The sequence below is a fragment of the Arcicella sp. GW458-12-2-14-TSB2 genome (genome assembly GCF_059423785.1).
On record NZ_JBWKYN010000001.1, the window covers coordinates 1 to 57,671 of the forward strand.

Annotated in this window: 38 protein-coding genes (1 of these 38 running past the window's edge); 15 read left to right on the plus strand and 23 right to left on the minus strand. The window is 35.9% G+C overall.

What is annotated here, in order from left to right:
* Positions 1-129 precede the first annotated feature (129 nt).
* Both AC07XN_RS00005 and AC07XN_RS00010 read right to left on the minus strand, forming a co-directional pair.
* Entirely contained in the window at positions 130-417 is a 288-nt protein-coding gene (locus AC07XN_RS00005; RefSeq protein WP_494741568.1) for a hypothetical protein, read from the minus strand.
* Between the two features lie 137 nt (positions 418-554).
* Positions 555-1,139, minus strand: a complete 585-nt coding sequence (locus AC07XN_RS00010) for a riboflavin synthase (RefSeq protein ID WP_494741569.1) — start codon at positions 1,137-1,139, stop codon at positions 555-557.
* A 262-nt stretch (positions 1,140-1,401) separates the two neighbouring features.
* Here AC07XN_RS00010 and AC07XN_RS00015 point away from each other — a divergent pair, with 262 nt between their 5' ends.
* A complete protein-coding gene (locus tag AC07XN_RS00015; protein ID WP_309914645.1) occupies positions 1,402-2,022 on the plus strand; it encodes a DUF1684 domain-containing protein in 621 nt (206 codons plus the stop codon).
* 313 nt (positions 2,023-2,335) lie between these two features.
* On the opposite strand, the gene AC07XN_RS00020 is transcribed toward AC07XN_RS00015, so the two are convergent.
* The 5 genes from AC07XN_RS00020 to AC07XN_RS00040 form a co-directional block, all read right to left on the minus strand.
* Positions 2,336-3,205, minus strand: a complete 870-nt coding sequence (locus AC07XN_RS00020; RefSeq protein WP_309914642.1) for a nuclear transport factor 2 family protein — start codon at positions 3,203-3,205, stop codon at positions 2,336-2,338.
* An 84-nt stretch (positions 3,206-3,289) separates the two neighbouring features.
* Positions 3,290-4,162 (minus strand): helix-turn-helix domain-containing protein, encoded by an 873-nt coding sequence (locus AC07XN_RS00025; RefSeq protein WP_494741570.1) that lies wholly within the window; start codon positions 4,160-4,162, stop codon positions 3,290-3,292.
* Positions 4,163-4,229: 67 nt separating this feature from the next.
* A complete protein-coding gene (gene tnpA, locus AC07XN_RS00030) occupies positions 4,230-4,691 on the minus strand; it encodes an IS200/IS605 family transposase (RefSeq protein ID WP_494741571.1) in 462 nt (153 codons plus the stop codon).
* Between the two features lie 386 nt (positions 4,692-5,077).
* Positions 5,078-6,889 (minus strand): acyl-CoA dehydrogenase, encoded by a 1,812-nt coding sequence (locus AC07XN_RS00035; protein WP_494741572.1) that lies wholly within the window; start codon positions 6,887-6,889, stop codon positions 5,078-5,080.
* 396 nt (positions 6,890-7,285) lie between these two features.
* Positions 7,286-7,642 carry a DoxX family protein gene (locus AC07XN_RS00040; RefSeq protein ID WP_409014210.1) on the minus strand — a complete coding sequence of 119 codons (357 nt, stop codon included), beginning with the start codon at positions 7,640-7,642 and terminating at the stop codon, positions 7,286-7,288.
* A 163-nt stretch (positions 7,643-7,805) separates the two neighbouring features.
* Between AC07XN_RS00040 and ubiE the strand changes: the two genes are divergently transcribed.
* On the plus strand, positions 7,806-8,528 hold the full coding sequence (ubiE, locus tag AC07XN_RS00045; protein ID WP_309914631.1) for a bifunctional demethylmenaquinone methyltransferase/2-methoxy-6-polyprenyl-1,4-benzoquinol methylase UbiE: 723 nt from the start codon (positions 7,806-7,808) through the stop codon (positions 8,526-8,528).
* Positions 8,477-9,229, plus strand: a complete 753-nt coding sequence (gene porT, locus AC07XN_RS00050) for a type IX secretion/gliding motility protein PorT/SprT (protein WP_494741573.1) — start codon at positions 8,477-8,479, stop codon at positions 9,227-9,229. The genes ubiE and porT overlap by 52 nt, the downstream gene beginning before the upstream one ends.
* A 151-nt stretch (positions 9,230-9,380) precedes the next feature.
* On the opposite strand, the gene AC07XN_RS00055 is transcribed toward porT, so the two are convergent.
* From AC07XN_RS00055 to AC07XN_RS00100, 10 genes are all read right to left on the minus strand, one after another.
* Complete coding sequence (locus AC07XN_RS00055; protein ID WP_494741574.1) at positions 9,381-12,752, minus strand: VCBS repeat-containing protein; 3,372 nt, start codon at positions 12,750-12,752, stop codon at positions 9,381-9,383.
* Between the two features lie 194 nt (positions 12,753-12,946).
* Positions 12,947-16,264: an FG-GAP-like repeat-containing protein gene (locus tag AC07XN_RS00060; protein WP_494741575.1), complete on the minus strand. Its 3,318-nt coding sequence runs from the start codon at positions 16,262-16,264 to the stop codon at positions 12,947-12,949.
* 44 nt (positions 16,265-16,308) lie between these two features.
* Positions 16,309-18,378 (minus strand): glycoside hydrolase family 97 protein, encoded by a 2,070-nt coding sequence (locus tag AC07XN_RS00065; protein WP_494741576.1) that lies wholly within the window; start codon positions 18,376-18,378, stop codon positions 16,309-16,311.
* Between the two features lie 143 nt (positions 18,379-18,521).
* Entirely contained in the window at positions 18,522-21,770 is a 3,249-nt protein-coding gene (locus AC07XN_RS00070) for a VCBS repeat-containing protein (RefSeq protein ID WP_494741577.1), read from the minus strand.
* 82 nt (positions 21,771-21,852) lie between these two features.
* Positions 21,853-22,992, minus strand: a complete 1,140-nt coding sequence (locus AC07XN_RS00075; protein WP_494741578.1) for a DUF4249 domain-containing protein — start codon at positions 22,990-22,992, stop codon at positions 21,853-21,855.
* Between the two features lie 186 nt (positions 22,993-23,178).
* Entirely contained in the window at positions 23,179-24,297 is a 1,119-nt protein-coding gene (locus AC07XN_RS00080) for a DUF4249 domain-containing protein (protein ID WP_494741579.1), read from the minus strand.
* Between the two features lie 17 nt (positions 24,298-24,314).
* Positions 24,315-26,714 (minus strand): TonB-dependent receptor, encoded by a 2,400-nt coding sequence (locus AC07XN_RS00085; protein ID WP_494741580.1) that lies wholly within the window; start codon positions 26,712-26,714, stop codon positions 24,315-24,317.
* A gap of 48 nt (positions 26,715-26,762) precedes the next feature.
* A complete protein-coding gene (locus tag AC07XN_RS00090) occupies positions 26,763-27,344 on the minus strand; it encodes a hypothetical protein (protein ID WP_494741581.1) in 582 nt (193 codons plus the stop codon).
* A gap of 90 nt (positions 27,345-27,434) precedes the next feature.
* Positions 27,435-28,970 carry a RagB/SusD family nutrient uptake outer membrane protein gene (locus AC07XN_RS00095; RefSeq protein WP_494741582.1) on the minus strand — a complete coding sequence of 512 codons (1,536 nt, stop codon included), beginning with the start codon at positions 28,968-28,970 and terminating at the stop codon, positions 27,435-27,437.
* A gap of 84 nt (positions 28,971-29,054) precedes the next feature.
* Positions 29,055-32,090 carry a SusC/RagA family TonB-linked outer membrane protein gene (locus AC07XN_RS00100; protein ID WP_309914604.1) on the minus strand — a complete coding sequence of 1,012 codons (3,036 nt, stop codon included), beginning with the start codon at positions 32,088-32,090 and terminating at the stop codon, positions 29,055-29,057.
* 511 nt (positions 32,091-32,601) lie between these two features.
* On the opposite strand from AC07XN_RS00100, the gene AC07XN_RS00105 reads away from it, so the two are divergent.
* From AC07XN_RS00105 to AC07XN_RS00115, 3 genes are all read left to right on the plus strand, one after another.
* Complete coding sequence (locus tag AC07XN_RS00105; RefSeq protein ID WP_494741583.1) at positions 32,602-35,592, plus strand: FAD-binding and (Fe-S)-binding domain-containing protein; 2,991 nt, start codon at positions 32,602-32,604, stop codon at positions 35,590-35,592.
* 246 nt (positions 35,593-35,838) lie between these two features.
* Complete coding sequence (locus AC07XN_RS00110; protein WP_494741584.1) at positions 35,839-38,376, plus strand: phosphocholine-specific phospholipase C; 2,538 nt, start codon at positions 35,839-35,841, stop codon at positions 38,374-38,376.
* A 175-nt stretch (positions 38,377-38,551) separates the two neighbouring features.
* Entirely contained in the window at positions 38,552-40,003 is a 1,452-nt protein-coding gene (locus AC07XN_RS00115; RefSeq protein WP_494741585.1) for a hypothetical protein, read from the plus strand.
* A 1,117-nt stretch (positions 40,004-41,120) separates the two neighbouring features.
* Here the strand turns inward: AC07XN_RS00115 and AC07XN_RS00120 are convergent.
* The 5 genes from AC07XN_RS00120 to AC07XN_RS00140 form a co-directional block, all read right to left on the minus strand.
* A complete protein-coding gene (locus AC07XN_RS00120; protein WP_494741586.1) occupies positions 41,121-42,251 on the minus strand; it encodes a helix-turn-helix domain-containing protein in 1,131 nt (376 codons plus the stop codon).
* Between the two features lie 94 nt (positions 42,252-42,345).
* A complete protein-coding gene (locus AC07XN_RS00125) occupies positions 42,346-43,059 on the minus strand; it encodes a metallophosphoesterase family protein (protein ID WP_494741587.1) in 714 nt (237 codons plus the stop codon).
* A gap of 4 nt (positions 43,060-43,063) precedes the next feature.
* On the minus strand, positions 43,064-44,146 hold the full coding sequence (gene arsB / locus AC07XN_RS00130) for an ACR3 family arsenite efflux transporter (RefSeq protein WP_494741588.1): 1,083 nt from the start codon (positions 44,144-44,146) through the stop codon (positions 43,064-43,066).
* A 2-nt stretch (positions 44,147-44,148) separates the two neighbouring features.
* The gene (locus AC07XN_RS00135) at positions 44,149-44,760 is read right to left on the minus strand and encodes a low molecular weight phosphatase family protein (protein ID WP_494741589.1); all 612 of its coding nucleotides are present in this window, start codon (positions 44,758-44,760) and stop codon (positions 44,149-44,151) included.
* Positions 44,761-44,781: 21 nt separating this feature from the next.
* Positions 44,782-45,114 (minus strand): ArsR/SmtB family transcription factor, encoded by a 333-nt coding sequence (locus AC07XN_RS00140; RefSeq protein ID WP_494741590.1) that lies wholly within the window; start codon positions 45,112-45,114, stop codon positions 44,782-44,784.
* 284 nt (positions 45,115-45,398) lie between these two features.
* Here AC07XN_RS00140 and AC07XN_RS00145 point away from each other — a divergent pair, with 284 nt between their 5' ends.
* Positions 45,399-47,357, plus strand: coding sequence for a M1 family metallopeptidase (locus AC07XN_RS00145; protein ID WP_494741591.1), 1,959 nt, complete (start codon positions 45,399-45,401; stop codon positions 47,355-47,357).
* Positions 47,358-47,502: 145 nt separating this feature from the next.
* Positions 47,503-48,132 (plus strand): NUDIX hydrolase, encoded by a 630-nt coding sequence (locus AC07XN_RS00150; protein ID WP_494741592.1) that lies wholly within the window; start codon positions 47,503-47,505, stop codon positions 48,130-48,132.
* 83 nt (positions 48,133-48,215) lie between these two features.
* Here the strand turns inward: AC07XN_RS00150 and AC07XN_RS00155 are convergent, their stop codons facing one another.
* Positions 48,216-48,692: a hypothetical protein gene (locus AC07XN_RS00155; protein ID WP_494741593.1), complete on the minus strand. Its 477-nt coding sequence runs from the start codon at positions 48,690-48,692 to the stop codon at positions 48,216-48,218.
* A gap of 351 nt (positions 48,693-49,043) precedes the next feature.
* Between AC07XN_RS00155 and secA the strand changes: the two genes are divergently transcribed.
* The 7 genes from secA to AC07XN_RS00190 all read left to right on the plus strand — a co-directional run.
* Positions 49,044-52,412 (plus strand): preprotein translocase subunit SecA, encoded by a 3,369-nt coding sequence (gene secA, locus AC07XN_RS00160; protein WP_494741594.1) that lies wholly within the window; start codon positions 49,044-49,046, stop codon positions 52,410-52,412.
* A 283-nt stretch (positions 52,413-52,695) separates the two neighbouring features.
* Positions 52,696-53,661: a hypothetical protein gene (locus tag AC07XN_RS00165; RefSeq protein ID WP_494741595.1), complete on the plus strand. Its 966-nt coding sequence runs from the start codon at positions 52,696-52,698 to the stop codon at positions 53,659-53,661.
* A gap of 41 nt (positions 53,662-53,702) precedes the next feature.
* On the plus strand, positions 53,703-54,770 hold the full coding sequence (locus tag AC07XN_RS00170; protein ID WP_494741596.1) for a winged helix DNA-binding domain-containing protein: 1,068 nt from the start codon (positions 53,703-53,705) through the stop codon (positions 54,768-54,770).
* A 3-nt stretch (positions 54,771-54,773) separates the two neighbouring features.
* Positions 54,774-55,277, plus strand: a complete 504-nt coding sequence (locus AC07XN_RS00175) for a GyrI-like domain-containing protein (RefSeq protein WP_494741597.1) — start codon at positions 54,774-54,776, stop codon at positions 55,275-55,277.
* A 252-nt stretch (positions 55,278-55,529) separates the two neighbouring features.
* Positions 55,530-56,849: a hypothetical protein gene (locus AC07XN_RS00180; protein WP_494741598.1), complete on the plus strand. Its 1,320-nt coding sequence runs from the start codon at positions 55,530-55,532 to the stop codon at positions 56,847-56,849.
* 215 nt (positions 56,850-57,064) lie between these two features.
* Positions 57,065-57,490, plus strand: a complete 426-nt coding sequence (locus AC07XN_RS00185; RefSeq protein ID WP_494741599.1) for a nuclear transport factor 2 family protein — start codon at positions 57,065-57,067, stop codon at positions 57,488-57,490.
* A gap of 180 nt (positions 57,491-57,670) precedes the next feature.
* Position 57,671, plus strand: a 1-nt sliver of a protein-coding gene (locus AC07XN_RS00190; protein ID WP_494741600.1) for a family 20 glycosylhydrolase. Its footprint extends 1,109 nt past the window's final position; a 1-nt sliver of its 1,110-nt coding sequence is all that appears in the window; the start codon is cut by the window's right edge — 1 of its three bases falls inside, at position 57,671; its stop codon lies off the right edge, out of view.

The window sequence follows — 57,671 nt, forward strand, 5'->3', positions numbered from 1 at the left end:
CTATTATATATAAGAAAAGAATTTTTAATTCTTTCGTGAGGTATTTCTTCCTAAGAAGGATAATTATCAAAGGAAGAAATACAACCGAAGAAGACACATAAGTACTTAACCCTATCTTCATTTTAATGATTATTCAAAAGTAACTTTACAATCAGGAGGACAAGGAGGGCCATCTATGATACATGAGTTAGATACTATTTCACTCTCCTTGTTTACTCCACTAATTACTAAACTATGAACATTATTTTCATCATACGCATGTTCAATCTTTAGCCCTACAATGTCTGGATTCTCTTCAATTAACTTTTGTAGCACGGACACACTTAGGTGGTGTGCATGAACATCGTTTTTCTCTTGATAATTGGCAATTTGTTGTTTAATGTTTTCAGATTCTGGGTTGGTTAGTTTTCCCGCCATTTTTATAAATTATTTAAATAGTTAATCGTGGTGTAGCATAAGTTTCAAATGTACAAACTTACTCCTTCCACTACTATAAATATACGAAAAAAGGGGTAAAAATACAACAAAATAGGGTATAAATACGCTACGTTTCCTCAAATATTTATCATCTTTTTGATGTATTTTCCAACGATGTCAAACTCTAAATTTACCACATCCCCGACCTGTAAAGTATGGAAAATAGTATGCTCGTAAGTGTAAGGAATAATGGCTACTCTGAAGGTATTTATGCCTGAATTAAACACCGTTAGGCTAGTTCCATTGATACAAATAGAGCCTTTTTCTACCGTTACATTTTGACCATCATTACTATACTCAAAATCGTATAACCAAGAACCATTTTGTTCGATGATGTTGGTCACTATTCCTGTTTGATCTACGTGTCCTTGAACAATATGCCCATCAAAACGACCGTTCGCTGGCATGCATCTTTCAAGGTTCACTTTAGAGCCTACCTGTAAAGTTCCTAAATTGGTTTTCTTCAAGGTTTCGTCGATAGCTGTGACGGAATATTGCTCTTCTTCAATCGCTATTACTGTTAAGCACACGCCATTGTGTGAAAGACTTTGATCTATTTTTAATTCGTTTGTAAATGGACAAGTAAGGGTAAATGTAATGTTTGTTCCTTGGCTACTGAGTTCTTTTACTTCGCCAATGGCTTCGATAATTCCTGTGAACATTTTTGTATTGATAAATTGTGGAAAAGTTTTATTTTGGCTTTCGGATATCGGCTTTCTGTCTTCAGATGATGATTCTTTTTTGACACCTAGCTCAGCCACTAATATTTTATATTTACAACAAGTAATAATAATATGTATTAAATAACTAAAAATCGATGACCGAAAGCTGATAGCCGATAACTTCTATCGATTTCGCAAGTTAATTTACTAAATTTGCTTCTCTATCAAGAACAGGTATGTTCCTATTAAAATTCCTCAGAAAATGTTCAAAAATAAATTCTTCCTTGTTTTTACCAGTGTAATTCTAGTAGCTATCATTATTTATTCGTTTGTAGATTCACAAGAAAAACCTGCTGAACTTCCGAAAAGTGACGATAATTATGCAAAAACTATTCAGCAAATAAGACTTGAAAAAGACCAAGCTTTTAAAGAGGAAAAAGAGTCGCCTATTGAAAACAAAGCTCAATTTAAGGGATTACATTATTTTGAGGTAAATCCTGCTTATAAAGTGGTGGCAACAATGGATATGCTAACGAGCGGACAAAATATAAAAATCAACATGACGGGGGGCGAAACAGAAGAATATGAAGCCTTTGCCAATGTTAAATTTGAGATAGACGGGAAGAAATGTGCCTTGAAGCTATTTAAAACGCCAGAGGGAAACTTGTTTTTACCTTTTCGTGATTTGACTACCAATAAAGAAACTTATGGGGCTGGCAGATATATTGATTTGAAGATGGAAGATATTAAAGACAAAACGATTGAAATTGATTTCAACCTTTGTTATCAGCCTTATTGTGCTTATAATCCTACTTATACTTGCCCTGTGCCACCAGCAGAGAATTTTTTAAATGTGGTATTGAAGGCTGGGGAGAAGATGTAAATTCATATTAGTCGGTGAGTTAAGTCCTACTGATTACCCATATATCCATAAGTACTTGATAATCCTATTCTTATCCCTAGCGAGGGACTTAAGTCCCTCGCTAGGGATAAGAAATTCACGTAGCCAGGGTATGACAAGAGGCGACCAAAGCTCGGTTTGAAGGACGATTTAAACCTATTCAAACCAATTTTCTCAATAATCACCTCTTCATTTCAACTTTGTAAAAGATGTGGGTAATTGATAGGACTTAAGTCACCGACTAAAAAGAAGAAGGTTTTCACACAGTTAACTACCTACCTAAATTTATATCATCCTAAAACTTACCATTTCCATTCTTCCAATTTTCTTTGGTTGGAATAGCTTCGATAGTGTCCCAGTGTTCAGCGATTTTACCATTTTCTACCCTAAACAAATCATAGAATGAACTGTGTACTCCTGCCATTTGTCCCTCGCTTACTACTAATACAAAATTTCCTTCCCCTAATACTTTATGTATTTTATCATATTTAAAACCTATTTTGTTTTCAGCAAAATATTTCAGTGCATGCTGTAGCCCTTCTAGCTTATCCCCAATATGTGGATTGTGCTGAACGTAAGCTGTAGGATGAATATAATTTGGGATAATAGACACATCGCCATTTACCAAGAAATCATTTACAAACTTAGTAACCAATGCTTTGTTCTCAGCAGTTTTATTAATATCCTTGATAGCCGTTGCTCCATCAATCATGGTATGCCCATTCGCAGTTTTTGTAACTGTTTCCTGCAAATTATCCCAGTGTTCAACAATTTTCCCGTCTTCAAATCTGAAAATATCAAAACCTATTTTGGGTCCAAAGAAGTTATATTCTGTATGGGCAAATACAAAGTCACCATCCTGAAAAACTCTAACAGTATTTACTTTTGCCGAGTTTTTAGGCAATGCCGAAAGCAACGCACCAAAACCTGCTAGTCCGTCGGCAACACCGAGGTTATGCTGAATGTATTTGTTAGGATTGATGTATCCAACTGGTTCAGTAGCACCTGTTTCAATGGATTTGAGTAATGCTACTACTTTCTTTTTGTTGTCTGGAGTTTCCATCTTTTTGTTGTTATCTGTGTTAAAAACTACGTTGTTGGTTGGGGTAAAAGCAGATAAGCCTAATCCTAGTATTACTGCTGTACTTAATATCGTTTTTTTCATTTTTGCTTAATGTTTAATTACGATACAAAGTTGCGGTAATCAGGAAAAACAAGAAAGGTAGGAATGTTCCTTTGAATGATACTTTTAGTCCAAATTGATTTTCTCTCTAAATTCAACGGGCGTAGAAAAAGCATGCTTTTTGAAGTACTTGATAAAGTTGGTAGGCTCTTCAAAGCCTAAATTAAAGCCAATTTCTTTTACATTTTGGCTAGTATGTGCTAAAAGACGCTTCGCTTCTAGCATAACTCTATCATCAATGAGCTCCTTTGGGGTCTTGGCCAATACCTTAGTAGTTGCTTGATTCAAACGTTTTTCAGTGATAGAAATCTGCCTAGCATAATAGCTTACTTGCTTTTGCTTGCGATAATGTTCCTCTAAATAGTCTTTAAATAGCATTACATATTCAAGGTCTGCTCCTTTTTTAATTTCAACAAAATTTTGCTTTCGTCTTACTCGTTCACCTAGCAAAAGGAAATTATGAAGTAAGTTTTGCAGAACATCTGCCTGATAATTATCCTTGTTGTTTTGTAATTCCTCCGCCATCAAACCCAATAAATCTGCAAATAGCTTTACTTGTCCAGATACATGAACTTGTGATACCGAAAACAAATCGTTGAACAAAATACTGTTTTTTAGAAACTTAGTATCGGCATCTGTTTTACAGAAAAAACTATCAGTAAACAGAATAGCTTTTGCTTCAAATGGAGTTTTATTGTCAAATCGTTGAACAGTATCTTTATTCAGAAATAGTAAAGTATCAGGCACAATTTTTACAGGTTTGAAATCGACAATATGGGTGGGGCTACCTTCTTGAAACCAAATAATATTATAAAAGCCTATTCTATGTGTAGTAGCAAGTGTTTCTGGTATTTCCTTACAAAGTTCGGCTATATCAACAATTTCAAATTCCTGTGGAAGGCCGTCTTTAAAACTATATTTTTTGATTTCTGGAGTCATGATTGACTGTTTGATGATTTGGAAAGCAAAACTACCTTTTTCTATTGATGTAGTTTTCAGAAATTTATTAGTCAAGCCAGTCGAACAGATATTTATCCTCAAATTCAACTTCAAATTTTTTCAAAAAATTGTAATACTCTTCTTTAAATGTTTGTTTTTTATGGTGCGCATCTTGATTGAGAATGTAATCATGTACCGCAGAAACGTGTGAATGAGAATATGTAAATGCTCCATATCCTTCTTGCCATGAGAATTTGCCTCTTACTAATCTACGTTCATTAATATAGTTGGAGGAATTGTTTTTTATATCACGAACCAAGTCAGAGATTGCCATTGAAGGTTTTAAGCCAACAAAAATATGGATATGATCGGGCATGCCATTGACGATGATTGGCTTTTGATTTTTGCCTTTGATGATTCCAGCAATATATTTATACAAATCATTTTTCCAAGTTTTATCAATCAAATTCTCTCTACCCTTTACTGCAAAAACAATTTGAATATACATTTGTGAGAACGTGCCAGCCATATTTTTATTTAGGCTTGAATCATGTTTGATTAGATTGAATTTAATAAATTATTAAATATAGTAAAATCCCGAAGGGATGACAGGATTATAGAAAAAATTAAAAAAATATATATTAAACCCCGAAGGGGTGACATATATATGTCGATGCGAATCCTGTCACCCCTTCGGGGTTTGAATGTAGACATTTCTTCATTGTTTCTATAATCCTAACACCCCTTCGGGGTTTGGATGTTGATATCTCTTTCTTTTTCTATAATCTTGTCATCTCTTCGGGATTGGGACGTCTTTTTTTTAAATATCTCTTAAACCTCTTTATAATTCTACAAAAAAATCCCCACTTAAAAAGCAGGGATATGAGTTTGTTTTGATGTATGTGTAATTTGATATTATTGAAAAACTTGTTGCTTTTCTGAATCGACAGTCAATAATGTTGGATCTGTCAAACGAGTAGCTAGGGTTAATGTTTTTATTAGTTCATAATGATAGAAGAATTTCATCGTATGAATTTTAGATTCATAAAATGCCAATTCACTCCCTTCGTGATTTTGCGTAATTAATGCCTTTTTAGCTACGATACCTTGTTTGAGCCATACCCATGCTACGCTGACGATGCCAAAGAACTCCATGTAAAGGTTTGCATCAGCCAAGAATACTTCGTTATCTCCTTTGGCAGCGTTGCTTAATAGATACATCGTTACTTTTTGTAAACGCCCTAATTCTTTTTCTAGCTTTTCGGCATAGGGTTTTAGGTCATCATAAGTATTTGCTTGCTGAATAGTTTGCGTTATTTCATTAAAAAGCAACTGCGGGGCTTTGCCATTGTTCATCGTAATACCTCTACCCAAAAGATTCAAGGAATGAATCCCCGTAGTTCCTTCGTAGATAGACATAATCCTCACATCACGCGCCATTTGTTCTAAAGGAAAATCTTCGGTGTAGCCATAACCTCCAAATACTTGTAACCCTTCATTTACTGCTTTGATGCCCATTTCGGCGGGATAGGTTTTCGCTACGGTAGTCATCAAATCGAGCATTAACTGATAAGGTTTGGCCTCTTCCGAGGTTTTCCCCAAGGCATGAATCATATCTTGCCAATGGTAACATTCTAATAGCAGTCCCAAAGAGCCTTCAACAACGGCTTTTTGAAACAATAGCATACGTTTTACGTCTGGATGGTTAATGATGTACGTCTGTTCTTCTTCTAAATTTTTATTATTCAATTTTCGTCCTTGTGGTCGTTCTTTGGCATATTCTAATGAAGCATAATAGGCAGCAGAAGCGATGTAAGTCCCTCCCATACCTACGCCCAAACGGGCTTCGTTCATCAACTGAAACATATAGTTCAGCCCTTTGTTAGCATCCCCTACTAAATATCCTATGGTATTGTCTTTATCCCCAAAGGTTAAGTGCATAGCGGGCGTAGCTTTTTGCCCCATTTTATGATAGATTCCTGTAGAAATCACATCGTTATCAACTGTGAAGCTACCGTTTTCCTCTCTGAATTTTGGCACTACAAACAATGAAATGCCTTTTGTGCCAAGGGGTGCACCTTCTATTCGAGCAAGTACAAGGTGAATAATGTTATCGGCAATATCATGGTCGCCAGCAGAGATAAATACTTTTTGTCCTTTGATTTTAAAAGTACCATCGCTTTGTGGTTTGGCAGTAGTAATCACATCTGATAATGAGCTACCAGCCTGAGGTTCTGTCAAGCACATAGAGCCTGTCCATTCCCCTGTAATCATTCTTGAAGCAAACTTTTCTTTTAATTCAGCCGACCCAAAAGTAAAAATCAAATTAGCCGAACCTGCCGTCAGTCCTGTAAACATGACGAAAGCGTTGTTGGCGGCACCCCGAATCATTTCGGTTGCGGCTTCAACCATGGTAGGCAATTGTTGTCCACCATTTTCATAAGAGAAAGTCGCTCCTATCATGCCAGCATCGCCCATGGCTTTTACATAGTCTTTTACGGCAGGATGTACTTTTACTTGTCCATTTACTAATTGAGGCTGATTTCTATCGGCATCACTGTAGGCATTTCGCAGGATTTTCTCAGCAATTTCTTCAGAAGTATCCAAAACCATATCGAACATATCGGGGGTATAGTCTTGAAAGAAAGGATATTTAGTAAGTTCTGCTATTTGCAGTACTTCTTTTAACATAAAATCAAGGTTCCGACGAGAATATTGCTGAGTCATGGCTAATGGTTTGGCTTGTTATTATGCTTGCATACAATAAAATGTAAAAATAATAATATTAAAATTATTATGCAAGCATACTGTTTTAATTTAAGACATAAAAAAAGTTGCCTGTCTTACGAGGCAACTCTAAAAAGTTAAACGGATTTATCGGTTTAAATTTCTTATTGCTGAGCAATCATTGATGATTACTTGGTGGGTTTGCTATAATAAAATGGAGTTATTCTATAAATATACTTATCGAGTCGATGAAGTAATATCACTTAAATATAAGTTTTTTTATTTTTATAACCAAATGGAATTCAATGATTTAATTGTGATAGTCGTTCTTTAGAAATATTATTCTTTTAGCGTTAATACTCCTCTTCTGTATTCCTCAAAACAAGTAATATTAACTCACCCTTTGGTGTATAAATAAGCCCACCAAATCAAAAAGAACTGTAAGGGAAGACGAAGCCAAAGAAGCCATTCAGCGATTTTTGAAAATTTCCCCGAAGTCAGCATATACACATTGGCAGGGAAAATAGCGATTAACAGTAATATAATACCCCAAGCTGCCCAAGGACGAGTAACTGGAGAAAGTAATCCTAAACCCAACACAATTTCGGCAATACCACTCATCATCACCATCAATCCATGTGCAGGAATGTATGGTGGCATAATGGCTAAATACATTTTGGGTTTGATAAAATGATTGATGCCTGCAAGGGTATAAAGAACGGACATCACATAAAGGCCTATTTGCTGTATCATCTGGTTTTTGTTTTAGTAATAATACTCATTATTCCGACAAGGTTTGTGATATCTTAGAAACAATATTTTCAAACAAGATGTTATTTCGGGATAGTATGGTAATTTTGTAAAATTATTAAGATAGAATCAATCCGACGGACAAGGTTGTCCGCATAGCAACATAATGAGCGTAGTTCCTTACAAAGAGCAAAGTGCAAGCAAAAAAGAGCAGGTAGCTCAGATGTTTGATAATGTTTCACCCAAATATGATTTCTTAAATCATTTGTTGAGCGGTGGTATTGATATTTTATGGCGTAAAAAAGCCATCAAATTATTGAAAAAATCAGCCCCTAAAACTATTTTGGATATTGCCACAGGGACGGGCGATTTTGCCATTGAAGCATTGGCATTAAAACCTGAAAAAATTGTGGGTGTAGATATTTCAGAAGGGATGCTAAGTGTAGGGCGTGAAAAAATCAAGAAACTTGGCGTCGATAATATCATAGCGTTACAAAAAGGTGATTCTGAAAGATTAAACTTCGAGGACAATACTTTTGATGCCGTTATCGTTAGTTTTGGTGTGCGTAATTTCGAGAATCTTGAAAAAGGTCTTACAGATATGTGTCGTGTTATGAAAAAAGATGGCACTTGTATTGTCCTTGAATTTTCGAAGCCATCTGCTTTTCCATTTAAACAGCTATATAATTTTTACTTTAAATATATCTTGCCCGTAGTTGGTAAAATCATTTCAAAAGATACCTCTGCTTATACATATCTGCATGATTCAGTACAAGCATTTCCAGATGGAAACGATTTTATTCAAGTATTCCAACGTGCAGGTTTTAACAGAACCCAATGCTTACCACTCACTTTCGGAATAAGTACTATTTATATCGGCAGAAAGTAATACTTTTTGTAGTAATTGCCTGTGTAGCTACGTTGAACACTATCAACAAAGCACAGGCACAACGTTATGACTACAAACGTATTTATGATGAATTTTACGATGATAAAGCCGTACACTTTGGCTTTTTATTTGGTTTTGGTTCATCCCGATTCAATATATCGCATAGCGCAAATTTTAAGGCCCCAGGTGATAGTGCTATAACGATTGTTTCGCCTGGCAATTTTTCTTTTCAAGTGGGTGGATTAGTGAACCTTAAATTGAATGACCGATTTGATTTAAAATCGGGGATTAATATTGCGTTGTATGGTCGTCAGTTGAATTATCGTTTTACCAATTCTCCTGATTTTCCACCTGAATTACGAGAATCAACTTGGCTGGAAGTGCCAATTTTATTGAAATATAAATCGATGCGGAGGGGGAACTCTAGGATGTATGTAGATGCTGGGGTAAAAATTGGGATGGAGACCAACGTCAGGAAAAACGCTAATTCAACCAGAAAACTGGATACAAGAACAGCAGACCTTTCGCTAGAATATGGTATTGGCTTCGAACAGTTTTTTAAGTACTTTAAATTTACACCTGAACTCAGGTTCTCACATGGATTAACCAATCTGTTTATTCCACCAAGTGTGAATAACTATGCAAGAGACATCCAAGGATTGAATGCACATAGTGTTACTTTGTATTTGATGTTTGAGTAATGTTTAGTTGTGAGTTAGTGAATTGTGAATGAGTGATTTTTAAAAAATATCAATCACACATAAATCAAAGAACCCGAAAATTGTCATTATACAATTTTCGGGTTCTTTGATTTTATTGCAATTCACTAATTCACAACTCACTCATTCACAATTAAAATCTAATCGCCATCATCTTTTCATTATTTCTTGACACTAAAAATAGCCTTTCTTTGCCTACCTTAATACTTCTGATGCGTTTTACTTGTCCTTTTATTTGGATGCCGTTCAGTTGTTCAGCCTCAAATTTACAATTGCCTTTGTTAATCAAAACCGTTCCATAATCGGCATCACATCTACCCATCTGGATATTACAATCATAGAAATTCCCTAGCATCAATACATCTGGTAGTTTATCCCCATTGGCATCAATAATTTGCGCTGCATAAAAAGGGGCATATTGTGCTTTGGCTGGAAGCGACTGTAAACTAAAATTTCCTTTACCATCATTTACCAAAACTGCATTATCGAAATAATTAGCTTCAAAAACCTTAGCGGAGGCTAGTTCACTTTGTCCTACAATATCTGCAATGCTAGCTTTAGCAAAATCTTTGGCTAAAAGAAATTTCTTTTTGGTAAACGGAAATTGCTTCTGAGTTTCAGCCTTGTTGGCAAACATTACTTCTGTCCCTCCGAGGTAATAACTCAATACTTGGTCGGTCGTGCCATTTTTATCAAAATCACTCACATACATTCTTATAGGCTCATCAACACTTGCCTTTAATCGACTGTTACGTCCGAGATTGCCTGCCAGAATATCCAAATCTCCATCATTATCAAAATCAAAAGGCATCACAAAATTCCACCACCCTTTTTCAGTAGTCAGCATTTTCTTGACAAATTTTCCTTGTTGGTTTTCCATCTCACAGATTCCGTCCCATTCCAAGGCTAATAGTAAATCTGGGTCACCATCCTTGTCTAAATCTTGTACCACTGCATTTTTCACCAAGCCTATGGTTTTTAAACCTTTGGCATACTTGTCTGTTACATCTGTAAACTTTCCTGTGCCATCATTTTGCAAAAGATATGACTCAGGAATTTTGCCATACGAAAATGGTACCGACCTTGCCCCTATAAACAAATCTATTTTTCCATCTTTGTTAAAATCAAGCGGAGTAACTACTGAAGCCGACAGGGCAATATCTTTATTAAAAGCATCTTCTTTTACTGATAAATTACCTTTGCCATCGTTCAGATAGATTCGTGGAAACAAGAAATTAGATTTAGCATCAAACTCATTTCCACCTTCGGCCACTACCAAGTCTGGGTGAGTATCGTTGTTTACGTCTGTCCAAATGGCATCTACCTCTTCATAAACACTATCTTTTAGGAAGGCTTGCTGAATACTTTCTCTGAATTTCCCATTAGTATTTTGTAGGAATAAATGAGGTAATGAATTTCTAGCAGAACCTATAAATATATCCTCTAAACCATCATGATTAATATCTGCTACGGCTAAAGCAGGGCCTTCTGCCGACATTTTATGAGGAATCAGTGCTTCACGTTCAAATTCATTAAACTCGTTTTCTTGATGTTTTACATCCAAATTTAGGTCATGGGCTATATCGGAAAACGTAGAGGTTTGAGATGATTTACGTTTAAAATGTTCGTAATCAAATACTGGCAGATTTTTCCGATAAGTAATCGATAAAGAATCCTTTTCAGAATTAAGGTTAATTTTCTGATAGGTTCTATCTGGCCAAATCAGATACGTAGAATCTATATCAGCTTTGTTTCCTAACCCGATATTCAACGGGATTTCCATGCTCGCTTGGAAAGCCCTAACTGGAAATTTCTCGTAAGCTATGGTCTCACCTCCTTTTTTGAAAACTAATACTTTTGCTCCGATAGCATTCAGGTTTTTCTCCGAACCTTTCAAGTACACACGTACATGAGCATTATTTGGTGCATATTCATTGGCTTTGTTTTCATAAATAAAAGCCTTCTGATTGATATTATTGGTGACAATATCCAAGTCGCCATCATTATCTAAATCTGCATATAATGCTCCGTTTGAATAGGAATTTTGATTATTGCCAATCATGGCCTCGGCATCACGATATTCTAAGGATTTATTATTGATAAAAAACTTGTTCGGAATTTTGATTTCGGGTAATTTATCGGTCAACAAAATATCGTTTTCATCCAACGTTTTTGATTCCATCTTCCGTTGAATTTCTTCATTTGAAATAAAGTTGATATAATCAATATCATTCATCCGCTTAGGAATACCATTGGAAACAAATAAATCTTTTTGTCCATCGTTATCAAAATCAACGAACAAAGGCGACCATGACCAGTCGGTAGCATAGACACCTGAAAATAATCCTATTTCTGAGAATGTGCCATTACCATTGTTTACCTGCAAATTGTTTTTAGAAAACTGATAGTTATAGCCATAACTCAGTTTGTAACGAAAGGTATTATAAGAATCCTCTCCCTCCGACCGCTTCAAAATCTCACGGTCATACGGAAGCATATCTAACGAAATAATATCTGAGTAATGATCATTGTTAATATCAGCCAAATCAACCCCCATTGAAAACTGACTGGTGTGCATCATCGAGCTTTCGATGCTTTCCAGAAAAGTACCATTCTTCTGATTGATGTATAAATAATCATTTTCATGAAAATCGTTGCCGACATACATATCTGGATAACCATCAAAATTGACATCGCCCAAGCCAATACCCAAGCCATAGCCGAGGGCATCTCTTTTTACACCTACTTTTTCGGCTACTTCTACAAATTTACCATCGTCATTTCTAAAGAATTTATCACCTGCCAAAGGATGATAAGTACCTTGAAAAGACTTTCTAACACCAAAAGTGCCATTTTGATGGACAGAATGATTGAGTTGGAACATATCTAAATCGCCATCCAAATCATAATCAAAGAAGGCTGCTTGTGTGCCAAAACCTACTAAATCTAAGCCATATTCTTTCGCTTTTTCTTCATAAACAGGAATGCCTTCTTTAGTGATTTCTTTACAAACAAACAGCAAATTATGCCCCTGTAAGCTCTCGAACCCTCCTACCTGACTTACATAAATATCCAGTTTACCATCTTGATTAATATCTACGACAGATACTCCATTCGACCATCCTTTATCTCCTTTAAAATTTGCTTTTTCAGTAATGTCTTCAAACTTCATTCCTCCTCTATTCAGGTAGATTTTATTGTCTTTCAAATTGGCGGTAAAACATAAATCTACCAATCCGTCATTGTTAAAATCTCCTGCTCCTACGCCTCCGCCATTATAGAAATACATATAGGTAAATATGTTGAGGTCTTTAGTAGGCGTAAGATCATTTGAAAAATCTATTCCTGTTTTTTCAGCTTCCAATAATTCAAAAGCATAAGGCTCCTTTTTGGTGCAGGAAGAGACGATGGTTAGGAGGAATAGGAATGCGATTAATTTAATCCGTAATGGCGATGCTAAAAATGAAATGATATTTTTATAAAATAGCTTTTTTAATAATGTCATTTCGCCAGTCTTTATCACTAGCGAGGGACTTAAGTCCCTCGCTAGTGATAAGAATTTGAACTTAACACCTCTACTCTCCGAAGAAGAAAGACTACAGTTATGGTTCTTTATTAGCTTCGATAGAAATGCAAAAAAATATATGTGTGTATTATTACGGTTAATCATCATTCTTGGATTTAGAATAGGGTAGCGAATTACTTAAATTTAAAAATCTTTGGCACATCATTATTCAACAACGTCAAGAAATTTACTTTACCCTTAATCTTGATAGGACTGATTTGTTTTACTTCTCCATTCATCACGAAACCGCTTTGTTGGTTTGTTAATGCCTTGAATTGTCCCTTGCCTTTGTTCAATAATACATTACCACGACTAGCATCAATCATCCCTAATTGCGGAATAAAACCTGTGTAATTACCTCCTAGCATAATATCTTGCAAACCATCCTGATTGATATCATAATACATTATCGCATTCACACATGACGTCTGAACTACTTCTGGTAATTCAACCAATGTAAACTGTCCCTTGCCATCATTAATCGCCACTGCCGATTTACAATACTTTACTGTTTTCACCAAGGCATTTTCCAATACATCGCTTGGGAATAAATCTGTAATAGCCTTTTTGGCATATTCGGAATGTCTCAAAATCTGTTTTTTCAAGGCTGGGAATTGCTCTGCCATTTCTCTTTTTAGAAACACGGGCTTATCTTTTCCTTCAATAGTTTTCGTCATAATTTTATCGACGGTACCATTGTTATCAAAATCTTTTACCCAAATTTTCAGCGGAGCATCTTGCGAAGCTTTTAAGGTGAAATTCTCGCCCATATTCCCCAATATCAAATCATTATCACCATCATTATCAATATCTGTCACTTTTAAAGCTCCCCAGAAACCTGTATATTCTTCTAGTCCTGTTGTTAATTTCTCTAGCTTTTTTCCTTTCAAGGTAAAAATCAGTGGAGACATCCAGTCGCCTACTACGATTAGTTCTTTCTTTTTATCTCCATTGACATCCTCCCAATAAGCATCCCGAATCATTCCTAATTCAGTCAATTCAGGATTAACTGCCTGAGCAATGTCTTTGAATCCTCCTTTTCCATCATTTTCATAGAAGAAACTCGGTGGGTTTTTACCATATTCCATTGGGTAACTTCTACTTCCTACAAACAAATCTAAGTCGCCATCCCCATCAAAATCATAAGGAGCAATCACGGCAGTATTAGTAGTATTTTGAGGAATCGCTCTGGAATTGAAGGTAAAATTCCCTTTGCCATCGTTTACATAAAGTTTGTCAATCAATTCTCTTTCGCCAAAATGTACTTCGTTTCCTCCACTTCCAACATATAAATCTAAATCGCCGTCTTTATCAGCATCAAAAAACAATACGGCTGTTTCTTCAAAATAGGCAAAATCATTAAATACTTTTTGAGGAGATTTCTTGAAACCAGCAGCAGTTTGAAGGTACAACTGACCCGCTTGGTCTTTTGCCCCGCAGATATATACATCTTCTAAGCCATCGCCATTTACGTCGCCAATGGTGGCTTTAGGGCCTTCTTTAGATAATAAGGCTGGCAAGTTTTTTTCTTGGTAAAAATCTACGTATTCGTCTTCCTGATGTTTATCAAAACTAGCATTGACTGCTTCAAAATATCCGGCAGGAATAATTCCTTTAGCTTTAGATTTTTCAATTTTAGCATCCTTGATAGAACAAGTAAGCAATTGGTCTACCTTCGGATTTTTCACAGTACTTACTCGTAAATCTGGCCAAGTGATTTTGATAGAGTCTATTTTAGTAATGTTCCCCAATCCAAAGGTTAAGTTATATTCTGTACTCGACTGAAAACCTCTTGAAGGAATCACTGAGCGAGTTTGCACCATTCCTTTCGTATAAACATCTGCTTTAGTACCTATTGCAAAAGTATTTTTCCCTTCTCCTTTAAAATTAAGTTTTAGGTAATGGCTTTTTTCAACTTTTTTGTCGGCATTATTTCTATAGACAAAACAAGGCATATTTACATTGTTCACTACTAGGTCTAAGTCGCCGTCATTATCCAAATCTGCATAGGTAGCACCATTTGAAAAGGACGGTTCAGCCAAACCAAACTCATCCCCTTTTTCTTCAAACTTCAAGGTTTTGGTATTATGGAAGAAATTATTGGGAATAGGGACCGAAGGCATTTTTTCAATAATGGTATTAATATTTTTCTTCACGCCACTGGCTTCCATCCCTTGAATCAATTCGTTGGCAAAGAAATCAATAAAATCTTGGTCTATTACATCATTATAAATTCCGTTGCATACATAAATATCGTTGTAACCATCGTTATCAGCATCAAACATCAAAGCACCCCAACTCCAATCGCTCCCTGCTACGCCCGCATAATTAGCGATTTCGCTAAAAGTACCGTCCTGATTATTCAATTGTAGACTATTCTGCTGAAACTGATTATAGAATCCTCTGTCTTTTTTCAGTTTAAACACATAGTGATTATCAAAAGAAGACGTCGTTTTCAAACGGTATTCTTCTCTTGGAAGCATATCTGTAGTAACAATTTCCGAGAAACCATCATTGTTTACATCAGCCATATCTGCACCCATCGATGCCAAGCTAATGTGTTTCATCCGTTGCTCTATTTCTTCTTTAAAAGTACCGTCATGCTGATTGATATAAAGGTAGTCTTTCTCATAAAAATCATTTGACACATAAATGTCGGGGTAATTATCATTGTTAGCATCACCAATGGTTACTCCCAGACCAAAGCCAATTAAACTACTATAAATACCTGCATCTTTGGAAACATCATGAAAATGTCCGTCATCATTACGCATCAACTTGTCTCCTCCGCCTTTCAAGAAATCTTTTACTGGCCAATCTTCCGCACGCATATCGCGGTTGTTGGCATAATTAAGGGTATTTACAGGAATAAAACTGTTGTTAAGAATATAACAGTCAAGGTCGCCGTCCATATCATAATCAAAGAAGGCAGCGTGGGTAGTATAACCGCCTTCGTCTAAGCCATATTTAGCCGCCGATTCTGTAAAAGTTAGGTTTCCATTGTTGATAAAAAGTGCATTTTTTTGCTGTTTCACAAACTTTTTTACCCCAGCATTACATACATAAATATCTAACAGACCATCATGGTTAATATCCACCATTACCACACCCGTATTCCATTTGTCGGCTTCTTCAATTCCTGCTTTGGCAGAAATATCTTCAAATTTAAACCCTCCCTTGTTGAGATATAATTTATTACTCCCCATGTTCGAAGTAAAAAATACATCTTGCAGTCCATCATTATTGATGTCGCCCACGGCTACACCTCCGCCATTATAGAAATTTCGGTAATTGAAAATATTAAATTCTTCGGTATTTTCGATTTTATTATTGAAACCAATTCCAGTGTCTTTCTCATCCATCAACTCGAACAAAGTATTTTTGTCTTTGCTTGAACAAGCAAGGCATAGGTATAAAAAAGTTATAAAAAATAGTCTTTGAAATATTCTCATTGATAATAATATTTATTGATATGTTAGTAAGTTAAACGCCCAACTTATTTGAATATACTGATTGCACAGCCTCCGCCTTTTGCTAAATTAATGCTTAATATACTATTGCTATCCACCACTACTTTTTCGATGATATAAGCCTCAGGATTAGTGTTCCAGTCGGCATTGGGTGCATCACGATAAATAATGGCTTGATACTTCGTTCCTTTGTCAAGGAAATTGAAGTTGATAGTTGCTTTATGGGTATTTTCATCACTTACAGCTCCTACAAACCAATTGTCTTTCCCTTTTTGTTTACGCGCAATCGTGATATAATCCCCTGGTTCTGCTTCCAGAATTTTAGTATCGTCCCAATCCACAGGTACATCTTTAATAAATTGTAATAAATCAGGATGAACATTGAAATTCTCAGGTAAATCGCCTGCCATTTGCAAAGGACTATACATGGTTACATATAAGGCCAATTGTTTGGCGATAGTCGTTCTTACCCTAGTTTTGCGTTCGGGTACAAACTGATTCAAGTGCATTCTAAAAAACCCTGGTGTATAATCCATCGGGCCACCCATCAGTCTGGTAAATGGCAAAATGGTTTCGTGTTCGGGTACTAAGCCTAAGGTTGGGGCATTATTAAACTCGTTCCCACGGGCGGCTTCATTAGCCAGCCAGTTTGGATATGTTCGATGCAAACCCGTAGGACGCACAGACTCGTGTGCCTCTAACATGATTTTATAATCTATCGCTTTGTCCGCTACTCTATTATAATGATTCACCATCCACTGACTATCATGGTGTTCCCCTCTCGGAATAATTTTACCTACATAGCCTGTTTTTACGGTATTGATGCCCTTTTCGTTCATCAACTGAAAGGCTTTGTCTATTCTTCGTTCATAGTTAGTAGCCGAACCTGATGTTTCATGATGCATAATTAGTTTTACGCCCTTTTGTTTAGCATAGGCTAGCAATTCGTCTAGGTTATAATCAGCGTATGGCGTTACAAAATCAAATACTTCTTCTTTCCAATTCCCAAACCAGTCTTCCCAACCTTCATTCCAGCCTTCTACCAAAACGCCATCAAAGCCGTTTTCTGATGCAAAGTCAATATATTTCTTCACATTAGCCGTATTAGCACCGTGTTTTCCACTGGATTTTTCCCAAGTCGCTTTTCCTACGTGCATTTCCCACCACATTCCAATAAATTTCTGTGGCTTTATCCAAGATGTATTTTCGATTTTAGAAGGCTCGTTCAGATTCAAAATCGTTTTGGATGCCAAAATATCTGTAGCCTTATCGCTGATAATGATGGTTCGCCAAGGGGTTTTGGCAGGCGTTTGCAAATACGCTTTGTTACCTACTGCATCAGGAGTAAGATGTGTCGAGAGTTTAAAATTCTTTCTATCAGCTAATAGATGCATTACTGGATAATTCACCAAAGCGGCCTCGTGTATGTTTACATAAACCCCTTCTGGCGTTTTCATCATCAAAGGTGTTTGGATAGCATTATCTGCTATTAATGATTGTAAGGCTATATCTTTTTCCTTATTCGCTGCCGCAAGTGCGTGTATATCACTAAACTTGGTGGTATTATACAAATATTCATTGGTATCATAGTCTCCCGGAATCCAGAAGGTTTTGTTGTTTCCTGCCAAATTAAACTGTGTTAATTCTTCGTCAACCACAAAATGTTTAAAATTAGCTTGTTCAGGAAATTCATAGCGAAACCCTACGCCATCATTAAACAGTCTGAACACTATTTGCACGAGTACATTACCAGCTTTAACGGCTTTCAGATTTAGTTTTACTTCTTTGTAATGATTAGTAATAGTTTTTACTTCACCCCAAACGGGTGTCCACGTATCATGATGCGTGGAGGTATCCACAGAAACTATGTTGAAATAATTAAGTAATAAAGCGGGTTTACTCAGCCTAAAACCTAGTGAAGAAGGCTTTATAATAGCATTATTTTTAAGGAGAACACTGTATGTAACTTCTCCGTTTTGCAGAAGCGTAACATTTAGTCTAAGGCGACTATCGGGCGAATTTACTTCGATTGATTTTTGTGCTAAGCCTATAAACGAGACGCAAAGCACCATCAGAAATGTGCCTAAATACTTCATTGAATATAATTTTATTATTGATAAAAATGGTTAATCTTCTAGCTTTAAGCTATGAGCTATGAGCTATGAGCTATGAGCGTTTTACTTTTTGTTTTTTTTCACTCTTACTGCTCTCTCATTGCTCATAGCTCAATGCTGACAGCTTATTGCTTAAATACTCTCAACTTATCGTTGTTTACGCCAACAAACAGAAATTTATCTACAGCTTTGGTTTCTCTAACATCGCCTCGTAAGTACAAACCTGATTTTGTAACGGGCAGGTTTGTAAAGCTAAAATTGCCTTTGTTCAACAAAACTACGCCATAATTGGCATCTACCTTACCAATTCTCAATCTAAATTTACTGTTGTTTCCTGCCAACAATAAATCTTTCTTTCCATCATGGTCAATATCTTCTATCGAAATAGCGTATACGGGTGCATATTGTGCTTGAAGCGGTAATTCATGAGCGACAAACGTACCTTTATTATTTTCAAGGACGATGGTTTTTAAATTAGCTATTTCCTTCTTATTAGCTTTTGCTAACTGATTGGCATCAAAGAAATCCTCCATTTTAGCTTCCGAGAACACTTGATAATTAGGAAACTTTTTCTTCAATGCAGGAATCTGCTCCGCCATTTCATCTCTTGAACAAGCTGGATACGGTTGCCCTTGAATATAATAATTCAAGAAGAAATCCATCGTTCCATTCTGGTCAAAATCATCATATATTAAAAAGGCTGGTTCCGCTTTCGATGCCCTTATTTGAGTATTTGTTCCAAGATTCCCCAGCACCAAATCTTCATCACCATCGTTGTCTAAATCTGCCTTTTCAATCCTGTAATTCCAACCAGAAGGTATGCCCAAACTTACCTGAGTAAAACGAAAGTTCTTGTTATTCTTTAATAATACTGGCGACATCCACTCTCCTACTACAATAATTTCGTCAAAACCATCTTTGTCAGTGTCTATCATCGTAGCATCTGTTACCAATCCTAAAACGCCTAAAGGTACTTTTGTAAAATGCGCCTTTCCATCATTTTTCAATAAGAAACTTTCTTCCTCTGTTGGAAATCTATTGGGTTTGATATGCCCACCTACAAATAAATCGACGTCGCCATCTTTATCAAAATCAGCGGCTTTTACACATGAGCTATTGGCTTGATCTTCAAAAGAGATGCTTTTGTGAAAATTTCCTTTCCCATCATTTATCCACAGCTCGTCGTTTTGTTCTTCATACTGAGCATTCCCATAATTGCCATTAGTAATGTATAAATCTGGAAATTTATCTCCGTTAAAATCTGCGATTACAGCATCCTGATTAAACTTTGGGGCAAGATTCGGCAATTCTTTTTTAGTAAAACTACCATTAGCATTTTGTAAGAAAAACGCCCCAACTTGAATCTTTGTCCCACAGATAAATACATCCTTTTTACCATCTGCATTCACATCTCCAACTGCCATTCTTGGTCCAGAATATGAATAATGCGTAGGCAACATTACCTGTCTATCAAAATTATTAATCGGATTTATCTCTGGGAAAAATACTGGCGATTCAGTCGCAGTGAATAAAACATTTTCTGTTGTTGATACTGTACTAGATGCCGTTACAGCATTTTTCTCCTCTACTACCAATGTTTGATTTACTACAGGATTTGTAATTTTCTGTGATTTGCCATTACTCCACACAATGGTTACTTCTAAAGGCTTTGTTGTTTCGGCTATGCCAAAAAGCAAATCCGTTATCACACTCGACTGAAAACCATGTGTCGCCGTAACTTCTTGAATCTGTACATTTTCTCCTGAACGAATGCTTACTTTAGCACCAATACCACAAGGATTTAGCACATTCCCTTTTAAGTGAATTTTCAAGAATTTAGCATTAGCATTTTCTTCAATGCTTTTGTTGTTGTAGATATGGGCTGTTTCATTCAAGTTATTCGTAATGATTTCTAAATCACCATCGTTATCCAAATCTGCATAAATTGCTCCGCTTGCTACTGTAGGCGTATCAAATCCCCAGTTTTGTTGCTCATTAGAAAAAGTCAGGTCATGGTTATTTCTAAAAATATAGTTCTTTGTTTGGCTCGTGGGCATTTGTTTTAAATGCTCTAGCAGTGGCTTTTTAATCCCATTTTCTTCTTGCTCGCTAAAGTATTTAATAAAATCGGCATTAGTATAGTCTTTCCCCAAACCATTACTCACGAAAATATCTTTGTAGCCGTCTAAATCAAAATCTGCCAAGAGCGTTCCCCAACTCCAATCGGTATTCGATATACCTGCTAATTGTCCTATTTCAGCAAATGCTCCATTGCCCAAATTCATTTGCAACATATTGCGCATATTCTCATGCCAAAAGCCATTTCTCAACTGTGCATCGTAGGTATTCCAACTATCCGACCATAATAATAATTTTTGGCGAGCATTGTCTTCTGGCAACATATCCAACGTAAAAATATCTGGCAATTCATCATTGTTTACATCGGCAATATCTACCCCCATCGCAGAATAGGCCGTATGCTCAATTCTATCTCGCAATTCGTCTTTAAAAGTGCCATCTTTCTGATTGATGTATAAGTAATCATCTTCTACATAATCGTTGGTCACATAAATATCTGGATAACCATCTTGATTCACATCCGCAACAGACACCCCTAAGCCAAATCCTAAAGGGTTGCCCTTGATACCTGTTTGGATAGAAACATCTGTAAAATGGGCTGCTTCCCCTAGTTTAGTATCATTTCTGAACAGTTTATCTCCTGCGTTTTCATCTCGTGCATTCCGCATTACAGCGGCCTCTTTGCGTTGATACCCACCTAAATTATGATTGATAAGAAAACAATCTAAATCACCATCCAAGTCATAGTCCAAAAAAGTAGCCTGCGTTGAATAGCCTGAATCGGCTAACCCATATTCCTCCGCTTTTTCCGTAAAAGTAAGGTTATGGTTATTAATAAAAAGTTGATTTTTGCGTAAGCTAGTCTCTCTAAGTCCAGAGTAACACACGTAAATATCTAGCCAACCATCGGCATTAATATCAACAATACTCACGCCTGTTTTCCAACCTCCTTTTCTTCCCATTACGCCCGCTTTGCTGGTAATATCTTCAAAACTTAGCTTATTATCTTTGGTAGTGTTGAGGTATAATTTATTGTCAACCTGATTGCCCGTAAAATACAAATCCGTTAATCCATCATTATTAAAATCTCCAGCAGCCACCCCACCACCATTATAAAAATATTCGTAATTCAAGATATTTTCCTTCTCAGATTCTTGAACATTATTAGCGAATTGTATGCCAATTTCTTCAGCATTTACTTGTTCAAAAAGTGTTTTATCTTTTTTACAAGCACTAAAAAATAGTAGACACAAACACCCTATCGTAAAGGAATATATATTCTTTTTTTTGTTCATATAAAATGTCAAGTATTTGTTTATCAGCACTGTTCTTTTCAACAGAACTGATTGCTAATGACTTAAAGCAATAGCTACTTAGTTATTCTTTAAAAGCCTCTGGCTCAGTCTTGGTTCTGTATTTTCCTTCTACACAATAGGCTTTAGGACCACTGATAGCACCTGGTGGAGGAGGCAACACCCTTCCTTGATAAACAACCAATACAGGCGAGTAATTTAAAGTGCCTATTTGTCTATCCACATAAATAATCTTTTCTTGTGAGCCAAACACCTGAAAAGCACCAAGGATTTTCTCATTTGGGTCGCTCAAGGAGACCATATTCGGACTAAATTGCGTTTCGGCTGGTACGTCAAAAAGCGTTCCAGAACCTTGGGTAACATCTTTGATACTCCTAAAATACCGAAACATCTTTTCAGAAATGGCTCGCTGTTCTATTTTCAGATAATAGATACTTTTATTGTTGTATGGCACACGTGCAATTGGATAATTGGTTACCTGCTGTCCATTCATCAATTTATCCGACAATATATTATACGTTTCATTGAACGAAATATCAAAACAGGTTTCATTACACCCATAATTTATCAACTCTGGAAAAGTTTGCCCTTGTGGAAAATTCTGTTCTATACTACATTTCTTAAGAGAATAGTCATAACCACGTTCGCAACTGGCACAAAAGACGGTACGTTCATAATGCGTCCATTTCCACTGATAATAATTATCAGCTTCGGGCGAATCCTTGAAATCAAGCGTTACATCAAATCCTACACTGCGGGCATCCGTTAATGGGTAATTATCTTTTACGCTAAATTGATACTTAACGGTATCAATGGCTGGTGCAGCTTTTAATATTTCAGGACTAGATTCATATTTTTTCCCATTGGACAAATTAATGTGTAAAGTATAAGCATTGCCCACAATGCCATGATAAGTAGCCGAAGTTACATAAATACCATTATCTGTTTCCGTGAGATTTTCTCTTCCTCCTTTATCATCTGTGATAAACACTTGTGCACTTTTTACAGGTACATTATCCACATTAATCGTAATGCTTGGCGACGAAAAAGAAAGTACTACTTTATGTGGTCCTTTTTGGTTCGACAGCGTAGCCTCTACCGTTAGAAAAGCCGCACTATCTATCTGTTCAAAGTCTCGTATTTCAGTAATACAAGACCAAAAACCCACTGAAAATAGTAAAAAATATATGATAAAACGCTTCATAACCATCATTTAAATTTGAAATTATAAGCTATAAGAAACCAAAGGACTTGTAAAAACGCGAACAATTGGCACCCTATTCCAAAGAGACATATTGTCTTTTTTCAACCTGCTACTGACTCAAAACCCATTGCTAAAAACTGATAACTCAAAGCTCATAGCTCGAATCTCATGGCTCAAGTCTCAAATCTACTCTTTAAAACCTTCAGGTTCGGTCTTAGTTCTGTACTTACTTTCTATGCAATAAGCTTTCGGGCTACTGCCCCCTGTTGGTATTGGTAACTCTCGTCCTCGATAAACTATCCGTACAGGTGAATAATCTGTTCTTTGTCTATTCACATAGATAATCTTTTCCTGTGAACCAAACACCTGAAACGCACCAAGAATTTTTTCATTAGAGTCACTCAAGGAAACCATATTCGGACTAAACTGGGTTTCGGCAGGTACGTCAAAAAGCGTTCCCGAACCTTGGGTAACATCCTTGATACTCCTAAAATATCGAAACATCTTTTCAGAAATGGCTCGCTGTTCTATCTTCAAATAATAGATACTCATACTACTATAGGGTACCCGCATAATAGGATAATTAACTACTTGCTGCCCATTCATCAATTTATCCGACAATATATTATACGTTTCGTTAAACGAAATATCAAAGCAAGGCTCCAAACAACCATAATTTATTAATTCTGGAAAAGTCTGTCCGTATGGATAATTTGGCTCTATGCTACATTTTTTTAGTGAATAGTCATAACCACGTTCACAACTAGCACAAAAGACAGTACGTTCATAATGCGTCCACTTCCATTGATAATAATCTGAGGTTTCGGGCGAGTCCTTGAAATCAAGCGTTACATCAAAGCCTACACTGCGAGCATCCGTTAATGGGTAATTATTATTTACATTAAATTGAGCCTTAATGCTATCAATAGTTGGAGCAGCTTTTAATATTTCAGGACTAGATTCATATTTTTTTCCATTAGGTAAATCAATGTGTAAAGTATAAGCATTGCCCATAATACCACGATAAGTAGCCGAAGTTACATAAATGCCTTTATCCATTTCCGTGAGATTTTCTCGTCCTCCTTTATCGTCTGTGATAAACACATGTGCATTTTTAACTGGGACATTCTCAACATTGATTGTGATACTGGGCGATGAAAAAGAAAGTATTACTTTATGTGGTCCTTTTTGGTTCGAAAGCGTAGCTTCTACTGACAGGAAAGCGGCACTATCTATTTGTTCAAAGTCTCGAACTTCGGTAATACAAGACCAAAAGCCCACTGAGAACAGTAAAAAATAGAGCATAAGACGCTTTACAATTTTCATTTAAATTTGAAATTATAAGCTAATGAAACCAAAGGACTCGCAAAAACACTTAGCTGATATACCTTTGTTCCGTCTTTACCATTGGTAAAAAATACAGAATAAGGGTTCGAACGTCCGTAAATATTATATACTGTAAAAATCCAACTTCCCTCCCACCGTTTCTCTTTCATACTTGGGTTGGTAATCGTCCAAGAAAAATCTAGGCGATGATAATCAGGAATTCTATCATTATTTCTACTCAAATACAAAGGCAACTGTTGACCGTCGAGCGTATAAGTACCTGCTGGTGACGAAAACGGTCGGCCAGTATTATAGGCAAAAATAAACGAGAAACTATTGTGTTTATCAGGCGTGGCATTAAACACTATATTAACCGTATGGGGCTTATCATAATTGGCAGGATACCAATTACCTCCATTAATTCGCTGTTCTGGATATTGCCCCGTAGTTTGTATAAACGACCTCGCATAAGTATAACTAATCCACCCTGTTACCTCTCCTTTCTTTTTAGTAATCATCAATTCCGCACCATACGAACGCCCTTTACCTTTTAGTAGCTGTGTTTCCAAGGTTTGGTTCAACTGCAAATTCGCACCCGAAACATAATCTACTACATTGTTAATGTTACGAAAATAAGTTTCTAAAGATGCTTCCCAAACATTATCATTCCATGTTTTGAAGTATCCAATAGAAGCAAAATCGCTTATTTGTGGTAATACGTTTTCGTCAGAAATTTTCCAGCGAGAAGTGGGTAAAGGAGTGGTATTATTAGAAATCAAATGCAAAAACTGTTGCATTCTGTTATATCCAAACTTAAGGCTAGTAGTAGGGTTAAATACATACAGCATCGTTAATCTTGGTTCAAAACCTCCGTAGCTTTTGGCAACACCATTTTTTAGTTCTGTCGAAATCAGCGACACGGTAGATTTTGGTTCACCTTCCAGATACTTCCTTACTTCAATAGGCCCTATATTTAAAAACTGGGTATAACGCAAGCCATACTGAATGGTTAGTTTATCATTCAATTTGTATTCATCATCAGCATAAATGGCTAGTTCTAGGGCTTGCTCTTTTTCTAATTCAACTTTTGAGATTTTCGATACAATGTCTCTATTCAAGCTCCCAGGACTTAAATCATATCTAACAGTACTAAAGCCAACATTAGCTTTGTGTTTTTCATTAAAGGCATAATCGAGGTTGGCTTTGAAGTTTTGGTACTGGATACTGTTCTTTAAATCAATTCGGTTAACTGAATCAGGCGACTCGGTGGTAGTTTTATATTTACTAAAAGCAGCTATTAGTTCAAAACTTGCTTTAGGACTGATGTAATGATTCCATTTCAAAGATGCATTCTGATGTCCATATCTAAATTCTGATTCTTTGGCAATTACGTTTTCTAAGCTAAATAACGAATCAACTCGATAATAATCATGACTTAGGTAAGTCATCAACGAGATGGTATTGTTTTTATTAGGCTTATAAAATACCTTAGTAGCTATATCATAAAAATTGGCTCTGGTATTTTTGATGTTATCAGGGGCAAAGGCTTTGAACCAAAAATCATTATAAGATACCCGCCCTACTGCTAAAATAGATAGTTTGTTTTTTACGATTGGCACATCCAGCAATAATCTATTAGAGATTGGGCCTATTCCGCCTTCAATTTTAAATTTATCTAGGCTTGGGTCAAGCATTTTAATATCCAACACTGAGGCTGTTCTCCCCCCAAAACGAGCAGGTACTCCGCCTTTATATAGTTCTAATTCGCGAATACCGTCTGAAGCAAAAATTGAAAACAATCCAAAAAGATGCGTTGGGTTGAAAATGGGCGTATCGTCAATAAAAATCAAATTTTGGTCAACAGCTCCACCACGCACGTTCAAACCATTGGCTCCTTCCCCTACCGAAGACACCCCCGGCAAGGTTTGAAGGCTACGCAGAATATCTACTTCGCCCATCATAGCTGGAATCTTCTTGATACCTTTCATGCTGAGTAAAGAAACCCCCAACGAAGGTGTAAGAATATTTTTTCGGGTAGCAATACTAGATACGATAACTTCTTCTAATTGCTTAGTAACATCTTGAAGCTGTATATCAACTACTGTATTTTTATTAAGCTTAACATATAGTCTAAAAGGTTTATAGCCCAGATATGACACTTTCAACACATATTCGTCCTCAGGAATGCGAAGGAAATAATTACCCAGTGAGTCTGTTAAAATACCTGATTTCTTAAAATCTATCGAAATAATAGCCCCCACCAAAGGCTTACCTGTTAGGGCATCAGTTACATTTCCTTTTAATGAATATGCTTTTCTTTGTTGTGCTAGTAGCGTACATGAGAAAAGTATAAATATCAACAAAACAATAAACTTATTAGGCTTTGCTAAAATCATGTCTAAAACAATATTTAATATGCTTGACGATGAAAGGTTATAATCATTTTAGTAGTTACTGTAGAATGCTTTTTTCTCATCAATCTCTAAGAAATCAATTTTGGGGTTTTTACAAACTATCAATCCTTGAACATCATAAGTAGGGTGGTCAATATCAATTTTAGGATACTTCTTTGCTTTACCCTCAATTTTAATCACTATTTTTTCTTTTGTAAGTACTTTGAAAGTAATAGTTCCCTCTGACATCAAATAGCCTTCACCAAGTTTATTTATTTTATCCTTTATTCTACCAAACATCACGTTAGAGTAACTACTGGCTAATTTTATAGGTATTTTAATGGGTCTGCCTTTATACCAGTCTATCCCACTAAAATGTACCATGGTATTTCCTTCAAATTGATCAAAGAAATTGATTGTAAAAGAGCGTTCTACAATTTCTAAATGTCCGGTAAAAATACTCTCTGCATTATAGAAATTTGCTCCATTTAATTTAAAGATAAACTTAGATTGATTATTCTTTAATGATTGATAAATTTCTTCTTCTCTTTTATCAGCAGAACAAGCCATTAAAAAAAAGCAAGGAATGAATACTATAAATACTTTAGATAATAAATAAACACGTTTAATCATTCTATTTTAAAAATTTATTGACAGATGAGATTAATAAAAAAATGCTCGTATGTACGAGCATTTTTTTTATTGCATTAATATTCAAATCTTCTAGTAACCAAAGTTTTGCTTCAAGTTTGGATTGATTTCCAATTCTCTTTGAGGAATAGGGAATACAACACGGTAGTCAGGTGACGTAGCTGTACGGTTATCAACTGGTGCTAAGAATTTACCAAAACGAATCTGGTCATTTCTTCTCCAACCTTCCCAGTACATTTCACGTCCACGTTCTGCTAATAAAGAAGCTTCAGTTAAAGTAGTTAATGGGTCAACTCCACGAGTAGTTCTCAAGCTATTAACGATTGTTAAAGCTCCCGAAGTATTTCCACCTCTAAATAAAGCTTCTGCTTTCATCAATAAAACGTCAGCATAACGGAAGAACACGTAGTCATTTGCAGGAGAATCAATATCTGTGATATCTGGTGTATATTTAATTACACGGATACCTTGTCTCTCATTAGCATTTTTAAGGTCAACTTCAGGCGTGAAAATCAATGGTTTACCTTCTCTATCCAACAATGTTACTCCATTCAATCCATATTGCTGTCCAATCAAGAACCCAGCACGAACACCGCCTTTGTCAGTTAAGCCTGGAATCGCTGCTCCTACACGACTATCTTTTTTATCAAAACTGTTATAGAAATCAGCTAAAGTAGTAAAACCATTCCATCCACTAGGAATAGTACTATAGTGTGATGTCATATAATAACGGTTTCTTACAGATGAGTTATTTGTAAGACTCGCTCCTTTTTCGTTTTGGATTACAAAAATTAGCTCTTTTGACTTAGTACTATTGTCTGGATGAAAGTTATCAAAATAATTAGCCGCTAAAGTATATTTACCTGAATTAATGATAGCATCAGCATTAGTTACTACTGCATCCATATCTGCTTTAGCAAAAGTGAACGGACCAGCAGGTTTAGTTGGGTCTTGTGCAAATACTGCATTGTTCAAATATAATTTTGCCAAAAGGAAAGAAGCAGCTTCTTTAGTAGCAGTACCTGTATTAGTAGCAGTTGCGCTTGGTAAGTCACCCATAATTGATTGAACTTCTGCAATTATTTGTGCAGTAGCATCTTTACGGCTTAACCCTTTTGGTAAATCACCTGGCTTTGCTAAGTCTCTGAAAGCAACCTGACCAAATAAATCTACTGTATAAAACATGTAAAATGCACGCAAAAACTTAGCTTCAGCAACTTGAGCCTTTGTAGATTTAGTATTACCAATAACTTCATTTGCTAAGGCATGACCTCTGTTCAAGTTATTCCAAGCGTTCAATACGTCATCACTTTGGTTTGTCCAAGTATGTGTATGAAGGTTTCTCCATCTACCGTTATCATCCCAGTCCGCACCTCTGGTTGGGCCTTGCATCTCATCACTTGGATGCTCTGTTAATGCGTAGATAGCAGCTTGGTCAGTAAAAGTACCTAAACTATTATAAGCAGCTTTTAATGTCAAATCTGGTTGAACAGATGAAGCATCAGACACACGGTCAAGAACCACGTCATCTAAATTACTACATCCCATAGTTCCGCCCATTAATGCAATGACTAATGAAGGGATTAATATTTTTCTTATATTTTTCATTTTGATATTTCAGATTTTTTCAACTAAGTACTATTCAAACAATTTAATTAAACTATTTTGTTATGAATTGGCACTAAAATATTTCTAAAAATTAGCACTAAGACCAATAGTAAATGCTCTTGCTTTTGGATATGAAATATAATCAATACCTAAAGATGGAACACTGTTTCTAGCAGCGGCTGGGTTACTAATTTCTGGGTCTAATCCTGTATAGTTAGAAATCAATAATAGGTTCTGACCAGTCAATGAAATATTAAGCGATTTAGCATAGCTATTAGCTGGTAATTTCACTGTGTAACCTATTGACAAGTTAGATAAACGAATAAAATCAGATTTTTCTAAGAAGAACGTAGAAGGCACTGGAGCATCTCCATAAGCTTGACCAGTAGTACTTGAAATTGTCTGATATGTTACGTTATTTCCTTGTTTCAATGAAGCTCTGTTCAATACTGCGTTGGCAGTGTTGTTGTAAATATATCCACCCGACTGACCGTTGATGAAGATACTTGCATTCCAAGCACCATAAGTAAAGTTGTTAGTTAAACCCCAAGTCATAGTAGGGAATGGACTTCCTTTGTATGTTTTCTCAGCACCTAAAATAGTATTACCATTAGCATCATATCCTTTGAAATCCTGTAAGAAGAAACCATATAATGGATATCCTTGAGTAATTGGTTGAATATAAGCACCTGATAAACCTTGACCATACAAGTTACCTGTTTGGATAGTAGCAACGTCTAATCTAGCAACGTTGTTTTTCAAGAAAGTACTGTTAACCATTACCTCCCAATCTAATTTCTTACCTGATAAGATTTGGTAATTCAAGCTAAATTCAACCCCTGTGTTTCTGATATCGGCAGGGATATTGCTCCATCTCGTTGTTGCTACGTCTGGCTGAGGTGCAGCAAAAGGGAACAACAAGTTGTTTGTACTTTTGTTGAAATAATCAACTGTACCTGATAATTTACCTTTTAATAATGCGAAGTCAAGACCTACACCATAAGCAGTAGTTGTTTCCCATTTGATATCTGGGTTCGGAACGTTTTCTTTAGCTAAACCTCCAGAACCTGAGTTAGGTGCATAAGTAGCCAATGAAGTATTTGATGGGAACTCTTGGTTACCAGTGATACCATAACCTGTTCTTAATTTCAAATCAGAGAAAATCTCTTTCGGAACAAAAGATTCGTTAGATAAACGCCAAGCAGCACCAAAAGATGGGAAATAACCGTATTTGTTATTGATACCAAATTTAGATGAACCATCCACACGAAGCGTAGCTGTCAACAAATATTTGTCGTTGTATGAATAATTCGCACGACCGAAATAAGACTGCAAATCACTTTGTCCTTTTCCTGAACCACCAGAGAACGCTTTATTAGTACCACTGTTATCAACAAAGTTGATATTGTTTGTTAAATCAAACCCTTGTGGCGCTACAAAATAAAGTGCTTGAACATAATTGCTTTGGTTTTCGAATTTCTGATATGAGAAACCAGCAATCGCATCAATTTTTGATTTACCTACTACTGTTTTGTAATTCAAAGTATGTTCGATAGTAGTAGTAGTGATATAACGGTTAGCAATTCTAGCATAACCTTGGTTACCAGCAATACTGTTTGCAAAACCAATAGCACCTGGCTGAACAGCTGTTCTACTTACTGCATCTGAATTATCTAAACCAAAGTTAGCTTTGTAAGATAAATCTTTAGTAATATTCCATAATGCACTGAAGTTCATCAAAGTTCTTCCTGTATTAGCACCAATACTGATTTGATTTAATAAAGCAACTGGGTTACGGAAAGCAGGCGTACCATTTGTAAAGAATGAACCATCAGTGTTATAGATAGGATACGTAGGGTTTGTTTGAATCGCTCTACTGATTACGTTACCTTCAAAACCGATGTCACCACCAATCGCAGCACTTTTATCTTTGATTCTTGAAGTAGTCATTGCTACTGCTAAAACCACTTTGTTATCAAACAATTTGTGCGTAGCATTGATACGAGCCGTAAGCTTGTTCATTGCTGTACCTTTTACTGTTCCTTGTTGGTCGTTATAACCTAAAGAGAAGAAATAGTTAGTATTATCGTTTCCTCCACCATAACTCAAGTTATAGTTTTGTGTAATAGCTGTACGATATACTTCTTTCTGCCAGTCTGTAGTAGCACCACCATTAATCAATTTACTTGAAACATCTAAGCCAGCAGCTGTAGCATTTTTCAAGAAATCAGTTGGTGACATTACATCATAATTCTTGTAATTAGATGAAATTGAAGTATTTGCCGAGAAGTTTAAATTACTTTGTCCAGACTTTCCTTTTTTAGTTGTAATCAATACAACACCGTTTGCACCTCTAGAACCATAAATAGCTGCCGCAGAAGCATCTTTCAATACTGAGATATTTTCAATATCGTTAGGGTTGATAAAGTTCAATGGGTTTTTAGCGGCTGCATTACCGAAACCAGCACTACCGTCAGCACCATCTGTTGTACTTGAACCATCCAAAGGAATACCATCTACAACATATAATGGACCATTACCAGAACGGATTGAAGTGGTACCACGAATACGGATATTAATACCAGTACCTGGCTCACCACTGTTTGGTGTCATTTGAACACCCGCCGCACGACCTTGTAATAATTGTTCTGGAGAAGCGATAACACCTTTGTTGAAATCTTTAGAAGTTAAAGCTACAACACCACCAGTTGCATCCTTTTTAGTAGTTGTACCATAACCTACTACCACTACTTCGTCTAAAGCTTTAGTTTCAGAAACTAATTTTACGTTCACTTCAGTTTGGCTTCCTACTGCAATTTCTTGCTTTGCGAAACCCACAAAAGTAAATACCAATGTTGCATTGCTAGGCACAGAAATCTTATAAGCTCCGTTAACATCTGTTTGAGTACCTCTACTTGTACCTTTTACTGCAACTGATACACCTGGCAATCCTGAACCGTCTCCTGATTCTGTTACTTTACCAGTTATAGTTCTATCCTGAGCATTTACGCCCATAGATACAAACATAGCGACAGCCATCATGACTACTTTAACTAGCGAGTTTGATGCTGCACCTTGTCGCACAAAGCGACAGAACCATCTGTAAAAATGATTATTCATAAGGTTTTGTTAAGATTTTAAAATGGTTAATGAAATCCAGAGAAACTTTACAAAGTTTTATGACGAACGAAAGGAATGCTACCGAGTTAATAAAGTTTCAAAAAGAATGGATGTAAAATATGAAACTTTGGTATTTTCGCAATAAAAAATGTAAAATTGCTCTAATAAATCACTGCAAAGTAGAGGAAAAAGTTTCTATAATTTAATTTTTTTAGGAAAAAATTTAATTACCTCTTTTTTTATTTTTATAATAAAATTGTACTTATACCTATTTAAAAAACTTAACCAATATCACTGTCCTTGACAAAACTGTTCAAATAAAGTGCTTAAAGGCTATTTTGTTAAAAAATGTTAAATTTTCAATTGACATTCTATTAATGTATTTTTGTACTTTTTCAATACAAATATCTTAATAAAATATTTTTCTAAGTTTCAAATTGATTTTATTGGTAAATTTGAAGTCTGAAAAAAGAACTTAGAAAAACTATATTATTCTTTGTAAAATCCAAAAATGACCAATCCAAACATTCTTACTCAACTTGCCAGTCAATTAGAAGGTGAACTCTATTTCGATACCGTCATGCGTACGCTCTACGCTACTGATGCTTCGGCCTACAGAGAAATGCCACAAGCGGTGGCTCTTCCTAAAACGATTGAAGATATTAGAAAATTAATAAATTTCGCTCGTGACAATAAGACCTCCATTATTCCACGAACAGCTGGTACTTCGTTGGCAGGACAAGTAGTTGGAAACGGCATCGTTGTGGACGTCTCTAAGAATTTCACTAAGATACTGGAAGTCAATAAGGATGAACATTGGGTAAGAGTACAACCAGGGGTAGTGCGTGATGTACTGAATATAGAACTTAAAAAACATGGTCTGTTTTTTGGACCAGAAACATCCACTGCCAATCGTGCCATGATTGGTGGTATGGTGGGTAATAACTCTTGTGGTTCAAACTCAGTAGTGTATGGTTCTACCCGCGAGCATTTAATGGAAGTAAAAGCTATTTTAGCGGATGGAACTGATGTGGTTTTTAAAAGTGATAGCTTAAACGAGTTTAATGCCCTTGTGGAGTCAGCACGAAGTAAAAATGGGTCGGCTACTCTACTGGATAAAATTTATTTGAAAACCAATCAGGTACTTTCAGATGAAAAAAATCAGGCGGAAATCAAGAATGAATTTCCTAAACCAACCATTGAAAGAAGAAATACGGGATATGCCTTAGATATGTTATTGAATTGCGAGCCTTATACTGAAGGAGGCAAACCTTTCAATTTCTGTGAATTGATTGCTGGGTCAGAGGGAACGCTTTGCTTTTTGACAGAAATTAAATTGCATGTAAACGATTTACCTCCTAAAGAAATAGGCTTGGTTTGTGTGCATTTTAATAATGTGGAGGAGTCGTTAAGGGCTAATTTGATTGCCTTAAAATACAAACCTTCAGCTTCAGAATTGATTGACCATTATATTCTGGAATGTACTAAAGCGAGTGTAGAACATAGTCAAAACAGATTTTTTGTACAAGGCGACCCAGGGGCTTTATTGGTAGTAGAATTGCGTTCGGATAATAAAGAGGAAATTGAACAACAAGCTAAAGCCATGGAAGCAGAAATGCGTGCGGCTGGTTTGGGCTATCATTTCCCTGTAATATATGGTGAAGATACTAAAAAGGTATGGAACCTTAGAAAAGCAGGATTGGGCTTATTGTCTAACCTTCCAGGGGATGAAAAAGCCGTCGCTGTCATTGAAGATACTGCGGTGGATGTAAACGATTTACCAGATTTTATCCGTGAATTCAATGAGATTCTGACTGCTAATGATATGTATTCAGTACATTATGCTCATGCAGGTTCTGGCGAAATTCACTTACGTCCGATTATCAATTTAAAGACCGTAGAAGGAAATAAGCAATTCCGTTTGATAGCTGAACAAATTGCTACTTTGGTGAAAAAATACAAAGGTTCACTTTCGGGTGAACATGGCGACGGGCGTTTGCGTGGTGAATTTATCCGCCAAATGGTGGGTGAACACAACTACGAGTTGATGAAGGAAGTAAAGCGTACTTGGGATCCATACAATGTGTTTAACCCCAACAAGATTGTGGATACACCGCCTATGGATACATTTTTACGTTATACTCCAGGGCAACAAACACCTGAGTTTACAACTACCTTCCGTTTTCAAGACCAAAATATTTTACAACACGCAGAGCAATGTAATGGCTCAGGCGATTGTAGAAAAACGCCTGCTTCGGGCGGAACGATGTGTCCATCATATATGGCTACACGCAATGAAAAAGAAACTACCCGTGCTAGAGCCAACATTCTTCGTGAATTTTTAACGCATTCAGACAAAGCCAATCGTTTCAATCACGAAGAAATCAAGGAAGTATTTGATTTATGTTTGGCTTGTAAAGGTTGTAAAGGCGAATGTCCATCCAATGTGGATGTAGCGAAATTGAAAATGGAATTTTTGCACCAATATTATAAAGAAAATGGTGTACCTATTCGTAGTCGCTTAGTGGCGAATTTCTCATCGCTTTCAAAGGTGGCATCTTATGTACCTTGGGCTTATAATTTCATTTTTGACACACCTGCTCTTCGTAAAATTGCCAATACTGTAGTAGGGTTTCACCCTGACAGAACGATGCCTTTGTTGGCAAATACTACTTTGAAGAAATGGGCTGAGAAGAACCTCACCCCCCCTGCCTCCTCTCCTTCAGAGAGGGGGGGAAACTCTTCGATAAAAACTCCCCTCTCTGAAGGGCTGAAGCCTGTCTATCTCTTTATCGACGAATTCACTAATTATAATGATGTTGAAATCGGTATTACAGCTGTGAAGTTGTTGAATCGTTTGGGTTATGAAGTAATTATTCCTAACCATGCAGAGTCTGGCCGTCCTCAGTTATCAAAAGGCTTGTTAGATGATGCTAAGAAATTGGCGAATAAAAACGTTAGCCTTTTAAAAGATGTCATTACGGCAGAAACACCTTTGATAGGTATTGAGCCTTCGGCGATTCTAACTTTCCGTGATGAATATCCTGATTTGGTAAATGATGATTTAGTAGATTCAGCAAAAGCTTTAGCCAAAAATGTCTTTATGATTGAAGAGTTTTTAGCCAAAGAAATTGATGCAAAGCGTATTTCTAAAAAGGTATTCACTACTGAAAAACGTTTAATTAAACTACATGGGCATTGTCAGCAAAAAGCATTATCTAGTTTAGTGCCAGCAAAGAAGACCCTTTCGTTGCCAGAAAACTACGAAGTACAAATTATTCCTTCGGGATGTTGTGGTATGGCGGGTTCTTTTGGTTATGAAAAAGAACATTTTGAATTATCAAACCAAGTAGGTGAATTGGTACTTTTCCCAACGATTCGTCAGCAAGGTGAAGATGTAATCATTGCTGCTTCTGGTACAAGTTGTCGTCATCAAATTCATGATGGTACTGGTAGGACGGCTAAACATGCTGTTGAGATTTTATTTGAGGCTTTGGTGTAGAGATTGTTCTTTTATCAACCAAAATCAATTATTTATAACATGTAGCGGTAGCCCTTGCGGTTACCGTTTGCATTTTATAGGGTTTTCTATTTCCTTAACAAAGCAATAATATACCAGTACAGTTTAATCCTCGTCCCTACTCTATCTTTGTAGCCATATCAACTTATCTATTTAACAGAAGTGGTTAGGTGAATCTTTTCAGATTCCCGACATCCGAATTCTGATAGTCAATAACAAAATCAACACATGGAATCAAGAAGAGAGTTTATCAAAAAAGCGTCTGTATTAGCCAGTGGGGCAAGTTTTCTAGGGATGTTACCTGCTTCTATTCAAAAAGCTATGGCCATTAACCCTGCCGAAGGAAGTACTTTCTGGGATGCTGAACATGTCGTGATTTTGATGCAAGAAAACCGTTCGTTCGATCATTGTTTTGGTACTTTACAAGGTGTCCGTGGTTTTAACGACCCACGTGCTATTACGCTCCCTAGTAAAAATAAAGTATGGTTACAACAAAACGAAAAAGGTGAAACCTTTGCTCCTTTTCGCTTAAACCTGCGAGATTCTAATGCCACTTGGATGAGTTCATTACCACACTCTTGGGAAAACCAAGTGGATGCTCTGAACGGTGGTAAAAATGACAAATGGCTTCATGTAAAACAATCTGGACATAAAGAATATAAAGATTTACCCCTGACACTGGGTTATTATAATCGTGAGGATATTCCTTTTTATTATGCTCTGGCAGATGCTTTTACGGTATGTGATCAAAATTTCTGTTCTTCGTTAACAGGGACAACGCCTAATCGTTTATATTTATGGACGGGTACGATTCGTGAGAAACAAGATTTTTCTTCAAAGGCTAACGTTAAAAATGAGGATGTTGATTATGGCAAATGGGCTAAATGGAAAACGTTTCCTGAACGCTTGGAAGAAAATGGTATCTCGTGGAAAATATATCAAAATGAAATCAGTTTGCCTACAGGCTTAGAGGGTGAAGGCGATGCTTGGTTAGCTAATTTTACGGATAACCCTATTGAATGGTTTGAGCAATATCAAGTAAAATTTTCACCAGAATACTATCGCTATATTCAGGAGGTAGTGAAGTTTTTACCAAAAGAAATTGAAAAACTGACTAGCGAAATCCCTACGCTTGCTGCGGGTAGCGATGCTTTGAAAAAAGCAGAAAGGGCTTTGGCACAGAAGAAAATGTACTTAAAAATTGCTCAGGAAGATATTGTTAATTATACACCAGAGAATTTTGCAAAGCTTTCTGCTTTCCAGCAAAACATTCACCAGAAAGCATTTACTAACAACCGCAACGACCCACATTTTCACGAGCTTACTTCATTAGAATATACTGACAATGGTATAGCCCGAAAGCTAGAAGTTCCTAAAGGGGATGTCTTGTACCAATTCCGACAAGATGTAACTACTAACCAATTACCTGCCGTTACGTGGTTGGTTGCTCCCGAAAACTTTTCTGATCACCCAGGCGCTCCGTGGTATGGGGCTTGGTATTTATCAGAAGTGATGGATATTCTTACGCAAAATCCAGAGGTTTGGAAGAAAACTATTTTCATTTTAGCGTATGATGAAAACGATGGTTATTTCGACCATATTCCTCCTTTCCTTCCTCCACATCATAAAATAGCTAATACTGGCAAAGTATCATCAGGCATTGATGTGTCGGTAGAACAAGTGAATATTAATGATGAGAAAAAACGTGGTTATAAAAATCCAGAAACCGAAACACGTGATGGTGCTATCGGTTTAGGTTTTAGAGTACCTTTAGTAATTGCTTCGCCTTGGAGCAGAGGAGGCAATGTATGCTCTGAGATATTCGACCATACTTCTATCCTACAGTTTTTAGAGAAATTTCTGAGCAAAAAAACGAAGAAAAATATCAAAGAAGAAAACATTTCGGAATGGAGAAGAACTATCTGTGGAGATTTGACATCGGTATTTAAACCTTACAATGGCGAGAAAATAGCGCTCCCTACTTTTGTTGAAAAAGAACCTTTTATTCAAAGCGTACATAAAGCTAAATTCAAGAATGTACCGTCTAATTTCAAGGCTTTATCGGCGACAGAAATCAGCGAAGCTAATACAAAAGGTACTGCATCTGACCTAATGCCTAAACAAGAAAAAGGGATTCGTAAAGCTTGTGCGTTGCCTTATGAATTATATGTAGAAGGTAGTTTGAGTGCTGATAAAAAATCCTTTGATATTACTTTCTCGGCTGATAATAAAGTATTTGGCACAAAATCAGCGGGGGCTGCCTTTACAGTTTATGCTCGCCAATCATTGGCACAAAAAGATGAATTACATACACGCAATTACGCTGTAAAAGCTGGCGATATATTAAAGGATAGTTGGCAATTAAGTGATTTTGGTGATAATCAATATCATATAGAGGTGTATGGTCCGAATGGTTTTTTTAGGTGTTTTAAAGGAAATACTATAAATCCTAAGGTTGAAACGACACTAACGTATCAAGGCACTAAACCAAGTTTGACAGGAAATGCTGTCTTGATGCTAAAAAATACTGACGCACAAACACTACGTTTTGTCATTGAGGATATGAGCTATAAGACAGGCAAAAAAGTAGTAGAAGTAGCCAAAGGCAAAACGGTGTCTGTACCTTTAGATTTAGCAAAAAGTCATGCATGGTATGACGTTTCAGTAAAAATTGAAGGAAACCCAACCTTTGAGCAACGTTATGCAGGACACATTGAAACTGGTAAAGAAAGCTATACTGACCCAGCTATGGGGCAAATGATATAAGTACATTTTAACTTTCTAAAGATTTTTCTACAGATTAGACAACTTTTAAAAAGTTGTCTAATCTAAAACCCCTTCACAAGCTAACCCCCCATTAACATTATAAAAAATCAAACTTAATGCTACAAAAACCATTACTCAGCTTAATTTTAGAGAAAATTTGCTCAACCTACTCAGCATGAAAATCATAAAACTCTTAAAAATTAGCTCGCTGGTTTATTTATTGATTCCTACTTACCTTTTTTTACTGACATGGGTAAAGCTTGAAGTTGGTATCTCTGCTTGCTTAATAATTAGTGCTTTTGCTTTTCAGTATCTTAAAAATCTTCATTCTTATGATTTTCGTATCCTAAAAACCCCACTCTCTTGGCTTACGGTTTTAGTGGCTTTTATCCTTGCTTTAGTTATTAATTTATTGGTAGGTATTGGTGAATTCAGAGAGCAATCCATTGATTTCATGGCAAATAACCTAAAATACCGCGACCTTGTACAAAACCAATGGCCTTTGTATTATCCAACATTTAAGGTTTATATGTGCTACTATCTGGGCTATTATTTACCTACAGCTGGCTTGGGCAAAATCGTTGGATTAGAATATTGTCGGTATATCTCTTTGGCTTGGAGTACCACTGGTACTTTTTTAGTATTTATGTGGGCAAGTACTTTTTTAGATAAATATAGGATTATGGCTATTGCTGTAATCGTCTTGTTTTCAAACGCTTGGCTATGTTATAAAGTCATTTATTGGCTAGATTTTCAATCTTATATCTATCCCCCCTATCATGTAAAACTCAATGCTTTCTGGCTAATGCGTCCGCCTTTTTGGGATGGATTTTCTTTAGCACCACAACATATTTTGCCTGCTTGTTTGGGTGCTTGTTTTATGTTAGAAGCCAACTTTGTAAAGAGAGTGAATTTAGATGAAATCTTATTGATGTTATTAGCAACCATGTATTGGAGTCCGTTAGCAAGCATTGGCATTTTTCCTTTTGTTCTGTACTATTATCTAAGTAATTGGTCAGTGTTCTTTCAATGGAAAAGCGTTTTACTGAAGATAGTGTTAGTGATAGGCTTTAGTCCACTAATGATTTACTTCCTGAGTACGCAAGGGGTAAATCATGGTAATACCTTATTTATGTGGCAAGCAGGAATTAATCAATGGTATTGGTGTTATCTTTTTTACATCGTTTTCAATTTCCTAACGTGGTATTTTTTCCTAAGACAATTCGAGCATCCTTTCAAAAAGATGGTAGAGGTTTCATTGTTGTTTCTCGTCATTATCCCCTTGTATAAAATCGGTATTGCTAACGATTTAAACATTAGGGCTTCTATTCCTGCTATGCTCATTCTTACGGTTGCCATTGCTTATGTTTTTGTGCATCACCGTAGTCGCAAAATATTTTATTGGTTGGGCATTGTATTCTTTTTTATTAATACTTTGCCTACTTTACATCAAGTTTATAAAAGCATTTTGCCTTCAAAACCACAGACTACCATCGTAAAAGCGGACTATAGACAATTGCATAATATGCTATCTTTCCAGCAAGTAATGTATGGCGATAGCACGGCTACACTGGAATATTCTTTGAAGAATGGCTCTTTTTTTGAGAAGTGTTTTTTGAAGAAGTGAGGGTATTTTAAAAATTCCGATTGTTCTCTTGAGACTGTTAATATCTCATATTTTCTATTCGCTGGTGGCTTAAGTCCTACTGAGTACCCATATCTTTTAAAAAGTTAAAATAAGGATATGATTATTGATAAAATTGATTCAAATAGGCTTAAATCGTCTTTCAAACCGAGCTTTGGTAGCCTCATGTCACAGCATGACTATGTGAAGCTTTTATCTCTAGTGAGGGACTTAAGTCCCTCGCTAGAGATAAAATATTGATTATTAGTTATTTATATACTTTTGGGTAATCAGTAGGATTTAAGTCACCCGCTAATAGAAAATGAATTTTGAGAATATAAAATAAGGCCTTCTCCATCAAAAATATTATGGTTAGTTTAATTTTAAGTCAAAATAATATTTCCTAAAAAACAAAAAACTCCCGCTCAAGTGAACGAGAGTTTTAGAAACCTAACCACTAAATATTTAAAATTTTACTGAGCATTTAAAGACGCTAATCTTATTTTGAGCAATTTCTTTTTGCTCAAGATTATAGTTGATGCTACTTTTCTGTTGTCTTTATTAACTTTTACTAGTCCTATTTCTCTTCGACTATCCTGTCAGTATTATCCATTAGAACTGTCTGATAGTTTTCTATTTATACATAAACCATAGAGCGTTTATCTGCATTATCGCTTCTTCACTAGTACGATAAAAAATATCTTTAGGTGACGGGTGTAATCCAATTATTTTTTATTCTTTCATCTACTTTATTGAATTTATCAAAAACGTGCGGACTAGTAATTGAGTTATCTAGAACAGGGGGTGGATTTGTGTAAAGGATTGATATTTAGGATTTATAGAAGTGGAATATCACTAGCATCTTGGGCAAAGGTAGAAATTGGGTGTAAAAACAAAAAAATAAAAGAGTCCAAACTTATAAATCTGCACTTATTTATTGAGTGAATTAGTGAATGAGTGAGTTGTGAGTTAGCGAATTGTGAGTTATTGGGGTGGGAATAAATTAAATAAAACTAGTAGATAATAATCAAAAACATTACCTACTAAAAATCACTAATCCATAATTATAATAACACACTAATTCACAATTAATAACTCACCCATTCACTAACTCACTAACTTACACCCGTCTTTCTTTGCGGTATTCTGCTGGGGTTTGGTTTGCGTATTTTTTAAACACTGCATAAAAAGAGGATTTTGAATTGAAACCACATTCATAACCTATTCCTTCCAAAGTAAGGTGGGTATATTCGGGTGTTATCAGTTTCTTTTTAGCTTCTTCTACCCGATAGGTATTCACAAAATCGAAGAAGTTCTTTTGGAAATGCTGATTCAAGATTTTAGATAATTGATAGCTAGGAATCCCTAAATCGTCTGAGAGTATCTTAATAGTAAGTTCAGGATTCAGATAAGGTTTATTAACCTCCATAAACTGGAGCAAAGTATTGATAAAACTATCGTCGAGCGTTGGCATAGCTACAACGACTTTTGTTTCATCCAATTTTGGAATTCCCTTTTGATGTATTTCTTCTGAAAAAGTTTCTAATGTAGTAAACAGCTCTGGATGAGCATATGCTTTCCAAGCAACAAAACTTAAAATTGGTAATTGCATCAGTGGCACATAAGGAAAAAACTTGATACTTATCAGGCCATATCCCAAGGGCAATACGAAGTGGAAAATCATCAAAAAAAGTAAAATATTAAACAGCCAAACCAGTCGTAGCTTTTCGATATTCGAGAAGTAAGTAGTTAACGCCAAGCGGTATTTCAATACTGCTACCAAACTAGCTACCAAATAAGCAACATTTGAAAGATAGAGTAATAAATGGTAAGGTCTGTTGACAGGATGTTTATCAAGCTTGATCAGTGCTACATACTGATGAATTTCGTTAGAAGGGATAAAAAACAGTTTACCATAAAAGAAAATAGTAGCGACAATAGCAGGTACAAAATGTAGATAAGTAGTGCCTTGGTATTTTATCGTTTTGCCCGTATAAGTCTTCACAAAAAAGTACAACAATACACCCCAAAGAAATCGAAACCCTGCGCTAAAATGAATAAAGTAAGGAATATGATTAATAATATCAGACAGTCGGAAAGCAAAAAAATGCAGATTGCTAATGGCTTGCAATAAAAAAAGTAGGCCTAAATAAAGATTACTTTCCGCATTGTTATGTCGGTTTCTCAGAAAGAAAATAGCCAAGCCCAATAAAAATAAAACACTCCCAAAGCCAATCCAATTAAAAAGCATTTTGTTCAATCGATTTTAAAACTCAGTATTTCAATAAAGTCCAAAATCAAATTTACACAAATTTTGTGTTTTATGATATACTGATACCGAAAGCTCAATAAGCACCACGTAATCTATCTGCCAGTTCGTTAGGCAATGGGCTTTGTATAAGTGCCTCCGCAGCTTTTTCTACGTCATATTCCACACGCTTAAAAGCAACTTCAATCTCTGATGAATCGGGATGGACTGTTAGTAGTACATAACACCCCCTTATATCTCCATCTTTGGGTTTGCCTAAAGAACCTATGTTGATAATATGCTTTTTCTTACCATCTCGCTCTATTACCCGATGATACGGTTTATGTGAATGACCAAAACATAAAATATCTGCCTTGGCTTCTACCATGATGGCGTCTACATCATCTGCATCCATATCTGGCAAGATATACTCCGTAATACTTCTCGGACTAGCATGTACCATCAGCATTTGTTTCTCTGTGCCTTGAATAAAGAACGATAGTCGGATATGGTGTGGTAATGACAATAGATATTCACGATGCTGTTTTTCTATGATATCATAGGCATACTTGCTAGCTGTTATTTCACTTTCAGATTCAAAAGGTAGCGTAACTTTAATATCATGATTGCCCGCTAGCGTAGCAATTCTTCTTGATTTAATAGCTTCAATTACTTCGTTTGGCCAAATGTGGTATCCTACCAAATCGCCCAAGCAATAAATGGTATCAGGCTTTTGCTGTTCTACATCAGCAAAAAAAGCATCTAAGGCAAGCACATTGGCATGTATATCACTGAACAAGGCAATTTTCATACGTTTATGATTGTAGTTGAGCTTCCGTTGAATAATATTTTTTCCTAAACCAAAAGGCTAAATTTACCAAGGCAATCAGTGCGGGAACTTCAACCAAAGGACCTATTACTCCCGTAAATGCCTCACCACTGTTAATCCCAAAAATACCAATGGCTACGGCAATTGCCAATTCAAAATTATTACCTGTAGCTGTAAAAGCGATAGAGGTACTTTTGGAATAATCTGCCCCAAATGTTTTACCCACAAAAAAGCTTAGGACAAACATAATGACAAAGTAAATCACTAAAGGAATGGCTATTAACACAACATCAAAAGGGATTTTCACGATTAATTCTCCTTTTAAGCTAAACATTATTACTATTGTAAAAAGTAAGGCTATCAAGGTAATGGGTGAAATAAAAGGTACATACTTTGTTTGAAACCATTCTTCTCCTTTGATTTTTATCAACATATATCTACTAATAAAGCCTGTCGCAAAGGGAATCCCCAAATAAATAGCTACGCTTTCCGCAATTTGTCCAATGGTAATATTAACTTCAAGTCCCGTTAAACCAAAATATGGGGGCAGAATAGTAATAAACACATAGGCATATACACTGTATAAAAGTACTTGAAAGATACTGTTGAGGGCTATTAGACCTGCGGCATATTCTCGGTTTCCTTCCGCTAATTCGTTCCAGACCACCACCATGGCTATGCATCGAGCCAGCCCTATCAGGATTAAGCCAATCATATAGGCAGGGTGTTCTCTTAGAAAAGTAATGGCTAATAAAAACATCAAGATTGGTCCAACAAGCCAGTTTAATATCAAAGAAGCTGTTAGCACTTTGGTGTTTTTGAAGACTTCGCCCATGTTTTCGTATTTTACTTTGGCCAAAGGTGGATACATCATCAGTATCAAACCAATTGCCAAGGGTACATTGGTCGTGCCATGAGAGAACGAGTTAATAAAAGTAGCAGTTGATGGGGAAAAATAGCCCAAGCCAACGCCTATCCCCATTGCTAAGAATATCCAAAGGGTGAGATAACTATCTAAAAAGCTCAATTTTTTACGTTCAGCTACGGGAGTACAATGATTGGCAGACATATTTATTGAATATTTGAAAAGACAAAAAGAGTTTCTTGGGCAATCTGACGCGACCGTTCTTCATATTTAGCCTCTTGAAGTGGTGTATTATCAAAAGCCTTGGGGTCGTCGTAAGTAGTACCTATTCGCAGTTCTACGCCAGGGATAAAAGGACAGTTTTCTTCTGCATCCGAGCAAGTCATGATGGCAGCAAAATGTTCTTGTGGATTTACGGCATCATTATATACTTTTGAAAAACAAGTAGTGCTTTCATTTTCACTAAACTGCACGGTATAAACAGGATTGTTAGTATTGTCACTACTTTCAATTAAAAAGCCTGTTCTTTTCAGTGCATTAATAGCATTGATATTAAAAGCTGTGGCTTCTGTGCCACCAGAATAGGTTTTCACATTTTGCACACCATAATAGGATGCCGAAACGGCAGCCCAAATTTGCCCGAAATGACTTCTTCTCGAGTTGTGCGTACACACATAAACCAATTGGATAGGCTGGTTAGCATCTTTCTTAGCTTGAATGTATTTACTAATTTTTAGCAACAAAGTTTGTCTTTGTTCAGGAATAGTATCGAATGAATTAACTAATTCATCGCATAGATTTTTGATTGGAGGATACATTATTTCAATAATTTTAAGCTATTAACAGCAAGATTGGGTTTTGGGAGTATAACCATCGAAAAGGGCATTCAAAATATCTTGAAATTTCTTCCATGTGTTCTCGTCGATACAATAACAAATGGCATTTCCTTCAATATCGCCTTTAATTAATCCAGCATTCTTTAACTCCTTTAAATGTTGTGATATGGTTGCTTGTGCCAAAGGCAATTCATTTACGATATCTCCGCAAATACATGAATCTACCTTTATTAGATAGTCCAGAATGGCAATTCTTGCAGGGTGTGCTATGGCTTTAGCAAGCGTTGCTAATTGGTTTTGACGTTCCGTGAAGTGGTCAGTTTTGGTCGCTCCCATGTTTTTTATTTATTTATCGCAATATTACGATAAACATTTCAAAACGACAAATAAGCTGCGAAGAAAGAAGATAAATTAATAATTTATTAAACCTACCAATTATCCTCATGAACAAACATTTGACCAATTGATTGTCAGATAATACACAACCATGATTATTTATCCGCTATTCATTATAAACTTTTGCAGTTTTCTATTTTTAATGAATATCTTGCACAGCATATAACATAGTTTTTATATTGAGCGTTGAATATTATATAGATTACCATAAAATTCCTTTACAAATGAAAAAACTACTTTTAGCAGCTTGCTTACTCTTTGGGTCAGAAAGTTTGTTTTCACAACAAAAATCAAACTATAGTCAGTACGATTTGTTCAACCCTTTGTTCAATTATACGCTCTCTACTCCCACTAGAAGTGGAACAGGGGCACCTGGGACTACTTACTGGCAAAACTCTGCAGATTATAAAATCAATATAGCATTAGACGACGAAAAAAATATAGTTGAAGGCGATGTAGAAATTACCTACAAAAATGCTTCGCCTGATAAATTAAATTTCTTATGGTTGCAATTAGACCAAAACCAATTCAATACTAAATCACGCGGAGGACTTACTACGCCTATCAATGGTGGTCGTTTTGGTAACACAAGTTTTGAAGGAGGTTATCAAATAAAGTCGGTAACTATTGATGGTAAACCTACCGAATTTTTAGTAAATGATACCCGTATGCAAATCAAATTGGCATCACCACTGGTTGAACGCACTGGTATTACTAAAATCAAAATCTCTTATTCTTTCCCTATTCCAAAATATGGTTCAGACCGTATGGGAACGCAAGAAGTAAAAAACGGAACTATTTACGAAATGGCTCAGTGGTATCCGAGGATGTCTGTTTACGATGATATTGAAGGCTGGAACGTACTTCCATACTTAGGGGCTGGCGAGTTCTACTTGGAATATGGCAATTTTGAATATGCTGTAACGGTACCTGCTTCGCATATCGTAGTGGGTTCTGGAGAATTAGTTAATCCAAATGATTGTTGGACTGCTGAGCAAATCAAACGTTTTGCAGAAGCATCTAATAGTGATAAAACTGTAACAATTTTAGGCAAAGATGAAGTAGGAACAAGTACATCTCGCCCAAAAAAAGAAGGAAAAATCACTTGGAAATTCCGTTGTACGAATGCCCGCGACGTAGCTTTTGCTAGTTCAAAATCATTTATCATTGATGCTGCCAAAATCAATTTACCAAGTGGTAAAAAATCATTAGCGATGTCAGCTTATCCTGTTGAATCAGCAGGCGATAAAGCATGGGCTCGCTCTACTGAATATGTAAAAGGTTGTATTGAATATTATTCTAAATGGCTTTATGAATACACTTACCCAGTAGCAACTAACGTAGCAGGTTCTATTAGTGGTATGGAGTATCCGGGTATTGTATTCTGCGGAATGCGCGACCAAACCGAAGGTCTTTGGGGTGTAACAGACCACGAATTTGGACATAACTGGTTCCCAATGATTGTAGGCACTAACGAACGTAAGTTTGCTTGGATGGACGAAGGCTTTAATACTTTTATTAACTTTTATTCTACCGACAATTTTAACAATGGAGAATACAAAGGCAATAAAATAGATATGCACCAGATGTCGAAACAACTTTTCAGAGAATCTGCTGAGCCAATTATGAATATTCCTGATGTTATTCAACCAAACGGATTAGGCTATGAAGCTTATTACAAACCTGCTATCGGCTTAAAGCTATTGCGTGAGCAAATACTCGGACAAGAACGTTTTGATTATGCTTTCCGTGAATACATCAAACGTTGGGCGTTTAAGCACCCAACTCCTTATGATTTCTTTAAGACGATTGAAGATGCTGCTGGCGAAGATTTATCTTGGTTCTGGAGAAGTTGGTTCTATGAAACTTGGAAACTTGACCAGTCTGTAAAAGATGTACAGTATATAGAGCAAGACCCTAAAAACGGTGCAATTATCGTTATTGAAAACTTAGAGAAATTAGCAATGCCTGCCGTAGTAGAAATGGAAATGGTAGGTGGAACAAAGGAACGAGTTACACTACCAGTAGAAATTTGGCAGAGAGGCGGTACTTGGACTTTTAAAACAACGACCAACTTACCACTAAAATCGGTAACAATAGACCCCGACCACGTTTTCCCAGATTTCAATTCAAAAAACAATACTTGGAAGCCACTGAATTATAAGGCTCCTAAGCCGAATTAAAAATGTATAAAAAAGGGTTAGCCAATGGTTGACCCTTTTTTATACATTTTAGTAAATTTATAATGACGAAAAAGCAATGTGTAATTTTTGCACATTGCTTTTTCTAATATTAATTTAATAGCCTAAAACAAACCCTTACCTTATTATGCAAAATACAGATTGGCTAGCAATGGCTAAAAGAATTCAGGCAATTGCTCAGGCTGGATTATTTTATACCGAAAGTCCTTATGATAAAGACCGTTACCAAGAATTATCAGACCTCAGTGTGCAAATTTTAGAAAATTTGACAGATGAGCCTATCGAAAAATTTGGGGCTTTGTTTACTGAAGAACGAGATGGATACCAAACACCTAAAGTAGATGTAAGAGCAGTAGTCTTTAATAAAAAGGGCGAAATTCTGATGGTAAAAGAAAGAGTAGACGACCGTTGGGCATTGCCAGGGGGCTGGGCAGATGTCGGTTATACACCTTCGGAAGTGGCAGTAAAAGAAGTACGCGAGGAAACTGGATTGGATGTAAAAGCTGTTCGTTTATTAGCCGTAATGGATAAGAAAAACCATCCACATCCACAGGAAGCTTGGTATGTATATAAGCTATTTATTCTTTGTGAGAAAATAGGTGGTGAGATTTTAGTAAATACTATGGAAACTTCAGATATTCAATATTTCGGTATCGAGAACCTCCCTCTCCTTTCAGAACCTAGAAATGTGCTTTCACAAATTGAAATGATGTTTGAGTACAAAGATAATCCTGAAAAAGAGGTATATTTTGATTAGCTGTGAGCTTTGAGCTATCAGCTTTGAGCTTTTTATTAACAATTTAAAAACTCAAAGCTCATTGCTCACAGCTCAAAGCTTTTTCAATACTTCAATACAATCGTAGTATCGTTCTTAAAATATCTTTTTACCGTCACGTCGAAGCTTCCCGCTTTTTTAATTAACGTATTTTTCGGCATCAACAAATCCCCTAGCCCAGCTTTCTCATTTCCCAAATCTACTGTTTGTACTTCTCCTTTGGCATCAATTATTTGAAACATATAGTGAATCTCATTATCTGGAGGAATAATATTAACCCATTTTTTAGCAACTTTTCCATTCCAAGCCATTTCTTTGATATCATCAACACCTTGATATACACCGTGTGCATCATTTTTACTTCTAACGTAGTCTATCGCATAAATAATGATGACCACACCCACAATCAAAGGGGTTAACTTACTTGATAATAAACTCGGGTCTTTGGCAGAAGAATTACTTGCTCCGCCAAGCATATTGCCAATTAAAGGCATTTTTAATTTTGGGCGAGGTGGACGACGACGTGGAGATGCTTGTTCCATTATTTGCTGTTGTTTAATATCAAAGGTTAAATATAGATAATATATCGTAAAAACTATATTTTTAGTTCATTATTTTAATGAGCAAAAAATATTAAATAAATAAAGCTCCCTTTAGCTTATTGTATAACCGCTAAACATAGTTTTTGTAAAACACTGATTATAAAGGCATTATTTTTGAGGGATATGTTTTTAAGACTTTATAAAGTACCAATCTGCAATATTATTATACAGAAATTGTTTTTAAAAGCGTTGAATGAACTAAATTTGTAAGTATTCTATTTTTAGTTTGTAATACAAATGATTGAGAAAATTAATTCAATCATTACTTCTAAATGATTAAAACCCAATACAATGATAAATTCAATCACAAAAGCAGTAACAAAACTGTTTGGTACAAAATCAGAAAGAGACATCAAGGAATTGATGCCTTACGTGATTAAAACCAATGCAGAATTTGCTACTCTTCGCAATCTTTCAGACGAACAGCTCCGTCAACAAACCGCTGACCTAAAGGCTATTATACAGAAAAACCTTGCAAAAATTGATGCCGAAATTTCTGATTTAAAATTAGAAGTAGAAGCTAACCAAGAGATGTCTGTTGATGCTAAAGAAACAATTTTCAATCAAATTGATAAATTACAGCTTGATCGTGATAAACAACTAGAGGTAGTATTACTCGAAATTCTTCCGAAGGCCTTTGCCGTAGTGAAGGAAACCGCCCGAAGGTTTACCGAGAATAAGAAACTGGAAGTAACCGCTACGGTTCACGATAAATTTATTGCCGCTAAGAAGAAAAACGTTGAGATTGTTGGTGAAAAGGCCATCTGGCATAACAAATGGCTTGCGGCTGGTAATGAAATCGAGTGGAACATGATTCACTACGATGTTCAGCTAATTGGTGGTGTGGTACTTCACCAAGGTAAAATTGCTGAAATGGCAACGGGTGAAGGTAAAACATTAGTTTCTACTTTACCTTGTTACTTAAATGCTTTGGCTGGGCAGGGTGTACACTTAGTAACTGTAAACGATTACTTAGCTAAACGTGACTCTGAGTGGAATGCTCCTTTATTTGAGTTCCACGGGTTAAAAGTTGACTGTATCGACAAACACGACCCTAATACGGAGGAACGTCGTCAGGCTTATTTGGCAGATATTACTTACGGAACTAACAACGAATTTGGTTTTGATTACCTACGTGACAATATGTCACGTACTCCAGAAGAACAAGTACAACGCAAGCACCATTTTGCCATGGTCGATGAGGTCGATTCAGTTTTGATTGATGATGCGCGTACACCTTTGATTATCAGTGGACCGATGGCCCGTGGTGATGAGCAAGAGTTTGATGTCTTCAATCCTTTGGTGGCTCGTATGGTTGAGCAACAAAAGAAATTGGTACAAGATTTCTTGGTAGAAGCTAAGAAATTAATTGCTGCTGGTAATAAAAAAGAAGGTGGTTTAGCTTTATTCCGTGCTTTTAGAGGTTTACCAAAATCTCGTCCAGTGATTAAATACTTGTCTGAAACAGGTATCAAGCAGATTTTACAAGAAACAGAGAACATCTATTTGGCTGAAAATCAGAAATTGATGCCTGAAGCAGATGCCCCTTTGATGTTTACAATTGAGGAGAAAAACAACCAAGTAGAGATGACTGAAAAAGGTCTGAACTTCATGACTCGCATGGTTGAAAACCCTGACTTCTTCGTTATTCCTGATTTATCGGTTGATTTGAACCAAATTGAGCAAGCAGTAGGCATTACAGAACAAGAACGTTTGATTAAGAAAGAAGCTTTAATCCGTGATTATTCTGCTAAAACACAACGTATCCATACGGTTAGCCAATTGCTAAAAGCCTTTACATTATTTGAAAAAGATGTAGAATATGTATTGGATGAAGGTAAAGTAAAAATTGTAGATGAGTCTACTGGTCGTATTATGGAGGGACGTCGTTATTCAGACGGTTTGCACCAAGCCATTGAAGCCAAAGAAGGTGTAAACATCGAAGATGCTACCCAAACTTATGCTACGATTACTTTACAGAACTTCTTTAGAATGTACCACAAACTGTGTGGTATGACGGGTACTGCCGAAACTGAAGCAGGTGAATTCTGGACGATTTACAAATTAGATGTTGTAACGATTCCGACAAACCGTAAGATTTCTCGTTTCGACCACGAAGATAAAGTTTATAAAACCGTTCGTGAAAAATACAATGCCGTTGCCGACGAAATTCAAGAATTAGTAAATGCTGGTCGCCCTGTGTTGGTGGGTACAACTTCTGTTGATAACTCTGAATTATTAAGCCGTATGCTTACAATTCGTAAAATTCAACACAATGTATTGAACGCGAAACAGCATGCTCGTGAAGCAGATATCGTAGCAGAAGCTGGTCAGGCGAGCAAAGTAACCATTGCTACCAACATGGCGGGTCGTGGTACGGATATTAAGCTATCACCAGAGGCTCGTGCAGCAGGCGGTTTGGCTATCGTAGGTACAGAAAGACATGAGTCACGAAGAGTTGATAGACAGTTGAGAGGTCGTGCGGGTCGTCAAGGTGATGTAGGTTCGTCTCAATTCTTCCTTTCATTAGAAGATGACTTGATGCGTAAGTTCGGTTCAGACCGTATCGCAAAAGTGATGGACAGAATGGGTATGGAAGAAGGCGAGGTAATTCAACACTCGATGATTACTTCTTCAGTAGAGAGAGCTCAGAAAAAAGTAGAAGAAAACAACTTTGGTATTCGTAAACGTCTATTAGAATATGATGACGTAATGAACTACCAACGTAATGCGATTTATAAGCGTCGTCAAAATGCCCTTTTCGGTGAACGTTTGGCTTTGGATATTGCTGATAATACATACAATGTATGTTCTGAAATCATTCAAAATAACATTAGTTACGATGAATTAGAATTACGTTGTATTGAAATTTTAGGCATTGAACCTCCGTTTACACGTGAAGAAATCGGCAGATTGAATACACAACAACGCACTACACGTTTGTACGATGCTGCTGAAAAGCACTATCATACCAAAAACAAAGGGTTGGCTGAAAAAGTAGTAGCTTTTGCAAAAGAAGCCATTACGCATGGTTATGCAGGTATGCAAGTGCCTTTGGTAAGTGGTTCAATGATGTCTCAACTATTTGCTGATGCTCAAGAAACTATCGATACCAACGGTCGTAAATTGATTCAGGAAATGGAAAAATCAATCGCTTTAAGTTTGATTGACCAAGAGTGGAAAGAGCATTTACGCGATATGGACGATTTGAAACAATCAGTTCAAAACGCAAGCTTCGAACAAAAAGACCCTTTATTAATTTATAAATTTGAAGCTGTTAAGTTATTCGAGCGTTTCTTAAGTAGAATAAACTTAGATACAGTAAGCTTCTTGATGAAAGCAGATATGCCAGAAGTTCAAGAAGCCGAAGCACCAGCACCGCAACGTCGTCAGGCTCCACAGCCTAAACTACAAGTACAAAAAGATGAAGCTATTTCATCTTTATTGGGTGGTTTAGCAGGTGGCAGAGGTGACGAAAATGATTATCATGACCCAAGTACTCAGGTAGTTGAAAAAGTTGCTCCACGTCAAGCAGTAAAAATTGCTGACCGTAACCAAAGAGTAACGGTTCAATATCGTGATGGTTCAATCAAAGAGAACATCAAATACAAAACAGTAGAACAAGATGTAGAAAAAGGCATTGCGGTAGTAATTGCTTAATACTGTTTTGGTAAAATTCATTATAAATGCCTCAGTCGAAAGATTGGGGCATTTTTTTGTAATGCAGTTGCTCGGTTTCACCGAGTGACACCTATTCGTATAAGCCCTCTGGGCAAACTGTGAGTTCGGTATTATTTTTTGAGAACATAATAGAATTCAACACAAGGTATTTAAAACATATATCGTAGCTCAAATTTTAATCCTATTATCAAAAGTACTTTTGTAATTGTTCAAGAATTTGGGTAGTTTGCTTAAGCAAAAATTAGTAATCACTTTCAAAAAAATGACAATCAAAGAAGCAATCTTAAAAAGTTTAGAAGACATTGGTATTCAAACAAATTATAGTGATGTAACTAATCATATCATTAACCAAAAGTACTACGACTTTAAGGATGCCAAAACTCCTATGGCTACAGTTTCAGCTTTATTAGGTGATTTTATTAGACTTGGAGATACAAGAGTCAAAAGAATAAAAGAATCTGGAACATATTTTTATTACTTAACAAAAAATGAGTACCAGATAGATATTGAGATTTTAACAGGTGAATTAGAATCAAAAAATGCTAAACCAAAGAATAATAGAACTAAAACCTATGAAGAAAGAGATTTACACAAATTGCTAAGTAGCTATTTAAAAAATACAGAAATATACTCCAAAACTATCTTTCATGAACAATCAAATGGTAAAGATTCTAACCAAATTTGGACTCATCCAGACATGGTTGGAATTAAGTTTTTAAACCTTCAAACCAAAGTAAGTCAAAACTTTTTGAAATCAATTAATAGAGTAGATACTTTCAAATTATCCTCTTACGAAATCAAAAAAGAAATTAATAGTGACAGTGAATTAAAAAAAGCTTTCTTCCAAGCTGTTTCAAACTCAAGCTGGGCAAACTATGGTTATTTAGTAGCATTTGAATTTAGTGATAGTTTAACCGAAGAAATGGCGAGACTAAACCAATCATTCGGGATTGGCATTATCAAACTTGGCGCCAACCCTTACCAAAGCAAGATATTATTTCAAGCAAAATATAGAGATCTAGATTTCAAAACAATTGATAAACTTTGTAAAATCAATAAAGAATTTGAAGGTTTTATAGAACAAACTGAGAAATTAATGACCGCCGAAGAACGGTATCATAAATCAACAGAAAAAGAATTGGATGAATTTTGCGATAGATATTTCTCAAATGATACTGAAATTGAAAAATATTGTAAGGAAAAAATGATTCCTACTGAACAAGAATAAATCTTCCTGTAAAAGATAACTGAATCATTCCCTCCCAAACAATGTTACTCACTGATATCGCCCAATATCGCCTATTCAAACACCAACTTGTTGGGACAGGCTTTGTAGCGCCCAAAGACATATTGGCTTATTTTGGCGCTATGCAAGCACAAGATTATGCCATGGCAAAATGGGCTATTGGGCTAAGGCTAGGCATTAATGAAGAAGCCATAGAACAGGCTATCAATAACGCTGAAATCATCCGTACACATATTTTAAGGCCGACTTGGCACTTTGTTGCTGCCGAAGATATTCGCTGGATGTTGATGCTTACTGCTCCACAGGTAAAGCAAAGAAATGCAGTGATGTGTAAAAAATTTGAACTAGACAGCAATCTCCTAAATCATTGCAAGGCGATTATCGAGCAGACTTTAAGAGATAATCAGCACCTGACTCGTGATAAAATAATGCTTGAACTTAATAATCATGGCATTCAAACGGATGATATCCGTTCGGCATTAATTATGATGGATGCTGAACAAGACGGTATCGTTTGCAATGGAATGATGCAGGGCAAACAGTTTACCTATGCATTACTTGATGAAAGAGTTCCTTCTACAAAAATGCTTAGTAAAGAAGACGCATTAGCAGAATTAGCTAAAAGGTATTTTCAAAGTCATGGACCAGCTACCTTACAAGATTTTATTTGGTGGTCGGGATTAACTGCTGGTAATGCCAAATTGGCTTTAGAACTGATAAAACCAAGCCTTCATTTTTTTACGGTTGAACAGCAAACTTATTGGTTTACTGAACTGGCTAATTATAAAAGTCTGTCAACTCCAAGCATACACTTTTTGCCTGCCTTTGATGAGTTTTTAATCAGTTATAAAGATAGGTCAGCCTCCCTCACTCCTTCTTTAAACAAAGATATTATTACAACGAATGGTATTTTCAATCCTTCCATATTGGTAAATGGAAAAGTAGTAGGCTCATGGAAGCGTAGTTTCAAAAAAGATACAGTTCATATAGCAATGAACTTTCCTGATTCAACCATAGAAGCACAAGAAATCTTGAACGCAACAGAAAAATATGGAAATTTTGTAGGTAAGAAAGTAAACCTTAAAGTATAGAATATGACTCCAAGAATAGAGACCCTATCAGAAAAGAAATTAGTTGGCAAAGGTATCAAAATGTCTTTTGCTGATAACAAAACAAACATATTATGGCAAAGTTTTATGCCAAGAAGAAAGGGAATACACAATGCTTTAGGCAACGATTTATACTGTTTGCAAGTCTATACGTCATCTCATGATTTTATCAATTTCAATCCAACGGCAATTTTTGAAAAATGGGCAGCGATGGAGGTAAGTGATTTTGATAACATCCCAGAAGGTATGGAAGCCTTTACCCTTCATGGTGGATTGTACGCTGTATTTATCCACAAAGGAGCTGCTGCAACTGGTCCAAAAACTTTTCAATACATCTTCGGGACATGGTTGCCAAATTCTGAATATGAATTAGACCACAGAGTCCATTTTGAAATATTGGGAGATAAGTATATCAACGACGACCCAAATTCTGAGGAGGAGATTTGGATACCTATTAAGCAAAAACGGTTGAAAAGCCTTAAAGGTTGAAAGTAGCTTTGGTATTTTAGTAAAGTTTTTAAAAGCCAAGAAGCCTAATGTACAACACAATTAGATAAGTATTTCTTGATGTTATTTTTTAGTACTAAAGAGTGAATGTTATCAAAAAGTGAGTTATCCTCAAAAAAAATTAAAGTATCATAGATTTTTGACAATAAATAATTACTTTAGATACTGATAATTAAATACAAAAACTCCATTTCTATATTATTAAGTTGGACTTTTGCAAAAAATACCGTAATTATGAAAAAAACACTTATCTACTTTTTTACTCTGCTACTATTATGTCAAACAGGGTTTAGTAAACAATGGATAGTTTTTTCTGGAGAGTATATTCATAAGAATGCTCTCGTTGGACATACTTATGTTTCCTTTTTTGAGAAAAATGAAGAGGTTCAACAAACAGTGCATGTAGGTTCTTGGGGATTTTATCCTAAAAAAAAAGAAACTAAGATTCTATGGGGAAGCATTGTGCCAGGTACGATTAAAGATGACTATTCTACTCAAAAAGATGCTTCTGTAACAATTGAAGTAACTTCAGAAGAATATAATCTGTGTTTAGCAGTAGTTGACAGATGGAAAAGGCAAGTAAATGAGCTTAATCTTAAATATCAACTTTACAATAACAATTGTATTTCTTTTGTAAGAGATGTAGCGAATGTATTATGCAGAATACAACAACCACATGGTATGTATTTTACCCCTTCTTTATTTATTGATGAACTAAAGAGTTTGAATTATTCAGTTAATATTGAAAGTCAGTATAGTCTCAGTAATAATGAAATAAATTTTGGTGAAATAAAAGCTAAAAATTTATTTCTCAATAACAATACCGAGCTTTTTGAAATAGACAAGAATCATACTCCTTATAAATATGGTTTGCTTGTTCCAACATCTAATAATCAACTTGCTCTTCTTGGAAAATATCCAGTTGGTATTAATGTACTAGTCATAAATCATAAAACACGTAAAGCAACACTATGTAAAACTGTTTCTGTAAGGTATGATAATGATGACTCTAACGAGAGGCAAGTAATTACTGTATTAGATAAAAAGCAATTATACAATCAGTCAGATAATAATTTTAATCATTTTAATGCAATCCTCTATGCTGATAATATAACTTATAAAGAAATAGATAAATACTTATTGCAAGATAAACAACAAATAGAAAATATTGATAATGAGATAAGACAAAATAAGTATTTAGAGCAACTTTTAGAGGAGTTTGAAAATGAAGAATCTGTTCAAGCATATATGAATAGCTTAAATGATATTAAGCCCAAAATATATAATCTTAAAATTTCAGGTATAGACATAAAAGTAATAACTTATGGTTGGGAGTATGCGGCAGGGCCAAGGCTTCTAATGATAAATTCTAAGATTATACCACTAAATGGCTCTTGCTCTAGTGTAGAATTTCAAGCTTATAAATATGGAAATAATTATTTTATAAAATCTAATTCTGGGAAATGTGAATCAGGATATATTTTTGTTAAAGTTTTTGAAATCAAAGAAGATGATGTAATTGAAGAGTTTTCCGATAGTGGTTATTCTAATTGATATGAGATATTTGAGCTTTTTATTTCATTTTCTTGAATCAGACTTTGGCATAATGTTACATTAAATGCTAATAATACAGCAATTGAAAATTGCTGTATTATTAGCATTTATATTATTGGTTTTCATGGTATACTGTTACCCTAAATCTAGTCTAAACTAATCCACTGATTTTCTTATCTTTGAATACCAATAAGCCTTATACAAACATTAATCCCATGAAAAATACTTTCCTCTTCCTTATCACCATTTTTATAGCTGTTGCTTGTAAATCTAAAGTCAATACTAACGAAGCTCTCGTAAAACAATATTTCGAGCATTTCAATAAACATGAATGGCAAAAGATGGCTGATATGTACACTGAAACTGCCGACTTCAAAGACCCTTCCTTTGGTCAAGGAATTGTGAAACAAACAAGGGCACAAACTTTTAAAAAGTATAGTGAATTGAATCAACTATTTCCTGATTTGAAAGATTCAGTCGTCAATATTTATCCTTCGGGTAATACCCACATCGTAGTAGAATTTATCTCTACTGGCACTGCCCCAGATAAAACTACTTTTAAATTACCTATCTGCACGATTTTCACCATTGAAAACGGATTGATTACGAAGGACTTTACTTATTACGATAATTTTCAATAGTAGTCAAAAGTTGTTTTTTTAAAACAAAACGGAAATATAATACACATTTGCTAATATTTTTCCATAAAATAAGCCTTAAACTGACCTGTTTTACCTGCTTTTAGGCTTAATTGCCCTTGTTATCCTTAGTGGATTTAGCCAACTTGTAAGTACATCCAATCTAATTACGCTCTTATAACTA

Coding starts and splice junctions, on each gene's coding strand:
- AC07XN_RS00035 (WP_494741572.1), bottom strand. CDS start 6,889: ATGACTCAGCAATATTCTCGTCGGAACCTTGATTTTATGTTAAAAGAA.
- AC07XN_RS00120 (WP_494741586.1), bottom strand. CDS start 42,251: ATGCTTTTTAATTGGATTGGCTTTGGGAGTGTTTTATTTTTATTGGGC.
- AC07XN_RS00135 (WP_494741589.1), bottom strand. CDS start 44,760: ATGTATCCTCCAATCAAAAATCTATGCGATGAATTAGTTAATTCATTC.
- AC07XN_RS00010 (WP_494741569.1), bottom strand. CDS start 1,139: ATGTTCACAGGAATTATCGAAGCCATTGGCGAAGTAAAAGAACTCAGT.
- AC07XN_RS00095 (WP_494741582.1), bottom strand. CDS start 28,970: ATGAAAAATATAAGAAAAATATTAATCCCTTCATTAGTCATTGCATTA.
- AC07XN_RS00020 (WP_309914642.1), bottom strand. CDS start 3,205: ATGAAAAAAACGATATTAAGTACAGCAGTAATACTAGGATTAGGCTTA.
- porT (WP_494741573.1), top strand. CDS start 8,477: ATGCTTACCACTCACTTTCGGAATAAGTACTATTTATATCGGCAGAAA.
- AC07XN_RS00080 (WP_494741579.1), bottom strand. CDS start 24,297: ATGCTCTATTTTTTACTGTTCTCAGTGGGCTTTTGGTCTTGTATTACC.
- AC07XN_RS00140 (WP_494741590.1), bottom strand. CDS start 45,114: ATGGGAGCGACCAAAACTGACCACTTCACGGAACGTCAAAACCAATTA.
- AC07XN_RS00185 (WP_494741599.1), top strand. CDS start 57,065: ATGAAAAATACTTTCCTCTTCCTTATCACCATTTTTATAGCTGTTGCT.
- AC07XN_RS00180 (WP_494741598.1), top strand. CDS start 55,530: ATGAAAAAAACACTTATCTACTTTTTTACTCTGCTACTATTATGTCAA.
- tnpA (WP_494741571.1), bottom strand. CDS start 4,691: ATGGCTGGCACGTTCTCACAAATGTATATTCAAATTGTTTTTGCAGTA.
- AC07XN_RS00115 (WP_494741585.1), top strand. CDS start 38,552: ATGAAAATCATAAAACTCTTAAAAATTAGCTCGCTGGTTTATTTATTG.
- AC07XN_RS00070 (WP_494741577.1), bottom strand. CDS start 21,770: ATGAACAAAAAAAAGAATATATATTCCTTTACGATAGGGTGTTTGTGT.
- AC07XN_RS00105 (WP_494741583.1), top strand. CDS start 32,602: ATGACCAATCCAAACATTCTTACTCAACTTGCCAGTCAATTAGAAGGT.
- AC07XN_RS00025 (WP_494741570.1), bottom strand. CDS start 4,162: ATGACTCCAGAAATCAAAAAATATAGTTTTAAAGACGGCCTTCCACAG.
- AC07XN_RS00065 (WP_494741576.1), bottom strand. CDS start 18,378: ATGAAGTATTTAGGCACATTTCTGATGGTGCTTTGCGTCTCGTTTATA.
- AC07XN_RS00165 (WP_494741595.1), top strand. CDS start 52,696: ATGACAATCAAAGAAGCAATCTTAAAAAGTTTAGAAGACATTGGTATT.
- AC07XN_RS00090 (WP_494741581.1), bottom strand. CDS start 27,344: ATGATTAAACGTGTTTATTTATTATCTAAAGTATTTATAGTATTCATT.
- AC07XN_RS00060 (WP_494741575.1), bottom strand. CDS start 16,264: ATGAGAATATTTCAAAGACTATTTTTTATAACTTTTTTATACCTATGC.
- AC07XN_RS00040 (WP_409014210.1), bottom strand. CDS start 7,642: ATGATACAGCAAATAGGCCTTTATGTGATGTCCGTTCTTTATACCCTT.
- ubiE (WP_309914631.1), top strand. CDS start 7,806: ATGAGCGTAGTTCCTTACAAAGAGCAAAGTGCAAGCAAAAAAGAGCAG.
- AC07XN_RS00145 (WP_494741591.1), top strand. CDS start 45,399: ATGAAAAAACTACTTTTAGCAGCTTGCTTACTCTTTGGGTCAGAAAGT.
- arsB (WP_494741588.1), bottom strand. CDS start 44,146: ATGTCTGCCAATCATTGTACTCCCGTAGCTGAACGTAAAAAATTGAGC.
- AC07XN_RS00075 (WP_494741578.1), bottom strand. CDS start 22,992: ATGAAGCGTTTTATCATATATTTTTTACTATTTTCAGTGGGTTTTTGG.
- AC07XN_RS00170 (WP_494741596.1), top strand. CDS start 53,703: ATGTTACTCACTGATATCGCCCAATATCGCCTATTCAAACACCAACTT.
- AC07XN_RS00175 (WP_494741597.1), top strand. CDS start 54,774: ATGACTCCAAGAATAGAGACCCTATCAGAAAAGAAATTAGTTGGCAAA.
- AC07XN_RS00055 (WP_494741574.1), bottom strand. CDS start 12,752: ATGACATTATTAAAAAAGCTATTTTATAAAAATATCATTTCATTTTTA.
- AC07XN_RS00125 (WP_494741587.1), bottom strand. CDS start 43,059: ATGAAAATTGCCTTGTTCAGTGATATACATGCCAATGTGCTTGCCTTA.
- secA (WP_494741594.1), top strand. CDS start 49,044: ATGATAAATTCAATCACAAAAGCAGTAACAAAACTGTTTGGTACAAAA.
- AC07XN_RS00110 (WP_494741584.1), top strand. CDS start 35,839: ATGGAATCAAGAAGAGAGTTTATCAAAAAAGCGTCTGTATTAGCCAGT.
- AC07XN_RS00015 (WP_309914645.1), top strand. CDS start 1,402: ATGTTCAAAAATAAATTCTTCCTTGTTTTTACCAGTGTAATTCTAGTA.
- AC07XN_RS00005 (WP_494741568.1), bottom strand. CDS start 417: ATGGCGGGAAAACTAACCAACCCAGAATCTGAAAACATTAAACAACAA.
- AC07XN_RS00100 (WP_309914604.1), bottom strand. CDS start 32,090: ATGAATAATCATTTTTACAGATGGTTCTGTCGCTTTGTGCGACAAGGT.
- AC07XN_RS00085 (WP_494741580.1), bottom strand. CDS start 26,714: ATGATTTTAGCAAAGCCTAATAAGTTTATTGTTTTGTTGATATTTATA.
- AC07XN_RS00155 (WP_494741593.1), bottom strand. CDS start 48,692: ATGGAACAAGCATCTCCACGTCGTCGTCCACCTCGCCCAAAATTAAAA.
- AC07XN_RS00150 (WP_494741592.1), top strand. CDS start 47,503: ATGCAAAATACAGATTGGCTAGCAATGGCTAAAAGAATTCAGGCAATT.